63 protein-coding genes (2 of these 63 only partly in view) are annotated in these 55,593 nt (G+C 39.9%); 33 read left to right on the plus strand and 30 right to left on the minus strand.

Annotated features, from left to right (window positions below; all coding sequences use genetic code 11):
- Window positions 1-791, plus strand: partial view of a class I SAM-dependent methyltransferase gene (locus IC007_RS12200; RefSeq protein ID WP_084739876.1) — the 3' portion only. It extends 112 nt beyond the left edge of the window; only the last 791 of its 903 coding nucleotides appear in the window; the start codon falls outside the window, past its left edge; the stop codon is at window positions 789-791.
- On the opposite strand, the gene IC007_RS12205 is transcribed toward IC007_RS12200, so the two are convergent.
- Genes IC007_RS12205 through IC007_RS12215 form a run of 3 tightly spaced genes read right to left on the minus strand, consistent with a single transcriptional unit; the run spans window position 711 to window position 1,690 of the window.
- Entirely contained in the window at window positions 711-1,184 is a 474-nt protein-coding gene (locus IC007_RS12205; protein ID WP_054846576.1) for a DUF371 domain-containing protein, read from the minus strand. The genes IC007_RS12200 and IC007_RS12205 overlap by 81 nt on opposite strands.
- On the minus strand, window positions 1,171-1,422 hold the full coding sequence (locus IC007_RS12210) for a YhbY family RNA-binding protein (RefSeq protein WP_054846575.1): 252 nt from the start codon (window positions 1,420-1,422) through the stop codon (window positions 1,171-1,173). Before IC007_RS12210 ends, IC007_RS12205 begins: the two co-directional genes overlap by 14 nt.
- The gene (locus tag IC007_RS12215; RefSeq protein ID WP_084739875.1) at window positions 1,346-1,690 is read right to left on the minus strand and encodes a ribonuclease P protein component 4; all 345 of its coding nucleotides are present in this window, start codon (window positions 1,688-1,690) and stop codon (window positions 1,346-1,348) included. Before IC007_RS12215 ends, IC007_RS12210 begins: the two co-directional genes overlap by 77 nt.
- Before the next feature lie 37 nt (window positions 1,691-1,727).
- Here IC007_RS12215 and IC007_RS12220 point away from each other — a divergent pair, with 37 nt between their 5' ends.
- Window positions 1,728-2,384 carry a 16S rRNA methyltransferase gene (locus IC007_RS12220; protein WP_084739881.1) on the plus strand — a complete coding sequence of 219 codons (657 nt, stop codon included), beginning with the start codon at window positions 1,728-1,730 and terminating at the stop codon, window positions 2,382-2,384.
- Here IC007_RS12220 and IC007_RS12225 read toward each other — a convergent pair.
- Window positions 2,355-2,948 (minus strand): hypothetical protein, encoded by a 594-nt coding sequence (locus IC007_RS12225; protein WP_149528838.1) that lies wholly within the window; start codon window positions 2,946-2,948, stop codon window positions 2,355-2,357. The two genes, IC007_RS12220 and IC007_RS12225, sit on opposite strands and share 30 nt — an antisense overlap.
- A 70-nt stretch (window positions 2,949-3,018) precedes the next feature.
- Entirely contained in the window at window positions 3,019-3,168 is a 150-nt protein-coding gene (locus IC007_RS13495) for a hypothetical protein (RefSeq protein ID WP_167747990.1), read from the minus strand.
- 94 nt (window positions 3,169-3,262) lie between these two features.
- Between IC007_RS13495 and IC007_RS12230 the strand changes: the two genes are divergently transcribed.
- The 3 genes from IC007_RS12230 to IC007_RS12240 all read left to right on the plus strand — a co-directional run bounded on the left by IC007_RS12230 (window position 3,263) and on the right by IC007_RS12240 (window position 6,964).
- Window positions 3,263-4,693, plus strand: a complete 1,431-nt coding sequence (locus IC007_RS12230) for a TldD/PmbA family protein (protein ID WP_084739879.1) — start codon at window positions 3,263-3,265, stop codon at window positions 4,691-4,693.
- Entirely contained in the window at window positions 4,694-5,965 is a 1,272-nt protein-coding gene (locus IC007_RS12235; RefSeq protein WP_054846572.1) for a TldD/PmbA family protein, read from the plus strand.
- Window positions 5,966-6,085: 120 nt separating this feature from the next.
- Window positions 6,086-6,964 carry a cation efflux transmembrane domain-containing protein gene (locus tag IC007_RS12240; protein WP_149528839.1) on the plus strand — a complete coding sequence of 293 codons (879 nt, stop codon included), beginning with the start codon at window positions 6,086-6,088 and terminating at the stop codon, window positions 6,962-6,964.
- Between the two features lie 97 nt (window positions 6,965-7,061).
- Here the strand turns inward: IC007_RS12240 and IC007_RS12245 are convergent, their stop codons facing one another.
- Window positions 7,062-7,928: a menaquinone biosynthesis family protein gene (locus IC007_RS12245; RefSeq protein ID WP_149528840.1), complete on the minus strand. Its 867-nt coding sequence runs from the start codon at window positions 7,926-7,928 to the stop codon at window positions 7,062-7,064.
- 29 nt (window positions 7,929-7,957) lie between these two features.
- On the opposite strand from IC007_RS12245, the gene yjjX reads away from it, so the two are divergent.
- Together yjjX and IC007_RS12255 are read left to right on the plus strand one after the other, a co-directional pair.
- Window positions 7,958-8,458, plus strand: a complete 501-nt coding sequence (gene yjjX, locus IC007_RS12250; RefSeq protein WP_054846569.1) for an inosine/xanthosine triphosphatase — start codon at window positions 7,958-7,960, stop codon at window positions 8,456-8,458.
- A 12-nt stretch (window positions 8,459-8,470) separates the two neighbouring features.
- Window positions 8,471-9,616, plus strand: a complete 1,146-nt coding sequence (locus IC007_RS12255; RefSeq protein WP_054846568.1) for an NAD(P)/FAD-dependent oxidoreductase — start codon at window positions 8,471-8,473, stop codon at window positions 9,614-9,616.
- Window positions 9,617-9,848: 232 nt separating this feature from the next.
- Here IC007_RS12255 and IC007_RS12260 read toward each other — a convergent pair whose 3' ends face one another.
- Window positions 9,849-10,487 carry a hypothetical protein gene (locus tag IC007_RS12260; protein WP_054846567.1) on the minus strand — a complete coding sequence of 213 codons (639 nt, stop codon included), beginning with the start codon at window positions 10,485-10,487 and terminating at the stop codon, window positions 9,849-9,851.
- Window positions 10,487-10,888, minus strand: a complete 402-nt coding sequence (trxA, locus tag IC007_RS12265; protein WP_054846566.1) for a thioredoxin — start codon at window positions 10,886-10,888, stop codon at window positions 10,487-10,489. The genes IC007_RS12260 and trxA overlap by 1 nt, the downstream gene beginning before the upstream one ends.
- 148 nt (window positions 10,889-11,036) lie before the next feature.
- Here trxA and IC007_RS12270 point away from each other — a divergent pair, with 148 nt between their 5' ends.
- Both IC007_RS12270 and IC007_RS12275 read left to right on the plus strand, forming a co-directional pair.
- On the plus strand, window positions 11,037-11,939 hold the full coding sequence (locus IC007_RS12270; protein WP_054846565.1) for an NAD(P)/FAD-dependent oxidoreductase: 903 nt from the start codon (window positions 11,037-11,039) through the stop codon (window positions 11,937-11,939).
- A 4-nt stretch (window positions 11,940-11,943) separates the two neighbouring features.
- Window positions 11,944-12,645, plus strand: a complete 702-nt coding sequence (locus IC007_RS12275) for a D-aminoacyl-tRNA deacylase (protein ID WP_054846564.1) — start codon at window positions 11,944-11,946, stop codon at window positions 12,643-12,645.
- On the opposite strand, the gene IC007_RS12280 is transcribed toward IC007_RS12275, so the two are convergent.
- Window positions 12,607-13,236: a 2,3-diphosphoglycerate-dependent phosphoglycerate mutase gene (locus IC007_RS12280; protein WP_054846585.1), complete on the minus strand. Its 630-nt coding sequence runs from the start codon at window positions 13,234-13,236 to the stop codon at window positions 12,607-12,609. The genes IC007_RS12275 and IC007_RS12280 overlap by 39 nt on opposite strands.
- Before the next feature lie 67 nt (window positions 13,237-13,303).
- On the opposite strand from IC007_RS12280, the gene IC007_RS12285 reads away from it, so the two are divergent.
- Genes IC007_RS12285 through IC007_RS12295 form a run of 3 tightly spaced genes read left to right on the plus strand, consistent with a single transcriptional unit; the run spans window position 13,304 to window position 15,207 of the window.
- Window positions 13,304-14,284, plus strand: coding sequence for a metallophosphoesterase family protein (locus IC007_RS12285; RefSeq protein WP_370685213.1), 981 nt, complete (start codon window positions 13,304-13,306; stop codon window positions 14,282-14,284).
- Window positions 14,285-14,335: 51 nt separating this feature from the next.
- On the plus strand, window positions 14,336-14,833 hold the full coding sequence (locus tag IC007_RS12290) for a CBS domain-containing protein (RefSeq protein WP_054846563.1): 498 nt from the start codon (window positions 14,336-14,338) through the stop codon (window positions 14,831-14,833).
- 44 nt (window positions 14,834-14,877) lie between these two features.
- Window positions 14,878-15,207 carry a hypothetical protein gene (locus IC007_RS12295; RefSeq protein ID WP_054846562.1) on the plus strand — a complete coding sequence of 110 codons (330 nt, stop codon included), beginning with the start codon at window positions 14,878-14,880 and terminating at the stop codon, window positions 15,205-15,207.
- Here IC007_RS12295 and IC007_RS12300 read toward each other — a convergent pair.
- Window positions 15,170-16,918, minus strand: a complete 1,749-nt coding sequence (locus tag IC007_RS12300; RefSeq protein ID WP_054846561.1) for an archaea-specific SMC-related protein — start codon at window positions 16,916-16,918, stop codon at window positions 15,170-15,172. The two genes, IC007_RS12295 and IC007_RS12300, sit on opposite strands and share 38 nt — an antisense overlap.
- Window positions 16,919-17,523: 605 nt before the next feature.
- Here IC007_RS12300 and IC007_RS12305 point away from each other — a divergent pair.
- Window positions 17,524-18,474 (plus strand): nucleoside hydrolase, encoded by a 951-nt coding sequence (locus IC007_RS12305; protein WP_054846584.1) that lies wholly within the window; start codon window positions 17,524-17,526, stop codon window positions 18,472-18,474.
- Here IC007_RS12305 and IC007_RS12310 read toward each other — a convergent pair.
- Window positions 18,452-18,859 (minus strand): Fur family transcriptional regulator, encoded by a 408-nt coding sequence (locus IC007_RS12310; RefSeq protein WP_054846560.1) that lies wholly within the window; start codon window positions 18,857-18,859, stop codon window positions 18,452-18,454. The two genes, IC007_RS12305 and IC007_RS12310, sit on opposite strands and share 23 nt — an antisense overlap.
- Window positions 18,860-19,085: 226 nt before the next feature.
- On the opposite strand from IC007_RS12310, the gene IC007_RS12315 reads away from it, so the two are divergent.
- Window positions 19,086-19,385, plus strand: coding sequence for an MTH1187 family thiamine-binding protein (locus IC007_RS12315; protein ID WP_054846559.1), 300 nt, complete (start codon window positions 19,086-19,088; stop codon window positions 19,383-19,385).
- Here IC007_RS12315 and IC007_RS12320 read toward each other — a convergent pair.
- Window positions 19,382-20,191 carry a CBS domain-containing protein gene (locus IC007_RS12320; RefSeq protein ID WP_054846558.1) on the minus strand — a complete coding sequence of 270 codons (810 nt, stop codon included), beginning with the start codon at window positions 20,189-20,191 and terminating at the stop codon, window positions 19,382-19,384. The two genes, IC007_RS12315 and IC007_RS12320, sit on opposite strands and share 4 nt — an antisense overlap.
- 214 nt (window positions 20,192-20,405) lie before the next feature.
- Between IC007_RS12320 and IC007_RS12325 the strand changes: the two genes are divergently transcribed.
- Both IC007_RS12325 and IC007_RS12330 read left to right on the plus strand, forming a co-directional pair.
- Window positions 20,406-20,870: a hypothetical protein gene (locus tag IC007_RS12325; RefSeq protein ID WP_054846557.1), complete on the plus strand. Its 465-nt coding sequence runs from the start codon at window positions 20,406-20,408 to the stop codon at window positions 20,868-20,870.
- Between the two features lie 343 nt (window positions 20,871-21,213).
- Window positions 21,214-22,011: a cation diffusion facilitator family transporter gene (locus IC007_RS12330; protein ID WP_054846556.1), complete on the plus strand. Its 798-nt coding sequence runs from the start codon at window positions 21,214-21,216 to the stop codon at window positions 22,009-22,011.
- On the opposite strand, the gene nurA is transcribed toward IC007_RS12330, so the two are convergent.
- The 5 genes from nurA to IC007_RS12355 all read right to left on the minus strand — a co-directional run bounded on the left by nurA (window position 21,983) and on the right by IC007_RS12355 (window position 28,932).
- Window positions 21,983-22,984, minus strand: a complete 1,002-nt coding sequence (gene nurA / locus IC007_RS12335; protein ID WP_054846555.1) for a DNA double-strand break repair nuclease NurA — start codon at window positions 22,982-22,984, stop codon at window positions 21,983-21,985. The genes IC007_RS12330 and nurA overlap by 29 nt on opposite strands.
- Window positions 22,977-25,616 carry an AAA family ATPase gene (locus IC007_RS12340; protein ID WP_149528841.1) on the minus strand — a complete coding sequence of 880 codons (2,640 nt, stop codon included), beginning with the start codon at window positions 25,614-25,616 and terminating at the stop codon, window positions 22,977-22,979. The genes nurA and IC007_RS12340 overlap by 8 nt, the downstream gene beginning before the upstream one ends.
- A complete protein-coding gene (mre11, locus tag IC007_RS12345) occupies window positions 25,606-26,742 on the minus strand; it encodes a DNA double-strand break repair protein Mre11 (protein WP_084739873.1) in 1,137 nt (378 codons plus the stop codon). The genes IC007_RS12340 and mre11 overlap by 11 nt, the downstream gene beginning before the upstream one ends.
- A gap of 1 nt (window position 26,743) precedes the next feature.
- A complete protein-coding gene (gene herA, locus IC007_RS12350; RefSeq protein ID WP_149528842.1) occupies window positions 26,744-28,225 on the minus strand; it encodes a DNA double-strand break repair helicase HerA in 1,482 nt (493 codons plus the stop codon).
- A gap of 170 nt (window positions 28,226-28,395) precedes the next feature.
- On the minus strand, window positions 28,396-28,932 hold the full coding sequence (locus IC007_RS12355; protein WP_174861574.1) for a rubrerythrin: 537 nt from the start codon (window positions 28,930-28,932) through the stop codon (window positions 28,396-28,398).
- Between the two features lie 228 nt (window positions 28,933-29,160).
- On the opposite strand from IC007_RS12355, the gene IC007_RS12360 reads away from it, so the two are divergent.
- On the plus strand, window positions 29,161-29,592 hold the full coding sequence (locus IC007_RS12360) for a hypothetical protein (RefSeq protein WP_054846876.1): 432 nt from the start codon (window positions 29,161-29,163) through the stop codon (window positions 29,590-29,592).
- Window positions 29,593-29,880: 288 nt separating this feature from the next.
- Here IC007_RS12360 and IC007_RS12365 read toward each other — a convergent pair whose 3' ends face one another.
- The gene (locus IC007_RS12365) at window positions 29,881-31,380 is read right to left on the minus strand and encodes an NAD(P)H-hydrate dehydratase (RefSeq protein ID WP_149528843.1); all 1,500 of its coding nucleotides are present in this window, start codon (window positions 31,378-31,380) and stop codon (window positions 29,881-29,883) included.
- Window positions 31,381-31,538: 158 nt separating this feature from the next.
- On the minus strand, window positions 31,539-31,991 hold the full coding sequence (locus IC007_RS12370; RefSeq protein ID WP_054846875.1) for a peroxiredoxin: 453 nt from the start codon (window positions 31,989-31,991) through the stop codon (window positions 31,539-31,541).
- 152 nt (window positions 31,992-32,143) lie between these two features.
- Here IC007_RS12370 and ppcA point away from each other — a divergent pair, with 152 nt between their 5' ends.
- Window positions 32,144-33,679 (plus strand): phosphoenolpyruvate carboxylase, encoded by a 1,536-nt coding sequence (gene ppcA / locus IC007_RS12375; protein ID WP_054846877.1) that lies wholly within the window; start codon window positions 32,144-32,146, stop codon window positions 33,677-33,679.
- Window positions 33,680-33,681: 2 nt separating this feature from the next.
- Window positions 33,682-34,497 carry a hypothetical protein gene (locus IC007_RS12380; RefSeq protein WP_149528844.1) on the plus strand — a complete coding sequence of 272 codons (816 nt, stop codon included), beginning with the start codon at window positions 33,682-33,684 and terminating at the stop codon, window positions 34,495-34,497.
- A 159-nt stretch (window positions 34,498-34,656) separates the two neighbouring features.
- Here IC007_RS12380 and IC007_RS12385 read toward each other — a convergent pair whose 3' ends face one another.
- Both IC007_RS12385 and IC007_RS12390 read right to left on the minus strand, forming a co-directional pair.
- Window positions 34,657-35,715 carry a helical membrane plugin domain-containing protein gene (locus tag IC007_RS12385; protein WP_149528845.1) on the minus strand — a complete coding sequence of 353 codons (1,059 nt, stop codon included), beginning with the start codon at window positions 35,713-35,715 and terminating at the stop codon, window positions 34,657-34,659.
- Between the two features lie 9 nt (window positions 35,716-35,724).
- A complete protein-coding gene (locus tag IC007_RS12390; protein WP_054845211.1) occupies window positions 35,725-36,954 on the minus strand; it encodes an NAD(P)/FAD-dependent oxidoreductase in 1,230 nt (409 codons plus the stop codon).
- A gap of 432 nt (window positions 36,955-37,386) precedes the next feature.
- Between IC007_RS12390 and IC007_RS12395 the strand changes: the two genes are divergently transcribed.
- On the plus strand, window positions 37,387-37,977 hold the full coding sequence (locus IC007_RS12395) for an alpha/beta fold hydrolase (RefSeq protein ID WP_054845212.1): 591 nt from the start codon (window positions 37,387-37,389) through the stop codon (window positions 37,975-37,977).
- Window positions 37,977-38,621 (plus strand): DUF2250 domain-containing protein, encoded by a 645-nt coding sequence (locus IC007_RS12400; protein ID WP_149528846.1) that lies wholly within the window; start codon window positions 37,977-37,979, stop codon window positions 38,619-38,621. The genes IC007_RS12395 and IC007_RS12400 overlap by 1 nt, the downstream gene beginning before the upstream one ends.
- Window positions 38,622-38,735: 114 nt before the next feature.
- On the opposite strand, the gene meaB is transcribed toward IC007_RS12400, so the two are convergent.
- Entirely contained in the window at window positions 38,736-39,665 is a 930-nt protein-coding gene (gene meaB, locus IC007_RS12405; RefSeq protein ID WP_054845213.1) for a methylmalonyl Co-A mutase-associated GTPase MeaB, read from the minus strand.
- Window positions 39,655-40,086, minus strand: coding sequence for a cobalamin B12-binding domain-containing protein (locus IC007_RS12410; protein ID WP_054845214.1), 432 nt, complete (start codon window positions 40,084-40,086; stop codon window positions 39,655-39,657). The genes meaB and IC007_RS12410 overlap by 11 nt, the downstream gene beginning before the upstream one ends.
- Window positions 40,087-40,299: 213 nt before the next feature.
- Here IC007_RS12410 and IC007_RS12415 point away from each other — a divergent pair, with 213 nt between their 5' ends.
- Together IC007_RS12415 and IC007_RS12425 are read left to right on the plus strand one after the other, a co-directional pair.
- Window positions 40,300-40,605 carry an ArsR family transcriptional regulator gene (locus tag IC007_RS12415; RefSeq protein WP_370685799.1) on the plus strand — a complete coding sequence of 102 codons (306 nt, stop codon included), beginning with the start codon at window positions 40,300-40,302 and terminating at the stop codon, window positions 40,603-40,605.
- 420 nt (window positions 40,606-41,025) lie between these two features.
- On the plus strand, window positions 41,026-41,733 hold the full coding sequence (locus tag IC007_RS12425; RefSeq protein WP_149528848.1) for a hypothetical protein: 708 nt from the start codon (window positions 41,026-41,028) through the stop codon (window positions 41,731-41,733).
- A 206-nt stretch (window positions 41,734-41,939) separates the two neighbouring features.
- Here IC007_RS12425 and IC007_RS12430 read toward each other — a convergent pair whose 3' ends face one another.
- The gene (locus tag IC007_RS12430; RefSeq protein ID WP_054845218.1) at window positions 41,940-42,803 is read right to left on the minus strand and encodes a dihydrodipicolinate synthase family protein; all 864 of its coding nucleotides are present in this window, start codon (window positions 42,801-42,803) and stop codon (window positions 41,940-41,942) included.
- Window positions 42,804-42,857: 54 nt separating this feature from the next.
- On the opposite strand from IC007_RS12430, the gene IC007_RS12435 reads away from it, so the two are divergent.
- Genes IC007_RS12435 through IC007_RS12445 form a run of 3 tightly spaced genes read left to right on the plus strand, consistent with a single transcriptional unit; the run spans window position 42,858 to window position 44,743 of the window.
- Window positions 42,858-43,256 carry a metal-dependent transcriptional regulator gene (locus tag IC007_RS12435; protein WP_054845219.1) on the plus strand — a complete coding sequence of 133 codons (399 nt, stop codon included), beginning with the start codon at window positions 42,858-42,860 and terminating at the stop codon, window positions 43,254-43,256.
- Window positions 43,257-43,294: 38 nt separating this feature from the next.
- Window positions 43,295-43,837: a DedA family protein gene (locus IC007_RS12440; protein ID WP_162204967.1), complete on the plus strand. Its 543-nt coding sequence runs from the start codon at window positions 43,295-43,297 to the stop codon at window positions 43,835-43,837.
- Window positions 43,838-43,846: 9 nt separating this feature from the next.
- Window positions 43,847-44,743 (plus strand): sulfite exporter TauE/SafE family protein, encoded by an 897-nt coding sequence (locus IC007_RS12445; protein ID WP_054845221.1) that lies wholly within the window; start codon window positions 43,847-43,849, stop codon window positions 44,741-44,743.
- Between the two features lie 137 nt (window positions 44,744-44,880).
- On the opposite strand, the gene IC007_RS12450 is transcribed toward IC007_RS12445, so the two are convergent.
- On the minus strand, window positions 44,881-45,168 hold the full coding sequence (locus tag IC007_RS12450) for a hypothetical protein (protein WP_054845222.1): 288 nt from the start codon (window positions 45,166-45,168) through the stop codon (window positions 44,881-44,883).
- Window positions 45,169-45,207: 39 nt separating this feature from the next.
- Here IC007_RS12450 and IC007_RS12455 point away from each other — a divergent pair, with 39 nt between their 5' ends.
- From IC007_RS12455 to IC007_RS12475, 5 genes are all read left to right on the plus strand, one after another.
- Entirely contained in the window at window positions 45,208-45,669 is a 462-nt protein-coding gene (locus IC007_RS12455) for a hypothetical protein (RefSeq protein WP_054845223.1), read from the plus strand.
- Window positions 45,670-45,844: 175 nt separating this feature from the next.
- On the plus strand, window positions 45,845-46,474 hold the full coding sequence (udg, locus tag IC007_RS12460) for a type-4 uracil-DNA glycosylase (RefSeq protein ID WP_054845224.1): 630 nt from the start codon (window positions 45,845-45,847) through the stop codon (window positions 46,472-46,474).
- Window positions 46,452-47,231: an SDR family oxidoreductase gene (locus IC007_RS12465; RefSeq protein WP_054845225.1), complete on the plus strand. Its 780-nt coding sequence runs from the start codon at window positions 46,452-46,454 to the stop codon at window positions 47,229-47,231. Before udg ends, IC007_RS12465 begins: the two co-directional genes overlap by 23 nt.
- A gap of 107 nt (window positions 47,232-47,338) precedes the next feature.
- Window positions 47,339-48,826, plus strand: coding sequence for an ATP-dependent nuclease (locus IC007_RS12470; protein ID WP_149528849.1), 1,488 nt, complete (start codon window positions 47,339-47,341; stop codon window positions 48,824-48,826).
- Window positions 48,827-48,830: 4 nt separating this feature from the next.
- Window positions 48,831-49,124: a TIGR00304 family membrane protein gene (locus IC007_RS12475; RefSeq protein ID WP_054845226.1), complete on the plus strand. Its 294-nt coding sequence runs from the start codon at window positions 48,831-48,833 to the stop codon at window positions 49,122-49,124.
- 191 nt (window positions 49,125-49,315) lie between these two features.
- Here IC007_RS12475 and IC007_RS12480 read toward each other — a convergent pair whose 3' ends face one another.
- A complete protein-coding gene (locus IC007_RS12480; protein WP_149528850.1) occupies window positions 49,316-50,584 on the minus strand; it encodes a Glu/Leu/Phe/Val family dehydrogenase in 1,269 nt (422 codons plus the stop codon).
- A 65-nt stretch (window positions 50,585-50,649) separates the two neighbouring features.
- On the minus strand, window positions 50,650-51,945 hold the full coding sequence (locus IC007_RS12485) for a hypothetical protein (RefSeq protein WP_054845227.1): 1,296 nt from the start codon (window positions 51,943-51,945) through the stop codon (window positions 50,650-50,652).
- Window positions 51,946-52,028: 83 nt separating this feature from the next.
- Between IC007_RS12485 and IC007_RS12490 the strand changes: the two genes are divergently transcribed.
- The gene (locus IC007_RS12490) at window positions 52,029-52,460 is read left to right on the plus strand and encodes an NUDIX hydrolase (RefSeq protein WP_149528851.1); all 432 of its coding nucleotides are present in this window, start codon (window positions 52,029-52,031) and stop codon (window positions 52,458-52,460) included.
- 129 nt (window positions 52,461-52,589) lie between these two features.
- On the opposite strand, the gene cysS is transcribed toward IC007_RS12490, so the two are convergent.
- From cysS to IC007_RS12505, 3 genes are read right to left on the minus strand one after another with little or no spacing between them, the layout of a single operon-like run.
- Window positions 52,590-53,987, minus strand: coding sequence for a cysteine--tRNA ligase (gene cysS / locus IC007_RS12495; protein WP_054845228.1), 1,398 nt, complete (start codon window positions 53,985-53,987; stop codon window positions 52,590-52,592).
- A gap of 5 nt (window positions 53,988-53,992) precedes the next feature.
- Complete coding sequence (locus tag IC007_RS12500; RefSeq protein ID WP_054845459.1) at window positions 53,993-54,886, minus strand: bifunctional phosphoglucose/phosphomannose isomerase; 894 nt, start codon at window positions 54,884-54,886, stop codon at window positions 53,993-53,995.
- Window positions 54,887-54,891: 5 nt separating this feature from the next.
- Window positions 54,892-55,329: a hypothetical protein gene (locus tag IC007_RS12505; protein WP_054845229.1), complete on the minus strand. Its 438-nt coding sequence runs from the start codon at window positions 55,327-55,329 to the stop codon at window positions 54,892-54,894.
- 50 nt (window positions 55,330-55,379) lie between these two features.
- On the opposite strand from IC007_RS12505, the gene IC007_RS12510 reads away from it, so the two are divergent.
- Window positions 55,380-55,593: the 5' portion of an FAD-dependent oxidoreductase gene (locus IC007_RS12510; protein ID WP_054845230.1), read on the plus strand. Its footprint extends 1,100 nt past the window's final position; 214 of the gene's 1,314 nt are visible here — the first part of the coding sequence; it begins with the start codon at window positions 55,380-55,382; the stop codon falls past the right edge of the window.

Genomic DNA, 55,593 nt, shown 5'->3' on the forward strand with positions numbered 1-55,593 from the left:
TGGTAGATCAGGCTGGAGAGGAATGTAACCCTCCACCTAGATCTAAGGTAAAGAAACTGAATCAGATAGTCCCCGGTCTTAGAAGCTACTACATTGTAGGAGAAATAGCTCTCATCACGGATCAGGGGGACGAAAAGGACTACTCGCAGGCTGCCTCTTACATTCTCGACGTCTATAAAAAGGTAAGGTCTGTCTACCTCAGGAAAAAGGTAACCGGGCCGCTTAGAATAAACCAAGTTAGACTCATTGCAGGCAAGGATGATCCAGTAACAGAGTACAAGGAAAACGGATTAAGGTTTATCGTGGATGTGACTAAGGTCTATGTAAATCCTACCATGGCTAACGAAAGAATAAAGGTAAGCGAAAACCTGAAATCTAACCTAGTTTTAGACGCTTTCGCTGGATATGGGCCTTTCTCGCTTCACTTAGCAAGAAAGGGAATCGCGGTAGTTGCAGGGGACTTAAACTTGGATGGGCTTTACATGTTGAAGGTCAACGCAGAGCTTAACAAGCTTAGAGGATGGATAGATATAGTACAATATGACGCCTCATATCTACCATTTAGGGATTCGTCCTTCGAAACCGTGATAGCTGACAATCCTACAATTGTGGAGAACTTCAAAAAGGAGCTCTGCAGGGTCGGTAAGATGGTGATTTTCTACACTCTCAGTGAAAGTGAACAAGAAGCTTCTAGAAAGATCTTCAAAACTTCATGGGTCAGAGTTAACGACTACGCTAAGAACCTCTACATCTTTAAGGGGGTAGTCAGATGCGACAACGAAAACAGTTAGATCCTTTTCGTTCTTAAGTTCCTCTATCAGGTCCCTTCTAATATCTCTTGCAGCTTTGTTTGAATGCAGCATGAGAGTAGAATCTGAGATGAATCCTGACTTCCTCACTATCATTTTTTCTGTGTTTGATAACGGAAGTTCGTGAGATCCAACTCCTTGTACTAAATCGATCAGGCCCCCTACCTTCATGACTAAATAGACGTATGATCCGTCCATCTTTATTATCTGTTTAACTCTTTCGTCCAAGTCAGAGAGTGCCTTATCGGCGTTTATGCCTAGTATGCAGTCTCCTCTAGGTGTCAGATAGTCGTCCTTGGTTATTTCCAGAGTGTTCCTGTGAGTACCTTTGACATTAAAGTGCCCTTTAGCCTTGATCACATCAAGAGCTATCATCTTTAGCCAGTATGAAAGTAAATCCTCTGGTCTCTATAAGCTTGGCTCCTACGCTTTCAGCTACTTTCCTGGCTACTTCGTTCACGTCGTCTTCTGTTGCTACTTTAACTTTGAGAACTTTGTCCTGCTTCAGCCTTCTCTTTATCTCATTAATTACGCCGTCATTTAATCCGTTTTTCCCTATTCTTATTACCGGATGTGATGCTCTTGCCTTTTTTATCAGTTCTTCTGAGGTCATACCTTCTTATCCAGTTACATGTGTTGCATCGCCTTATTAAGGTCTTTGAGTGAATCCTCCTACTCTCGGTTATTCCCAAGACTAGGGGAGTGAAACATTTCCTGCAAAACTTCCTCTTGTACTCTATTGGAATTTTCAATGAGTTCTTCCTTGAATACTCCACTGCAAGCATAACGTATTTCCTGCCCAATTCAACGTTCCCTCTCTTCACTTCTTGGATGGCCATGTCCAAGAGCTCATATATGCGAAACTTTGCTTTCACTGCCATAAACAATCTTTTTTATATGCTAAGGATTAAGGCTTTCATGCTCCTTAACGTGATATTACTAGAATCAGCTCTTGAAACCGTTCCAGATGAGATCTTAGACCACCCCTCAGTGAAAAATAACGCTAAAAGAAGGAGGAAGGAACCTAAAAGTACGATTCTCGACGTTTCTATTCACTACCATGCAATGAGAAACTTAAAAGAAAAGGAAAAGAGAGGAAGGCCCGACATAATACATTCTGCTATGGTTCTCCTCCTAACAGATCCTGTGGTGAAGGTGAACTTATATATTCACACCATAAATTCCCTGCTAATCAAGGTTAACTCCGACATTAGACCTCCAAAGAATTATGAAAGATTCATAGGTCTCATGGAGCAACTGTTCGAATACGGAAAGGTTCCCCCAGAATCTGATACCCCGCTAATTGAAATCACTAAATGCACACTTGATGATTTACTATCGAAATACAAGATGGTTCTCCTCACAGAAAAAGGGGAGAGAAAAACTCCTGATTATCTTTGCAATTTAGGAGAAGAATGGATCATTGGTCTAGGAGGGTTTCCGCACGGAGACTTCAACGAACAGATTTACAAGAAAGCTAGTGAGAGGATATCTATCAGTGACCACGTCCTAGAAACTCAAGGCGTGATCTGCAGAATAATGGGTTCATGTAACCAGCTTGTTGGATGGCCCTGAGAACTTCCCTATTAAAGTAACTATACCTCCTGCTAGAGCGTCCACTTTCTTTATCTCTAACCCGAAGCTCTCTCCTATTTTACTGAATATTCTAGATGCACAAAGAGTTGAAACTGCACTAAATCCCGTTCCATAAATTCTGAACTCAATTAATCCATTTGAGTCCTTTATTTGTACATCCCTTATAGGCATTAAGGGCTTTATCATGTTGTAGATCTCCATGAGATCATTAATGTCGTTAGCCTTGGATTTCAGATAGCTTCCTATCTGTTCTCCAACGCCTTCACATATTTTCTCGTACTCATTGGGATCCTTTTCATACGCTAGTCTGGTTATGTTCTCCAAGTACCAAGAGGTGACTGGTACCAGATCTAAAGAACTAGATAGCCTATGATATTCAACTATGTTTTCAAGGACGGAAGCGTCCTCTCCCTCCTTAAGCAGCTTGAGGAGGGACTTTATCGCTATGTTAGTCAGAGCGTATATAGTATAACCTCTCTTCTTAGCTTCCTGTTCAAGTTCCTCAATCAAATTAGCATCTGCTGCAATATTGATTCTCGGCATACGAGTCTCAGAAAAAAACATTCTTAACTAAACTTATATATCTTTCCATTAGATACACATTTATTTTATTTTAATGTGGCGTAAATGCTGCTAGATCGAACAGTATGAACAGAATCAAAGCTACTATAAATCCTCCCAAATACCAGTTATCGTCTTTAAATAGAGCCTTTATTAAATCCATTATGCTATTTATTTCCTGTGTTTTCTGCTCCTTGCTCATGATTACCAATAATTAATTCATTATCTTTGATTTTAAGTTTTTCTAGCTTATATCATCAAAGATTATTAGTAACAGAGTTACAATGATGTCCTGTATGTCAGATAGAAGTGACGATGTAGAGAGGATTCTCCACTATGCTGAAAAGAGAGGGTTCGATTACATAGAAGTAAGATATCATTCCCTAGGCGTTCAGAACTTCAGCGTCTTGAACGGAATTACAACCAATGTAAACTTTAGTCTATCGTCAGGATTTTCTGTAAGAGTAGCTAAGGACAACACGCTATATTTCTTTTCCTCGCCAGATCAGCAGAAACTAAAGGAAAGTTTGGACTACTTCCATCCAATTGATTCGAGGCCGTGGATACCATCGATTGAGATGAATGAGAACCTTTACAAAGGAGATTATGAGGTCCCACAGAAGACCCCCTTAGATATAGTTTCACTGGAAGAAAAGATAAAGTACATGAAAGGGGTGACTAAAGAGGTAACAGATATAAAGATATCTAGTAAGATTATATCATTAGAAATAGATTATATTGAATCTATGGAAGTTAAAGACGTAGTAACCTCAGACGGTGCAAAGGTTCACGGAAAGGTGCCAAGGGTCTGGAACCTTTATTCGATTGTAATGAAAAACGGGGACATAAGCATAAACACATTTGCAGATGAGTTGGGTTCGTCCGGAGGTTATGAAGTAGTAAATTCCTGGAATTTATCTGAGTACTTGTCAGGAAAAGTGAAATCGTTCGACGAGATCTTGACTAAGGGTAGACCTCCTTCAACTTCAACTCAGGACATAGTGCTAAGCGGGCAGATAGCTGGAATAATAGCCCACGAGTCGGCTGGGCATCCTTTCGAAGCAGATCGAATCTTGGGCAGAGAAGGAGCTCAGGCCGGAATGAGCTATCTGACTGGAAGAGACTTAAATTTGGATAGATCCTTCGGGAGTGAGGTTGTAAACGTTATTGATGACCCTACTTTACCTTATAGTATGGGCTTCTTCCTTTCTGACGATGAAGGAATAACAGCCAGAAGGAAGTTCCTCATCAAGAACGGAAAGATAGACGAGCTATTACAAAGCAGGACCACTTCCACCAAGTTTAACGTGAAAAGCAACGGTTCGGTTAGAGCGTCAGATTTCACGGGAGAACCCTTAATCAGGATGTCTAATACGTTCTTCCTTCCTTCATCGATGAAGTTTGAAGAGATGATAGAAGATATAGATGACGGGATATTCATGAAATCGTTCATGGAGTGGAACATAGATGACTTAAGGTGGAGCCAGAGGTATGTCGGGTTAGAAGCTTATGAGATAAAGAAGGGAGAGATTGGATCTCCTGTTCTTTTCCCAGTCTTCGAGGCAGATACTGGGAAAATATATAATTCAATAGTAGCTGTTGACAACACACTGTCCTTTTACGCGGGGATGTGCGGCAAAGGAGAGCCTTCTCAAGGTGTTCCGGTTTGGATGGGTGGGCCGGATCTAAAGTTAAAGGGAATGCAAGTGAAGAGGTTAGGTGATTAGATGGAGAAAGTGGTTGAGAAACTAAATCAGACTTGTGATTCGTACAGTTTGTCCATAACGCAGACCAAATCTACAATGGTGAAGTTCGCGGACTCCAAGGTTACGATAGTCCAAAACTGGAACGTGTCTAACGTATCTCTCCTCTTGACCAGGAGGAACAAGTTCATGACCTCGACGTTCTCGTCTGTAGAAGAAATGGAGAGAAATTTGTCCTCACTTAACGAGAAACTCGGATTGTTGGAACCCACCGAACTTGTCCCGCTAATAAGCGAGAGTGACAAAATTGTCAGGGTAAGGAACACGGATGAGAGAATAAGTTCTGCTATCACTGACCCTTCTCCGATAGTCAAAGTAGTGTTAGACTCAGCTGAGTCTTCTCTCTTTGGAACCCTCAATCTAGTGGAAACTACCAGGAAGCTTATCACGTCTGCGGGCTTCGATGGCGAGGAGACGAGAAACTATTTCGTTTCATACTTTAGGAGCATTGATAGGGGAAGATCTGGACACTGGTCCACAGTTTCATCTAAGTATAGTGACTCAAGCCTTGCGTCCACTGTTAAGAAGTCCGCAGAATACGCATCTATAGATGGCGAAGCTACCCTTGATGAGGGTCGACATGACGTTGTGTTATCACCTTCAGTTTTCGCTAACTTAATAGAAATAATAGGTTACATGTCCTCAGCATATAACCTCATGTCGTCCATGTCCTTTCTAGTCAAAAGCAAACCGGGTGATAACGTAGCGTCCAGCAAGTTCTCCTTAAATGACATACCTAAAAACGACATGGTGGGAAGCTTCAACTTCGACGATGAAGGTACTCTGACTTACAATAAACCTATCATTGAAAATGGGACACTTAGGACTTTTCTTTTTAACAATTCTTTGGCTAAAAAATATAACTATAAATCAACTGCAAACGCTGGATGGGTAGAGCCCAGACCTTGGGCACTCGAGATTGGAAAAGGCGACGTAAAGGAGGACTCACTGCTGGATGGAAACTTGATATTCTTCAATAACAACTGGTATACCAGATTACAGAACTATTATGAAGGCCAGTTCTCCACTGTAGGAAGAGACGCAATCATAGCGTTCAAGGACGGCAAGCCGATAGGAAGAATAAAAAGGGCGAGGATCTCAGACAAACTCCCCTGTATTATCAATAGAATTGAGGGTTTATCAACAGATGTGTATAAACAGATGTGGTGGGAGGTAGAAGTCCCGACAATCTCTCCTTTTGCTCTGATAAAGAACGTCATGATAACAAAAGGTTAAATCCCGTTTTCCTTCTTGTTTTTATTAGATTTGCTAAATACTTTTAAAAAAGAGTAAGCCTTTTATGTATACTTCAATATATTATAATGACATTAGAGGTGTCGAGTGAGGTGATGTACCTTGATTTCGTTAAAAGGTTTGAATTCAGCCTCGCGAATCTTTTTATTCACGGGGATAGTCCTTCTACCTTTATCTTTGGTTGAATATCTGTTCGGTTTCTGGTATGGGTCGTTCATACTTATAGCCGATTCATACCACGGTTTCATAGATACTTTCTCCGCATTTTTCTATTCTATCATACTTAGAGTAATATATAGGAAATCTAAGAGGTTCCCATTAGGAAAGTACAACTTGGAAAGCCTTGGCATATTGCTCGCATCAATAATAGTCCTCTTTCTTTCCCTCAACCTGATCATAGATGCAGTAAGGGATAATCAGTCATTTGACAGTCCGTGGTTTGCTTTCCTAACTTGGGTCCCTGCAGTAGTGACTTTAGTCATATACTTTTCAGAGAGAAAATACAGCTGGATAGGCTTAGTTAGAGCAGACATGGCCCACAGCAAGTTTGACGTGTTAACCGAGGTGGCTAGCGGATTTGCTATAATTCTGGACAACTCTCTAGTTACACTTATAATGATTTTAGTCATAGTCGGCTTCGTTATCCTTGACACAGCAAGGGAACTCAAGGAAGCAGTAATGTCTTTGATAGGGGCCACGCTAGATTCCCCTATACGTGATGTAGCAATCGAGAAAATGAGAAAGTCTGGGATAAATGTGCTTTCGGCATCGATTAGAAAAGTAGGCTCGTTCTATTCTATATCTGTAGTAATTGGATTGCCTAGCAACACGACGCTAAAGGAAGCATATAGGATCAGGAAGAAAGCATATAGGATTATAAATTCTATTGATAATATAGCACTAGTTGAAGTAAAAATAATCCCTCTTAGGAGCTTAAAGGTCAAGGAAAAGAAGTCTATATTGAGACAAATGAAACATTAAGAACATACATTCTCTAATAGGGATCAAAGGTTTCTGATAAAATGTTATAGTTAGGTAATAACTTAAACTATATGATATTAAAGCATTTATTAAAAATTTAGATTATATCAATTTCTTTTACTTTAGGTAAAATCGACTTCTCCTCAGCTAGCTTGTAGAAGGTTTCTAGGCCTCTCTTAACCTGATCTATGGGCACGTTATACTCTTGAATGTCAGCCCAGATGGTCTTCTTAACTATCTCCTCTTCCAGGTCAGCTCCTTGGGCCTCTCTCATTATCCTGACGTCCTTAGGTATTATCTCCTCCAAATGAGATTCGGCATATTTCTTGCTTTTCTCATAAGTCTCTTTGAACTTCAATGCTAATTCCTTTCCTAAATCCTTGTTTATAACTACCATACCCATCGGCATAGGAGACCCGTTAGAGATGTTCTTCCACATGTCCCACATGCTCGTTATCGGCTTGGCGTTAATCCCTAACTTCTTCATCGCATACATCATTTTTATTTCATGAACAGCAACCAAAACATCTCCGTCCTTCCCTAGTGCCTTCATTTCGTCCAGAACACGACGAACTATCACTAGTTTCCCGTATCTCCCGACAAGCATCTTGTAGAGAGTGAACGCTGTAGTGTTTGGCCCGTGGACTATCAGTCTAGCCTTAGGTAGCTCGTCTTGTTTAATATCTGAAGTTGATAGGACTGGCATTCCTGTAATTCCGTCTATCGCTGAGGCCACAGCGTTTCCCATTATATAAAAGTAGTCCTGTATGTAAGGATACATTGCAGCTGAAGGTACTGAAACATCGACTTCTCTTTTTAAGACTAGTTCGTTTATGTCTTGGACTGTGGGAATGACTTCGAACTCTAAGTTAAAACCATCTGGTTTAACTTTTCCCTCCATTAATGGTATGAAAGGATACAAATCTCCCGAGTCTGCTAGAGCACCAACTTTTATTGTTACCATGTGGTCAAATCTTAACTCATAGATAAAAAATGTTGGTTACAGTAGGTAGTAAAAACAGCGTAAAAGTCGATGCTGTAAAGGAAGCCTTCAGGATAGCTAAACTTGACGCTGAAGTTTTCTCTATAGAGGTAGAAAGCGGAGTCCCTGCACAACCTTTCTGCGATGATACATTTACGGGGGCCAGAAATAGGGCGTTAAGGTCAATGAAAATTGGTCATTCGGACATGGGAATAGGTATAGAAGGGGGAGTATGTGAAAGAAACGGGAGAATGGTTGCCTTTGCCGTTGTTCATGTCGTGGACAAAGGAGGTAAAGAGAACTTCTCCACCTCTGCGTCTTTCACTTTACCAGAAAACATAGCACAGCTTATTAGAGAAGGCAAAGAATTAGGTGAGGCTACTGACGTCGTATTCAAAGTTAAGAACAGTAAGGAAAAACTCGGTGCAGTAGGACATCTAAGCAAAGGTTTAATAAGCAGAACTACACTGTACATTCAACCCGTACTTCTTGCAATATATCCTTTCATCTAAAGGTGAATTAAAATGAAAGTTCTGATTCTGGGAGCCGGATATGGAGGGCTCACCGTAGCTCACAGATTGAAAGAATACCTAGGAGAGGATATCGAGATAACAGTCGTTTCTAAGAGTAGGTCAATCTATGAGAACACTATATTTCCAGCTATTCTTACTAATGACGTTAAGGTAGAGGATACCGTATTCGACGGACTTGAAGTAATGAGACGAAAAGGAAACCTCTTCGTCGAGGCAGAAGTGAAAGACGTTAATCTGCAGTCAAAGGAAGTGAAGACGAGTAAGGGGACATTCGATTACGATTATCTCGTTTTAGCTTTAGGAGGAGGATATGAAGAGAATTTCAATAAGATAAGCGGGCATGAACACGCTTTCATGCACCATCCATTATCAGACTTCTTAAAAATAAAAGAGAAACTCGCTTCTATGGATGAAATAAACGCAGTGATAGGAAACTATACGGGGAGCCCGATAGAAGGTCCTTCTTATCAACTAGCCCTGATCGTCAGGAACGAAATCAACAGGAGGGGCATTAAAGGAAAGGTTACCTTAGTTACACAGAGCCCCAATGGTGTCTTCGGTATGTTACCCGTTAAGGAAATATCAGAGAGAGCCAATAGACTCTTCGAGGAAAACGGGATAGAGTTGGTGAAGGGTGACTCAATCGTTGAGGTTAGAAAAGATAAGGTGGTTACAAGGAACGGAAAAGAGATAGGCTCCAATTTCGTCTCCATCCTACCCAAACTTTCTGTACCATCACTACTGAGGGAAACTTCGATAGTAAACGAAAGAGGTTATGTAGAGGTAGAGTTTCCCTCATTTAGGACTAAGAGGTTCCACGATGTTTTTGCCATAGGAGATCTAGCCGAAGGTATGATACCAGCTAGAACAGCTAGAGGAGCCATGATTGCTGGGGAGAACGTTTCCTCTACACTGGCTAAAGAAATCAAGGGAGTAGAAAAGCCTCTCTACAAACAAGGAATAATATGCATGTTCCATGGAGGAGAAGTAGCCGGAATGCTCAGGTTTGACGTCAAAGATAAGCCTCATGTGAGCCTCTTAGTTAACCCTGTTTTCAGTAAGCTAAAAATTATGTATAGCAGAATGTTAGTTGCCACAGGATTTAACGTACCTTATCACGCTGCACCTTTCTTTTAACATATAATCCAGAAATAACATGATGTAAGTCTTACATCACTCTACACATGATGTATACAAATCATGGACATTACTAACACCGAAGATAAGAAAATCTAAAGCTTTAAGTTAGTCCCACCTTATTCAATAAAAATCTCTACATTTAGGATAACTCATGTAGAGATAACAACAAACCTCTTATATCAAATACAATCACTAAAATATTAGAACTATGAAAACAAGTCAGTTATGACTAATAAAATGCCTCTCCTTTTGCTAGCTTGTTAAAAAGATAGCCTATCTCCTCAAGCTTCACCGTTTCGTGCTCTGACGGTCTTGGAACGGAAGCCAGGAATATTCCGTAGTCCTCTAGAGTATTACCTTTAGGTTCTCCGTAAGGTGAGAACAAAATAAAGTCGTCAGCCTTGCTTAGAACCTTCCCTATGAAAGAGTCTACTTTAGAATAGAGTGAACATTTATCCTCTTTAGTTAGTAACTTTTCGAAGGAAATAATACTAGCTATTACAGGCTTGCTTTTGGCTTTCTCAAGTATAGCGTCAGCAACTGCCTTGGTCTCTTCCTCTATATTTACATCTTCTGAGAACGAGAAACTTACCTCGCCTAAGCTTGGATTGGTTATAGGGATATTGACTGGAACAGCACCAGTCTGCTCTATAAGCGGAACAGTTTCTGGCTTGACGCCTGCCATGAAGGTTTGAGGTATTTCCTTGAAGCCCAAAACCTTGGCCCACGCTGCGAAGGGTTTCTTAAGATCTTTGTTTACAACTACTCCTCTGTAAGTGCTGCCGAATAGGGTACCTAGAACTCTAGGATTACACTTCAGGAAACTGCTATAACTGAGACTGTCTACTCCCAGAAGAATTGGTTTCATTACATTCCACCTAAGATTAGCTTCAACTTCCTCTCGATCTCCTCACGAGGAACTGCTCCTACTACTTCGTCTACCGGCTCTCCATCCTTGAAGAATAGAATAGTCGGCAAGCTGAATACACCATACCTTCCAGCAATGTCAGGGCTCTCGTCCGAGTTAAGCTTTCCGAAGCCCACTTGAGGATAGTCTGATGCTAATTCCTCCACAATTGGAGCCAACATTAAACAAGGAGCACACCATTCAGCCCAGAAATCAACGACAGCTACCTTATGTCCTTTAATGAACGCATCAAAGCTATTTGTATCCAGATGTTCAACCTCACCTTTAGCCTTGCTTGAAATATCTTTTATCTTTTCGTTGAGTAATTTCTCCAGTTCTGGATCCTTTTCTTCCTGCGTCATATCATACCTTAATCACCATAGCATTATAAAGTTTTAATGAATTGAGATAATTATACCTTAAAACGTGAAATATAAACAAATTTCAAAATATAAGGAAACATAGACGGGAGCATTGCTTAATATTTGATAGAGGTAGCAGAATAATATTATGTACAAACTCGCAGTAATAGGAGGAGGCGTAACTGGGTTATGGGCAGCATTCATGGGAGGAGATAACACAGTAGTGCTAGAAAAGGAAAAGACCGTAGGGAGCAACTCCCTTTCTAGCCTTTGGTCTATAATGCCTCCCCTATGCGGAGACATGGAGGAGGAATGCATAAGAGCAGAAAAGGATTACCAAGATATTTGTTCAGATTTAGGTATTTTTTGTAAAGATACACATATTCTGAAGCTAGATGGGTTTACGGGAAAAGGAAGGCAGATAGAAAAGAACGAAATCAGAACTTTCGAACCTCAGATCAATGCTGAACACGCTGAGTTATTTGAAAATGGTATGTTCATAGAAGGAAATGAGTTCTTCACAAGAATGGAAGACAGCTTGAACATAGACAAGGGGACAGTAGTTACAAAGGTAAACTCTGAAGGAAATTTCATCAAGTCACTAGAGACAAATAAAGGTGAGATAAAGGCTGAAAAATACATCTTCGCAACGGGTTACCTCACTAAGGCACTTCTAGACCTGGATGTCTCGCTTTTTAAAGGCCATCTGATCAAGACAAGACGAATAGGGCTTAACGGAATTGTGATCTACAAAGGTAGAATAGCAGTAGAAGGGAGAGAATTGTACCTGAATGGTGATTCCACGAAGACTGATGATACATCAGTTAACTATGAATCTGTAAATGAGACAATATCAATTTTTTCAAGTATACTTAGAATTGATGTACAAAACTTGACAGTCTCCACTGGTTTCAGGACAGTCTCAAGTGACGGAAGACCATTGGTTAGAAAAGTGTTCGAGAACGGTGTGGCAATCACCGGGTTTAAATTCGGCTTTGCCCTAGCGCCCGTGCTGGCTAGAGAGGGAGTGAAGCTACTAAACATAAGGTGATCTAATGGTAGAAATCGGGATTTCACTACAAGACCAAGTGGGAAAGACTGTCAAGAAATTAGGCTACTCTTTCCTGGAACTTGAGGGAGACGTAACGGAGTTTAAATACGATGGGAATGAACCTCTGATAGTTTTATGCAGGCATGAAAGCTCATCTGGTAAACCTTCCTTGACAGTTCATTACCCAGGAAACCCGTCCGAAAAGACGATGGGAGGACGACCTGAAACTCTCGGTTTTTCATACCCAAGTTTAGGGACATCAATATACAAGGAGATTGTCAAGATTGATTACGAAATTGATAAGGTATTCGAGGCCACTCATCACGGACCTACGATCGATATTCCCGTGGTATTCGTTGAGGTAGGAAGTTCAGAAGAGATGTGGAAAAACGAGACCCTTGTGAAGAGTCTGGTAGAAGCAGTCCTCAGGGGGATAGAAAACATGAAAACGTGCGAGGAAGTAGTTGTTGGCCTTGGAGGACCACACTACGCATACCAATTTTCTTCTATTACAAAAGATTCTTGTCTAGGCCACGTGATCTCCAAGCATTATGTGAAATCCATAAAGGACGACGTAATAAGACAGTCAGTCCTCAGGTCTAGAGATAAGACTACTAAGGTGATCTTTAACGACTTAAGCCAAAAATTAAGGTCTAAAATCCAGGAATCATTGAGCGATTTGAACCTTATCTTTGAGCTTATCTAGGGCTTGTTGAGTCAAGAATGGAGTTCCTATAGTCAAAATCTTACATTCATCCTCGCAACTGATCGTAGTGAGGCTAGCGTTAGGGATCTTTATTCCCCAAGCAGAAACGTCGTCCATGTCAAGTAAGTCGGAGATCACAGCCCTTATGGGGTCAGAGTGGCTTACAGCTATTATCACTCCTTCTTCAGTTTTCCTAAGATCACTAACGAACTCCATCATCCTTTTCCTCAGAAGATCCCAGTTTTCGATCCCTTTTATTTCTATTTCTTTTCTAATTAATTTAAGTTTCCAATGCTCACTTGGCTCAAATTGCTTATTATTCAACTCTCCTAAATATCTTTCCTTTAACCTGTCGTCTACAATAGGTATTAATCCCGTGACTTCACCTACTATCGTTGCAGTCTGGTAAGCTCTCAATATCGGGCTTGTGAATATCTTCTTCGGAGAGAGTCTTGCGACCTCTCTCCCAGCCCTTTTAGCCTGTTCCCTTCCTTCATCGGTCAGGGGATAGACGTTCAAGTCGTGACTAAGTATCCTATTAACATTAGATACGCTCTGCCCGTGCCGTATCATCACAATAATTAATCCCATGTTCCACACTAACTTTTAGCAGTACATATATTTATAACTTTAAATATCATGAAAGGCGAAATATCATGTGATCTTCTTCAGGAAGAAAGAAAAGACAGGGGATAAAGATAGTGGTAAACCGATAAAGTTGCTGTTTTCCTCTGATCTTCATGCTTCCTATGTTGTGTACAGGAAATTTCTTAACGCAGGTAAAATGTACTCTGTTGACGTGCTAGTCATAGGCGGAGACCTCGCAGGAAAAAGCCTCAAACCTATAGTGGATCTAGGAAACAACAAATACGAAATAGACGGAGTTACCTACGACGAGCAGGGAGTGAACAAAATGAAGAAGGACATGGAGAACCTGGGAATATATTACGTTGTCATGAGCAAGGAGGAACTGGAAGACGCTAAGGCAAATCCGAAGAAACAGGACGAATATTTCAAGTTAGCCATAACTAGGACTCTCAGAGAATGGATAGGAATAGCAGAGGAGAAATACAAGGGGCTAGACGTTCCGATTTTCGTTAATTTAGGCAACGACGATCCAGAATACATGTTCGATGTGCTGAAGGAAGGAGAGAGATTCAAGGTAGGCGAGAAGGAGATCTTTGACCTTCACGGACACGAATTCTTCTCCTATGGATACGTGAACCCCACACCTTGGCATACTTTCAGGGAGAAGACGGAGGAGGAGATCTACAAGGAATTAAAACAGATCACGGATAAACTCACAAATCCCCATTCTGCAATATATAACATACATGCACCCCCTTACATGACAAACTTGGACAATGCCCCTCTCCTTGATGATAACCTGAGACCCATAGTTAAAGGAGGAGAAATACAGCTAACCCACGTAGGCTCTACCTCTATAAGGAAGATAATAGAGGAGACTTCTCCTCTGATAGGGCTACACGGCCACGTTCACGAATCGAGAGGTTTCGATAGGATTGGTGGGTCTCTGGTTCTCAACCCGGGAAGCGAGTATAACTCTGGAATATTGCATAGTTACCTTGTTATTATAAAGCCTGATGAAGTTCAGGCATACCAGTTTATTTCTGGTTAAAGCTTTTTAATAAAATAAAACTTTAATTTGGCATAAGCTTATTCTATCCTTATGATAATAGAGACAATAAAGGTAGCAAATAAGAATCCTATCTTCATCAGCAGAAATTCCACTATAAGGGAGGCTGCTAAGAAAATGAGGGAAAACAACATAAGCTCTTTGATAGTAGAAGGGGAGAACCACGAAGTTATTGGTATACTGACTGAAAGGGACATCACGAGAGCTGTAGGGAACAGAGACGTAGATAAGCCAGTAGAATCTTACTCTACAAAACAGTTGAAAGGAATCGTAGAAGATGCGCCCATAGAGGACGCTTTATTAATAATGGTAGAGAACGGAATAAGACATCTACCAGTAATGGATAAGGATACAGGTAAAATAAAGGGAATAACTTCTATCAGGGATCTAGTGAACTCCATTTTAGATACCCACTTCCTTCAGTACGGAAAGAGGGCAGATGAAGTAAAGACGAGCGGAGTGACTTGTCCTGTCTGTGGAGCTGAAATAGACGAATACGGTTATTGTAATTGTGGTACTGGTTCAGGCTAATACAGTCGGATTACTTTTTTTAAGGTAGCTACTTTCTTCTATTTATGATAATATTTTATGCCATAGGGGAAAGAGAACGTGCAAAGGAGCTAGTCAGAATAATAACTAAGACCAGATGGAAAACTATTTCAAAACACTCAATAAAAATATCGAGTTCTTCAATAGGTCCTTCCATGGTTATTTTTAAGCCTACCATGGCTGGGCTGGCTGTTGCGTTATGGCTGAAACAGAGAGCTGAAGAACTAGGCATGACTGCAGCAGTAGGATGGTTTTCCTCGATAGATAGCGTTCCAGAACAAGTTCAAGATGCAGTAAAAACTGATTTAAATAAAATTCTCATGAAGAGGCTCGAAGTTCCTTGGTCGCCTTCCTAACATTAATTTTTTCGCTACTTCTCGTTACTATAACGTATTCTGATATCCCTTTCAATACGTTCAGCAGTTTCTCGTAACGTTTTTGATCGAAAGTCATTGCAGATTCGTCTATGATGAAGTAAGGCGTTGTGAAGTAACTCTTCAGTGAGCTAAGTATCAAGATTAATGCTATTGTTGTTCTTTCAGATGAGGAAAGCTTCTTTATGTCAAGTTTAGCGTTGTTTCTTCTCACTACTAGCTTGTTGTCGTCCGTGACCTCTGCTGTGAGGTTAAACTCCATCTCTTTAAGTATTGAGTTAGATATCTTCATGAATTCCTCTTTAGCTAACCTGAGCCTCTTAAGAAAATCAATGTTATATTCCTCTACTTTTTCACTTAAATGCTGAATTTCCCTTTCTTTCTGGGATATTTTCTCTGCTATAAGAGTCGGTATGCCCAAATTCTGCAAGTCGTAAATAATGTCGCTTCTCTGCTTCTTCAACTGGTTGATCTTCTCATCGATTGGAGAAAGCCTCATCCCCGCTATACCTTCCCCTGTCCTGTTGAACTTCTCCTCCATCTCTCTTTTCTGTCTCTCAAGGTCTTGGATTTGAAACTGAAGGGTCTCCATTTTAGTTTTCAACGCTTCGTAGGAGCTCTTAAGCTGTTCGATGTCGTTCTGGACTCTGTCGAAATCTTTTAATTTCATCTCTAAATCCTGTTTTTTATTGTTTAAATTTAATATTTCATTACGTAATGACTCAAGAGCATTGGTTTTAGAGGACAACTCCTTAGAGATGACTTGAGACCTGGATTTCCACGTTTCAGGATCCACATGGCTCCCACAGACATAGCAGGAAGAAGCATGACGTTGGTCGGCTTCCTTTATCTCCTCTGAAACTCTCTCTAAGACCTTCAGTTCTATTTCTAGCTCGGACCTCTTCGAGGTAAGACTCCTCAGTTCCTCTTCTATTCTCTTTAGCTCTTTCTCAATTTCTTGCTTCGTATCTATCTTCACTTTCGATTCCTTCTCTTTTATCTCCTCCTCGGTTTTCTCTAACTTTTGTTTAGTTTTTTCCAATTCCTCTCTTTTAACGTTTATCTTACTATTTATTTCGTCTAACTTGTTCTGCCTAGTGATGGATATAGTCTGGACTGTATTAGATATTATAGCTGACCCGGTTTCCTTCTCTTTCTCTAATTTCTCTATCTGTCTATCAATTGATACGAGCCTTTGCTGAAGCTCTATAGCTATATTGTAATTCTTCTGCATCTCGTCTCTAGAATTTTTAGCGTCCTGAAGAAGCTTTTCTAATTCTTCTTTCTTTGCCTTTATTTCATTTATCTTTGACGTAGTAGAAATGAACCACTCTACGTTGTCCTCTCCAGCTAAAATCTGAACCAGAAGTTTATTCTCTGGTGAGAAATAAGAGAGAAGAAGGGCCCTATCATCGTCCATAATCAACTGTTTCTCCTCTATTATGTTGCCCTTAATCCTTTTCATTCTTCTGTAATACGTCTTTGAACCGTCCATGAGTTCTATCTCAGCAGAGTCACTGAACACGTTGAGCAGATCCTCAGCTTTGACTGCACTCGTCAATAGAGATATCAATGCTTTACTTAGAGAGGTCTTCCCATAGGCGTTAGGTGCTTCATAAGATGTTACGCCTGGGGCTATTTCAAGCTCGAGAGGTTCCGTAATACCCCCTATATTTGATACTCTTAACTTCATCTGGATAACCTTAAAAGTTGAAGCATATAAAATCTTTCATTTAACACGAGGTGATATATACCTACATAGAAGGAACGTAGAATCATTATAAGAAAGATTTAAGAATATAAATAAACTGTAACGTCATCTTATTTATTTTATATATTCTAGATTTTAATCTAAAAATTTATTAATATAATACAATTATAAACCTGAATTAATTAGCGGTTTAGAAAATTTCCTTAATTTATACAGTAACTTTCTCAATTTAGATATAGTATGAACTGCCTCCATTAGTTATATAACTATGACTAGTGACCTAAATATGTTATATTAGTCTCATTCTATGATATTATATTATTTTGTTATAATATCTAATTTCTTTTATTATAGACCGTTATAGTCTAGATTTTTTTACCTTTACTCTATAGATATTAATACTATTAAATACATTACATATAAGTTTAATATATCTAATAAAGTTAACAATTAGATTTCACAATCATAAAGAGAATTATCCTTCACTGACTAAATACAGAAATACAAAAAATACAAAAAACAAGATAAAAGTGGTGCAGGAAACTTGCGAGAATTCTTTTAACCTCAAGAAGAGTTAAATGAAAGAAATGGATAAAAGAAATCATCTCTCAGTAAATAGTGACAAAATAACCATAATAGATTCAGATACAGCAAGTGACGATACGACCGCAATTACACTAGCATCTAGTCTAGGCGATCTAAAAGCCATTACAGTAGTCGCAGGAAATGTAGATTTCAAGAACGAAATAAAGAATGCTTTGTTCACCAAGGAATACTTGGACCTTGACTCTCCAGTTTTCGTTGGTAGTGAAAGACCAATATTGAACCAGTGGAGAACTGTAGAGGAAGTTCATGGAAAAAACGGCATGGGAAGGCTAACAGACATTAATCCTAAATCCTTACCAGAACCTGCTTTTGCGCCTGACGCTATAATCTCTTTAGCTCAGCAATACAAAGGAAAACTGGAAATATTGGCAGTATCTCCCTTAACTAATCTAGCTTTAGCCTACCTAAAGGAACCTAGTCTTCCTAGTTTAGTGAGGAAAGTATGGATTATGGGAGGAGCGTTCACTAGAGGGAACACAACCCAGCTGGCGGAATTCAACTTTTGGACAGACCCGGAAGCCGCCCAAATAGTTCTCAATGCAGGGTTCGACATAACTATAGTCCCCTGGGAGGTAGCTGAAGAAAGTGCAATGGTCTATGATGAGGAATGGAACAAGATAGAGTCACTTAAAACAAAAAAGGCTAAGCTGTTCATAGAAGCCAACGCTGTAATGAGGGAGTTCTCCAAGTTGAAAGAGAACTTGAAAGGAAGCGTCCACCCTGATTCCCTCACTGTAGCTATTGCTCACGACCAAACTATAGCTACAGAAAGAAAGAAATTTTACGTTAGTGTCGAGACATGCGGAAGTTCCAGAGGGGGGATGTTAATAGACTGGTACGGTTTGACAGGAAAGGAACCAAACGCAGAAATAGTAACGAGGGCTAACCGAGAGAAGTTCATGGAATTGCTTATTTCTGTACTTTCAACTTAGAACAGTCGGCATAGACCACTATGTTTAGACTCTTTACATCTATTCCTCTCTCTTGTATATCTCTAACCATTGACCCCACATTTACTTCCATGTCTATTATTTCATTCATATCAATACAGAAAACATTAACGTGAGGCTCTACCTTGGCCTCATACCATTTCATCCCATTCGCTTCAAATGAGTTCACCAACCCAGCGTCCTTTAGCGTCTCTAGAGTATTATAGACTGTCGAAAGGCTTATGCTCGGCTCTGTCTTCTTGAGCTCCTCATATATCTGTTCTCCGTTGTAATGACCGTTTCTTAAAATGATCTTCATTATCGCCAGCCTTTGCGGTGTAACCTTTAGTCCCTTTCTTCTTAATTCATTAGCAATATCTTCACTCATATCAGTACTGTTATTAAGTAATAATTATTTAAAATTAATGCCGTTTAAGTAGAATAGAATTAATCCATTATTTAATTTTCAGATAAAGATTATTTAATGATATATTAAAATTCTCTTATGGTTATATTTCTGTATTAATGTTATTAATATGATTATTAACGACAATATTATGAGAACACCTTTTGTTTTATGTATGCTTATATATCATAGTGAATATACTCTCTTCATGGGTAAAGTTCTGGTTGATATATCCGTGGAACCCATAGGAACTTCATCAACTAGCATTTCTAGATACGTCAGGATCGCCTTTGAAGTACTGAAAGAAAAGGGACTTAAATTCTATCCTGCGCCTTCAATGACTACAATAGAACTAGACGACCTAAGCTCACTGGGATCTATAATAAAAGAAATCAATGATAGATTAGAAAAAGAGGGCGTAAAAAGAGTAGTCACTATCATAAAAGTAGACGATAGGAGAGACAAAGAGAACTCAATAGACCACAAACTAGATGTTATAAAGCTCTAAAAAGACGTAGTATACATCTTAATCTCGAAGAGGTACTCTCTAACGCTATCGCTTGTTAGGGCTCTGACTACATCTGAAGTCGTTATCAATCCGATCGGTCTTCCAGAATCGTTTATGACAGGGACACTCTTGATTTTTCTGTTTGCCATAAGCTTGGCTGCAGAAGAGAGGTCCTCCTCCTCATAAACAACGAAAGGATCAGGATTCATAATATCCTCTACCTTTACATCACTTTTCGCCTTCAAGAACGGAGAAATGAAAAGCATATCCGTAGTCGTAACTATCCCCTCCAGCTTTCCATCATCATTAGTTAAGGGTATTCTACCCAATCCTTTTTCCACCATGAGTCTAAAGGAATCATAAACAGAGTCCTTAACGTTCAAACATATAGGATCCTTTATCATGAAATCTTTAACTTTGTGCAAACCTTTTATTTTGCTTGCATAAAATCCGGAAAGATCACTCTTAATTATCATCCCTATGACTTTCCCTTCTTGAGAAGTTATTACCAGCATAGGAACTTTTTTGGATTCGAAGATGTGTGCAGCCTCTAAATAATCCACTCCCTCGTTCACTGCAATGAAGTCTTTCTCCATGAACTCAGAGACTTTAATGGAAGAAAAAGATCTTTTTTCTCCATGATAATATATAAACTTCAAGATGTCTTTCTGAGTAACTGTCCCGAGCGGAATTCCCCTCTCGTCTGCGACCACTGCCTTAGGAACGTAATCCATCACCATGATCTTAAGTGTTTGCAATAGAGAATCATGAGGTCTAACCGTGATAGGTTCCCTGATAAGTCCCATGTAAAACATATTTACTTCCCAATGTTTTTAAGTTATTGTGTGTAGGTTTCTGGAAAGCAATATTAGGCCAAGGTAAAAATGAACGCAATATACGAGAAATTTTTCAGAAAGTAACGGAATAGTTGTTAAGAGAATTTAAAGATGCAATATAAAAATTGGATAAAAGCACCTTTTTAATCAAAGACTAAAAAGCTATAAAGACATATACTACAGTATGGAAGAGTTTACCAAGATTTCTATTGATTTAGCCTTATCATCTAAGATAAAGAACTACGATAAACTAATTTCCGAAGGAGAGTCTAAGATGAAATCCTGCGTGTTTTATGATAACGACTCATGTATTAAATTTAAGCCTAATAGCAAAATTCTTGCGATTTGGAAAAACGACACAAAAATATCTCCCCATGCAATGTTCTGTTATTTGTGTCCTTTTTATGCGTTCAGAGATGATGGAGACAGGGTATCACTGACAATGTACGACCTTTACCTTTTCTACATGGAACTTAGAGCTAGGATAGAAAAGGAGACCATAAAGCTGGAAGAAAGACTCAATGATGTAACATTTTCTTCATCTGTTTTTATAAGGAAAAGATATAATGAGCTTTTAGATATATTAAATGATGCTCAAGATAAAATAGATATAATAAAAACGATTCTAAGTATAACAAAGGGTATGTAGTTTCGATCCTTTAAGAAAGCGTCGTAAAGGGAGATTTCGGACATGGGCTTTAGTTGCCTTTTTTAGAGGTCAAAAAACACCTTTCTTTATTAAATACTAAAATCTATCACGTTTGTCTTACTTTTCATTCAAGATGTAGAAGCTAGTCAGTAAATGAACATTGTATAAATGAAAAGAGAAATGAGAGACGTTGGTTGTAAGTTAAACTGTAGGATCATCATGCTTATATGGAGGAACTTTTTATTTCTTCTTATCTTAAGGAGAGAGATTATTAAAATTGTAAAAATTTATCTTAGGGTAACACTTAAAAATAGTTAAAAGTTATCCGAACATATATCTATTAATGAAACCGATTGTCAGCTTCGTGATAGCATTCGTTGCTACAACTATAGCTTGGATCTTCACGTTCTCGCCTTTGACTTTCCTCGAATTCTCTCACTCTCTAGCAGATGTTTTATCGGTGGTAATATCGGCCTGGATCGTGAGGAACTTAAATGCTAAGAATAAGGGATTTACCTACGGGCTTCATAGAAGAGAGATCCTCTCTGTTATTATCAATGTAAGCGTTATGATCATAACCTCGCTTTTAGCTGTGATATTTGCATTCCAAGAACTAATACTTAAGACATATGAGGCAAGTGAATTACCTCTAATTTTAGCTTCCATTGTATCTGCAGCCTTTATGACCGTGGCTAACGGCAAATACGGAATTAAGGAGCATGCTTTAGTAGATTCCATTGATTACATAACGGGTGCGGTTACGGGAACAGCGGTAGCTATAACTGGAATTTATATACTTAACCCATTAGCATCTCTTTTGCTCGTTGTGATCAATATTTACCTTGCTTTCCCACTCTTGAAGCAGTCTTATTACGTCCTCATGGAGAAATCTCCCGTGGATGTCTCTAGAATCCAGGGGGATTTAAAAGAAGTTGAACCTAGTGTACACCACGTCCATGTATGGTCTATATGTGAACATGTGAGAGTTGCAACGCTCCATGTAGTAGCAAGTCCGAATGAAAGGCTAGAGGAAGTAGAGAAAAGAAGGATAGTACTGGAGAAATTACTTAAGGAAAAATACGAAATAAATCACGTTACAATTCAATTCGAAGCTAACGGAACTGACTTGGCCACCAACTAACTCCGAGGTTGTTATACCTTCCTATCATGGAAAGAATTCTAGCCCTATCGTCTTTTGAGACTTTGACATCTGAGTGTGCCTTAATCAGAGGATAAGGGTACCCCTTTATGGAATCAGAGTGAAGTTTGTTCATTATGTGTTCAATCTCGTCACAAGTTATCCTTCCGAATACATCTACTCTCAAAATCATAGAACCGTTAGAAAGCCTGACGTAGAACGTGGAGTACTCCCCTCCTAGTTTCTTAAGCTCTGGTACCTCTTCAATCGAACCTACGTCTATGAAATGTATTTTTGGTTTGGTATACCCAGTCCCTCTAGTAAATAGTTCGAGCAGTGTCATGTCGGAATAGAAAGAATTAAACACGTCGGTAGACCTGCTCTTTTTAGATATCCAAACGGTTCTTCCCCTTTCCTTTATTGCAGATATTAGGAGCTTATTTTCAAGAATTAGAGAGTTCTTAATTTCAGTTTCCGTTTTCATCTCTAAGGATAGTATTTCCCTAGATTTATCGGTCTCCTTCAATTGATCCAGGAGGTAAAGATACCTCTCGTCTATCTTTTTCCCAATCTTTTTCTTTATGCTTCCATCCATCAAAATTAAAGGAGAGGGATTGTGCAAAGCTAATTTCAATTCCATAAGTTCCATCGCATAACCAGTCATGTCCCTAGCGTCATTTCCAGGCTTAAACACGCCTACTCTTGCCATCTTATCTTTGGGTTCTGTCTTCTCACCGTCATGATAAACTGCCTCTGCGTTTACGACAAAGACAACTCCAGTTCTCACTTCTTTAGAGAACATACCACCATCTATTGCCAGAACGCCCTTGGGGTCTTCTGGCTTAGGGACGTAAGGAACCCATATATCGTTGACTTTATCCTGAGTTTCCTTACTTATCTCCTGAGAGAAAGCAAAGAGATCCTTTTTTATTTTCAGGTAGTTGTCAACTAAGTTATTGTAAACCTCCTTAATCATTTCCGTCCCCCGTATTTTCTATGTTCACCTTGCTTATGCCGTTCTCCTTCTTTACTCTAAAGACAACGTCTGCAGCGTCTAAGACTTCTTCGTCATGAGTTATCACCAAAATCTGCGGTACTACCTCATTCACAGCCTTTATTACCTCTATCAGCTTCTTCCTTCTCTCCTCGTCCAAGTGAACAGTAGGTTCGTCCAGTATCATGAACCCGGGGTTCGTAATTATTTTAGTTAGTGCTAAACGAATAGCTAGCGCTAAAGAGATCTTTTCTCCACCGCTTAAATTCTCTATGCAGAGTTGATCCCCCTTAGTGTTATAGACTATTGTTTCAAATTCAGTTCTTAGTCTGGTCTTACCAGTCGTTTTCCTCGATATTTCAACGTTCCTAAATGATAGGTCGAACCTACCTAAGATATCGTTCACGTTACTCATCAAAAGAGTTGTAACGCTCGAAATGAGAAATCCTTTCAAACCGTTATCTCCAAGGTCATCCCTGAGCTTGGTCAACTTTTGATGGGCTTTCTCCAATTTAGGTATGTCCTTCAACTTGGCTTTCCCCTCTTCTATTTCCCTTCTCCTGTTCTCTATCTCTTTCCTCATTTCGGTTATCCTACCCTCAATTTCAGATTTCCTGCTTATCACTTCCTGAAGTTTCTTCACACCTCTATCCACTAAGTCTTTGACTCTCATGTATTCTCCCTCGTCATACGACAAGTTACCTAGTTCCTGAGATATGGCCTCCAGCTCTTTCTTTTTCTCCTCAACGCTTTCTTTATTGTGTAGAAATCTAGCCTCTGTTTTCTCTAGCTCTCTAAGTTCCCTTTCCACTTGATCATGTTCCTGTATCTTAGCCTTTATATAATCTATTGATTGTCCCATCATCTTGGATTCAACGTCGTTAAGCTTCTCCTCTAGATCTGCTATGTGTCGCTTGAGAGCGTTTTCTTGAGCTATCAGATCCTCTAACTCTCCCTCAGTCACATCCTTGACCGAGAGGTATGACTCATACAAAGACTCCAGATCTTCGTTATTCAAAATCTCCTCATCTGCCTTGACCTCGTCTTTCAGTCTTTCATAGTCCCTTGCTTTCTCTTGCAAGTCAGATATCTCTTTTTCCAGTCTAGCCTTCCTATCCAGATAAGACCTCACTTTACCTGCTATCTGGCTCAAGTTGGAAATCTCGTCGTTAAGTTTCCTGATCTCCAAGTTGAGCTTCTTCCTTTCCTGATTAAGAGATAGTTTGGACCCCTGTAGCTCAGAAAGCTTAGCTTTCTTCTCCTCTTCTATGTTCTTCTTGTGTTCCTCGTCAAGAGGGTTACCACATATTGGACATTTATCCTCATGAATCTCTTCCAATCTGCTGAGAGTGTCTTGAATGTCCTTTACTGTAGCGTCGATTTCCCCTATCTTCTTTTCTATCTCGCCTAGTTCCTCTTGCTTTGTAGACAGGGTTTCCTTCAAGGACGCTATTTTCTCGTCTATGTTGACCTCTTGTGATGAAAGTTCATCTTCTAATTTCTTCAGCTGATTGATGTCCTGATCCAGCCTAACTTTAAACGGGGTTATTTCGTCTAACTTTCTCTTATTTTCCTTCAATCTGCTACTGATCTCTAGATAACGCTTATAATACGGCTCTAGCTCTCTCTTCTTTTTCAATTTACCTTCCATGTTCTCCCTGTTCTTCGTGACTATTTTCAGCTGTCTATACTGTTTTTCTACAGTATCCTTGTTAGCTTGGTACGCTTTTATGTCGCTCTCTATTTCTTTGTACTTTTTTAGGGCTTCTAACTTGGAACGTAAGGAATCTATCCTCTCGATTTCTTTCCCGTCCCTCTCAAGCTCTAGTTCCAACCTCCTAATTTCTTCCTCCTTTGCGGTCTTCTTCTCGCGTATTCTGAGATAGGCTTCTCTTCTCTTGGTCTGCTCATCGAGTTCTGTCTTTAAGTCATTGACCTCATTAGATATTGTCTGTAGCTCATTGTCAACCTTTTGCAATTCCCCTTCTTTCTGTTTAAGCTCTGATTCCCTCGCCAACAAGTACTCCTCGTCTTTTTGGATTTGAGTCTCCATTTCTTTAAGATTCTGAAGCTTATTTTCCAATTCCTTTTGAACGGACCTAATGTAACCTGAAGAGTCGATGAGTTTATCAAGCTTGTCTATCTTCATTATCTCCGACAAAATATCGGCCAACTCTTTCTCATCCAGTACGTCAAGGATCTTCCCTTCCTTCACTATGAAGGTAGAGTAAGCGACATCTGAAGTAATGCCTAGAATTCTCTCCATCTCCTTGTTGACCGCTGAGGCTCCCCTAGCTAATGGGTTCCCCTCCACGAAGAGGACATCATCTCTAGCCTTTCCCTGCCTTGAGAGGTACCTCGTGACTTGATATTCCTTCCCATTTTGAGAGAAACTCATAACAATGGAGGCTTCCTGAGCCCCTCTCCTTACCATGTTTGAGGCGTTTCCTCTATCCCCTTCTCTAAACAAGGAGAACAGGATTCCTTGTATAATTGAAGTCTTCCCAGCGCCGTTCTGCCCTATTATGACGTTTACTGCGACGTTACTATCGAATTTGACCTCGGTGTTAGCGTGGCTTAAGAAATCTTTTATCTTAAGCTCTTCAATTTTCATTCCTATCACCCATAGAGATTTTCTGGAGGGATTCCTTCACGCTCGCCTCGTTATCCGTATTTTTGATCATCTCTAAAATTATATCTATTTCTTGTTTAGAATAACCTTTCCCTTCAAAGAACTTCCTTATTAACTCGTCTACCGTGCTATTAGATGGCATTGTAGGACCTTTGGATTGATCTTGCTCTGTGTTGTACTTGGTAATCCTATAATGAAGGACTACCTCCTGTAGTTTAGTCATGTATTCCAAGGCATATTTAGATGGGTTCCCGTTAATTTCAATGTGAATTATAGGCTTCTTTTTATACTTTACAGGAATCTCTTGCACGAGATTGTCTATCTCCTGTTTATAACTAGCGGAATTTATGCTGACAATCTCTTGTGGCCTTATGTCAATATTGATTCTTTGAACCGTGGTTTCGCCTGAGGAGAGGTCCACCAGGAAAGCTCCCTTTCCGTTTTTCTTGTAGCCTTCGATTTCTTCTTCCCTTATAATGTCTGGAGATCCAGCTACACCTAACTGTCCGTTGCTGAACTTCTGAAGCATTCTGGTATGGAAGTGACCAAGAGCGTAGTAGTCGAAACCTAAAGGTATGTCTCCTTGAGAAATCTGCCAGGAGTAAGCGAAAGGAAGGACTTCCCTTATTCCTTGATGCATCATTATAACATTCTTGAAGCCAGGGGTAGGTTTAGTCTCTCTGAGCTGATCCTTTAATTGTTCGGATAGTAAGCTAGGTTTATGTTTCACCCCAAATATCCTTACTTTAGTTCCTCCGTCCTCCAGATCTATGGACGCATCGTTAAGAAGTCTCAAGCCAGCTATCTCTAGGATCTTCTGAGGGTACTTCTCTCCGGCCCTCTTTGGAGTGTCGTGGTCTCCCGGTATGCTCAGGAACTCTATCCCTGCTTGTCTAAGTCTCATGATCTCTTTCATGGCATGATATAAAGCATTGTTTGGTGGATTGGGGACGTCGAAAAGATCTCCAGTATGGATTACCGCTTTCACATGATCCTTAATTGCTTCGTCAATTAAGGAGGAAAACGTATCGTAAATGTCTGTTTCTCTTTCGTCAAGGCCGTACTGCCTCTTACCTAGATGCGTATCGGATATGTGAAGGAGGAGCATCTCATTCACCAAAGGAAACGAATTTGGAGTTCATCTCTTTAGTTTTAGCATGTTCCCTCCACTCCTGAATTAAATCTGGATCTGCACCTGCAAGCCTGCCGGGATATCTATCGACCTTAATTATAGCAGGTATTCTAACTATCTTGCCTATCACCATTGCCTCACCTATGTCTAGAGAGGATAGCTGCTCCGCCAAGTCTTCGCTTAAGTTATCGCTAGACTCCAATACATATTTCTTATCATTAGGCTCCACTATTTTCAAGATTATCTTGTTGGTCATCTGGCTCAATATGTTCTCATCCAGTCCCTTAGGCCTTTGACTCACAATTATCAAACTCACACCAAACTTCCTTCCCTCCCTGGCTATCTTAGAGGCCCACGTCTTAGTCAGGGTATCGTTGTCTTTAGAAAGGAAGATATGTGCCTCTTCTATGACGGTGATGACGGGGAACGCTAGACCATTTCCTCCTCTCTTCGTTGTCTTCCTAGAATCAAGTATTTTACGTAAGTAATGTGACGCTAAAGCGTCCATACTTTCAGGCTCCATCGAACTGAGATTAACTACGTTTACAGTTCCATTTTTGATTCTTTGGGATATATCTGGAGTCAGAATATCAACTATCCCAGAGTAACGATCTTGAAATTCCTCTATCTTGGTTATAACTTCGTCTTTCGCATCTTTCTTCTTTTCATCCTTGTTTTCATCTATTGATTCCTCGAGCATTTCGAAAAACTTCTCAGTGGAACTCTGAAGGTCGATTTCCCCTTTAGATAGTCCTTCTCTAAATGCCTTGGTAGTTTCTACGAAAGCCCTCCTTAAAATCCTGTACTGTATGAAAGCGTTGGATCTGATCTCTAACAAAGTGGCGAATTCTCTCGGTGAAAGTTCAAGGGGATTCAGCTTAGGCTCTAACACAGTAAGGTTATTTATGTCGCTATCCGAATATTCGCCGTGATAATCAAAGATAAGTATGCTACCTCCTAGATTCGCTATTCTCTCTGATAATACAGCTACCGTATTTGACTTACCTGACCCAGTTGCTGCCAACACTGCAAGGTGTCTTGATAAGGAGTTAATTGAAATGTTGACTGGCACGTCAGTGCCTACTAAAGTGCCGACTCTGAGTTCTCCAGCAGAAAATATATTTTCAAGTTCCTGCGGACTTGCAAGTCTTACAGTATTTCCAGGATAGGGAGGAAGAGTAGGTAATTTACATGCCTGATTCAGATCACAGAGCATCTTTATCTTGGCTTTTATGTAATGAGGTATCCTTTCCTTGTTTTTGGTTATATCTTGAACCATTTCTATGTCGCTAACTTGCTTATCCAGAAGAGGACTCCCTCTTGTAAGCCACGTCACCAGCCCCAAAGCCTTTACGTTGTCGTATTCTATCACAACATAAGTTCCTAGCCTAATGCTTCCCAACGTTATCATGAAGGCCTCCTGTGGGGTGGCCTCTCCGATGACGAAACCAATATCCATAAATGCATAATACCTTAGAACATTTATTTGTATTTCGATAAATAGGAAAGTAATACCGAGCCTAATGAAAGGGAAAGTGAAAAGGAACTTTACCTGCTTTAATCTAGAGATAGGTTCCTAAAATACAAAATAAGACAAAAGTTGATGAAAAGCAAAAAACGCGAAAAAGCTTAGAAAGCTCCTCCCGCTACTTTCCTTGCGCTGTCAGCTATATCCTTCTCTTGAGCTGCATATGCACACAGCATTGCCTCTACGTCTGCATGTCCCTCAGCTTTAGCTGCCATTGCAACTCTGTTGTACTCGTCTGTGTGTGCCTTGTCTTCTGTTACTGCGAACTTTCCTAGGAGAGCTGTGACTTTCCTTGCGCTGTCAGCTATATCCTTCTCTTGAGCTGCATATGCACACAGCATTGCCTCTACGTCTGCATGTCCCTCAGCTTTAGCTGCCATTGCAACTCTGTTGTACTCGTCTGTGTGTGCCTTGTCTTCTGTTACTGCGAACTTTCCTAGGAGAGCTGTGACTTTCCTTGCGCTGTCAGCTATATCCTTCTCTTGAGCTGCATATGCACACAGCATTGCCTCTACGTCTGCATGTCCCTCAGCTTTAGCTGCCATTGCAACTCTGTTGTACTCGTCTGTGTGTGCCTTGTCTTCTGTTACTGCGAACTTTCCTAGAAGTTCGGTTACTTTCTGAGTTTCGGATACCATTTTGGGTCTGATTCTATTCTTACCTCTTCCCTATATATAAGCATTAGTTTGTAGAGTAAGTTACATAAAAATATAATCTAGGAGATTTAGATTGTCTCACCCGTTCTTAGATTTGAAAGATTTATAGTTCCATTTTAATTTTCTAGAACTCTATCTCAGTTTCTCTGTGACACCATGAATACACATTTTTTACAAAAGAATTTTATTGCTGAAAACCCTTAATTAAGCATGCAGTTAGGTCCTAAGACTGAAATGGGATTGAAGGAACTGTTCATAGCAAATTCAGAAGATCATTTTCTCTTGAAGTTATCGTCTCAGAAGTTGAGTGAAGCAGGGAAAACGGAGGAATCTAAGATAATAGGAGACAAATCTATGACTGAGTTCAGGCACGCGAGGGGCATATTCGAAAAACTAAATTCTTACTTGGGAGAGGAGAAACTTCTAGAATGGTTAAAAGAAATTGAATCTATGAAGGAAGACAATCATAGAGACATTTTCGTAAAGTATTCCACAATATACATGCTTTCGTCTTTCCTGTCTGAGAAGAAAGTAGCCGACGAGATTAAATTATCTCTTAAAGAAAAGGCCAATTCATGTATACCTAAGATAAGTGACTCATATGAAAAAATATTAAATGACCCCAATGTCAGTTTAGAGTAAAATGATGAGTGACTTCAATACCTATAGATGAAGAAGTAACTCGAAACTGATTCAAAGTCCCTATACTTTCTTCACATTTATTTTAATTTGTATCTATAATCACACTAATAAAATTGGCTAGGCTTTAGTTTTGCTTTTTTCTTTATACTCAGTTTCTTTCTTTTCATTCATATGTATAATCTAATAAGATTGAGATATTCCCATCAACAGAAATGTAAGTACCATATATCTTATTTTATGTAGCAAGCTAAAAGTAAATTTGATATAATAAATAATATAATCTAAAATTTACAAGATTCTAGTATAAACCTTCTTTTGAAAACTTCCTATGGGATCATTCATAGCTTCAGGTATAGCTTCAATGACGTCTGAGGCTCTCAAATGCTCTCCTAGCTTCTGATATTGAATTGCTCCAGCTAACCCATTTAAAAATGCTCCAAGGCATGCAGAAGTAAACGAATCCACTTTTCTAGCCATCAAGGTCCCTATTATCCCTGTTAGTACATCACCGGTTCCTCCCACCGTCATGCCAGGGTTTCCGGTCTTGTTTAAACGAAACCTCTCTCCGTCTGAAACTATGTCCACGAAGCCTTTCAATAACACATTCGTATTACGTTCGCTTGCCACATTCATAACTTGGGATATCCTTTCATTGAATTCAGAAGAGGGTTTAACTCCAGAGAAGATCTCGAACTCACCCGCATGAGGAGTTATAACAAAGTTATAGTTCAAACTCATATCTTTTGCTGCCTTTAACGCATCTGCATCGAGGACGACCCTCTTTTTCATTTCCTTTAATTTCTCTATCATCTGCCTAGAGAATTCTTGAGTTTCAGGTGATATACCCATTCCTGGCCCCATCACCACAGCGTCTGCCCGCTTGATCCAAGGAATTACCTCGTCCATATTAGACGAAGAGAAATCGTTTCCTTTAACACTAACAACAATCAAATCAGGAGACCTCTCCGCTATGACACGAGATATGGATTCAGGAACCGCAACGTAAACTAGGTCAGCTCCAGCCTTAGCCGATGCCATGGCTGAGAAATAAGGGGCCCCGGAGAAAGAATGACTTCCACCTATAACCAACACCTTACCATTGTCCCCTTTCTTAGACTTGGGATCCCTTCTAGGTAAGTTCAAGAGAGCATCTCCGGGACCTACGTATATTGAAGCCTCTGGAGGAATCCCTATCTTTCTAACTGTTACATTTTTGAGGTCAGAAATCCCTTTCTTCACGTCATGAAAAGTCACAACTAAGTCACAGTTTACAGATGAGTCACCTACCTTCCCTCTGTCAGCGTCATACCCAGATGGCAGATCTATACATACCTTGAAACCTTCACTTTCATTGAACTTCTTTATTGCGGTACGAAAAGGTTCTCTCACTTCACCTTTAAGACCAGTCCCCAACATCGCATCTATGAGAACGTCTGCCTTTTCTGTCTCTATTTCACTCTCCTGTTTGATTTGTACTACTTCAACGCTGAAGTCCATCTCCATTATAGCTCTCAAATTCACCAATGCGTCCTTGTGCTTATTCTCCCCAAGAAGTATCGCTTTCACCTTAGCTCCGGCCTCTGCAGACCTTCTAGCTACCACCAAACCGTCTCCTCCCTTTCCACCATGGCCCGCGAAGACTACTATTCTCTTTCCTTTCAATCCTCCAAATTTCTTCTCAATCTCATCTACTACAGACGACCCTGCGTTTTCCATCAGAAGTAAAGTTGGAACCCCCAGAGCTTCACTATTGATTTCGAGAACCCTCATTTCCTTAGATGATATCATGTGATATTGTATAACATCAACGGATTAAAAGGAAAAACATTACTTTCCTTTCGAAAGTAGGAAAACTAATCTGGTAAAATGTCTTCTAATTAATAGATATCATGAGAAGAAAATAAAAATACATAAACATATAGGTTCCTTTTCCCTTCAAAACTCCTTTATCCACTAGAGGAAAGTTTAGTCACTATCTCTAACGCTTTGTCAGCGTGTTCCTCGGCTTTCTTCATCTTCCTGAGTACCTCAACGATTTTGCCGTTCTCATCGATTATGAAGGTTATCCTTTGAGCACTCGTGCCTTTTTCATTCAATGCCCCGTACGATGCTATAATTTTCTTTTCCTTGTCAGCTACTACAGGGAACTTGTTTCCGTACTTCTCGGCGAACTTCTTCTGCGTAGAGATCGAGTCAGCGCTAACGCCTATAACCTCAGCGTTGTTTTGTTTGAATTGATCGTAAAGCTCACTAAATCTCTCCATTTCCCTAGTGCATCCAGGGGTGAACGATTTAGGATAAAAGTACAGTACAACTTTCTTTCCTCTAAATGAAGAAAGTTTGACACTCCCTTTGGAGGACTCCGCCTCGAAATCAGGAGCTTCTTGACCTGGTTCCATGCCTAGAAATTATCTCTTTTTCCTTATAAAGTAGAATTCCATTGCTTTCGTACATGCTCTTCTATAGTTAAAGAAATAAATTACTATAATGTCATTTTTATTGCTTGTTTGCTGAGAAAAGTATAAAAACCGAAGTGAGCAGAAAGAATGAAATGAGACTTATACCTAGGACTATGTCCACTCAACACCCCGATAACGCCAAAGTACCGGAGTGGAGCAGAGGAGAAGCCATTGAAGGAGAAGACGAGATCACGGAAGCATTTCTGGCGTTCAGTAACTACAATATTCACGAGGTGATGTGGGACGCTGAAGGAAAGGACGTGGATACTCACGTGATCAGAAAGTTACTTTCAAGATATTCAGAATTTTTCAAGAAAAGGCAGATAGGTAAGGATATCTACCTCACCTACAGGTTACCTAACCCCAGAATTGAGGGTGCTGACAGGAAGGTCTTTGCGGAGACTTTGGAGAGCATACCCAACAATTTCGACGTAGCTGAAAAGTTCTATGGAAAGAACGCTACTCCAGTTTTCGAGGTAATACTACCTTTCACTACAGAGTCAATAGAGTTGATAGGAATAGCTAAATATTACGAGAAGGTTGTAGCAGGGAAGCAGGACGTTAGGTTATGGGACGAACTGTACGTCAGAGACCTGGTAGGCGAAATAGAGCCTAAGAGCGTAGAGGTAATACCTCTTATAGAGGACAAGGACTCTCTGATGAAGGCTGACGAAATAGCGGGGGGATATGCTAGGGCAATAAAACCAGCTTACATGAGAGTTTTTCTAGCAAGGTCTGACCCTGCAATGAACTACGGAATGATATCTGCAGTACTCTCGGCTAAGGTTGCCCTCAGCAAGCTGAGTAAGCTGTCGAAGAGCCTTGGGATTAAGATCTTCCCTATAATAGGCGTAGGGTCACTTCCTTTCAGGGGGAACATGAACCCTGAAAACTACAGAAAGGTTATGGAAGAGTATAGCGGAGTTTATACTTTCACTATACAATCTGCATATAAATATGATTATCCGCCTGATTTGGTAGAAAAGTCTGTAGAGGACATAAATAACTCCCCCGTGTCTGAGCCTGTAGAGCTGGACTACGAAGTGGAAAAGTCCCTTAAATCTGTTGCAGACAAGTTCACCTTGTCATATCAAAGCATCATAGAGCCATTGGCTGGGGTAGTGAACCAAGTAGCTTCTATGATGCCGAGGAGGAGAGCAAGAAAGCTACACATAGGTTTGTTCGGTTATTCCAGGAGCACTGGAAAAGTCACACTACCAAGAGCGATTTCCTTCACAGGAGCGTTCTACTCCATAGGTATACCTCCTGAGGTGATAGGGATGTCATCTCTCTCCGAAATGAAGGACGCTGACTTGGAGAACGTGTTCGCCAACTACAAGTTCCTGAAAGACGATATGAGAAGGGCATCTAAGTTCTTCAACTGGGAGTCCTTGGACATGTTAAAGGACGTATGGAAGATAGACGATGAAGTAATAGGGAAGATAAAGAAAGACGCAGAGTATGTGGAGAACAACCTTGGGATAAAAATAGGAGAAGATAACGGTTATGAATTTAAGAAACATAGACTGCTGAGCAGCATGTTCACATTATCCGTAAGAGAGGGTGAAACTGCAGAGGCAAAGCGCTTCCTTTATGAGATGGCAGTAGTAAGAAGATCTCTAGGGTAAACTTGATCAAGATCTTAGTAAGCGGGGTTGTGCCGTTTGACTCTGGCAAGACTACTTTTTCTCTCAGACTTATGGATCTGATAAAGGAGATAGTAGGTGAGAAAACAGTATTCCCCTTCAAGCCAGTTGCTGGGCATAACTTGTGGTACAGCGAGCACACTATAGACGAATCCCTAAAACACGGCTTGCTGTTGGGTAACGATGCACTCAAATATCTACAGAAGAGTAATCTAAATCCTAGGTACATCAACCCAGTTGCGGCTGCATCAGTACCGGTGGATCTGGACAAGTTATCCTTCGACTTCACGGAATATGAAAGATACATGTTTGAAGGATCTTTCGTATTGATGAGGGAAACCACAATTCAAGGAAAGGAAATTCACGATAATTATTTCGTCAATAGGAAGATTCTAAACATGTCAGTTCAGTCGTTATCAAAGAAGATGAGTAAAATGATAGACCTTTTCATGCCTGTTAGTGTAGATGACATCACATCTAGAATTCTGAATGCCCATGAGAGGGTCTCGGAGTTCTTCAAGAGTGTAGCCAATTTAATTCAACCCGAGGTAACTATCATAGAGTCTTATAACGATGCCCTATCTCCGTTGTCACTAGATTCACTAGACTTGGCCTTCATTGTCTCTCCTGGAAAGGCATTCGCAGTAGAAGGAGAGAGAGTTATCCACATCATGAAAGTAATGAATTCTCCACCGTGGATAGTAAGAACTGGATCTGTGTTGAGATACCTAAGGAGTCACATTATAAAGTCGTTCGAATTACCAGCAGAGAAAAGCGTACTAGATCTAATATTTCACTAGGTTTCCCTTATCTAGAATTAACCTTGAGATTAAGACATCTGTAAGAGTTTCTATACAAACTGAACGTCAATAATATTGAACCAAATATCTTCTTGTTTTAGTAAAAAGGAAAGAAAAATAAGAGAAAGATGAAAAGGGGAAAAAGAGGGAAGGAAAAATTTACTGTTTCGCTTGTGTAGCTATCTTCCCTGTATTAGGATCGTATAGCTTTCCTATCTGCCTAAGTGCTGCGAAAGCAACTCCCATACCTCTCTGTACGTCAGGGTCCTTAAGTTCTCCAAGTATTGCCCACATACCCTTTACCGGTTTAACGTTCTCTGTCTTTAAAGCCTCTCCAGTTGCACTTATTAAGTAAGTAAAGTACTTGAAGTTGTTCAAGTCTATTGTAGCAAGGTCCTTGGTTATCTGATTCCAGTATGTCATTAAGTTAATTGTGAAGTCGTTTACCATGGCACCTATAATCTTGCCTAAAGAGTCTTCGTCTTTTATCAGACCTTTCACTGGGTCCAGAACTCCGTTTCTACTCAGATCTTTCAGGATGTCTAACACATTCTTCACCGCAACTACAGTATCCTCATCAGCCACAGTATCTACTAAATCAAGGAGATTTCCCCATCTGCTCAGGAGACCCATTGTCCTGTCGTTTACGATAGCACCTAAGATCTTACCGAGATACTCCTCATCAGTAAGCATCCCGCGAATGGGGTCAAGGATTCCGCTGTTCTTTAGGTCTCCAAAGAAGCCAAGGAGGTACTTCAGGTTGGAGATAGTGTCAGCGTCCATGAACATATCAACGAGGTCTAGAAGCTTGTTCCAGTTAGTAGCGAGTGCCATTGTCCTGTCGTTTACGATAGCACCTAAGATCTTACCGAGATACTCCTCATCAGTAAGCATCCCGCGAATGGGGTCAAGGATTCCGCTGTTCTTTAGGTCTCCAAAGAAGCCAAGGAGGTACTTCAGGTTGGAGATAGTGTCAGCGTCCATGAACATATCAACGAGGTCTAGAAGCTTGTTCCAGTTAGTAGCGAGTGCCATTGTCCTGTCGTTTACGATAGCACCTAAGATCTTACCTACATATTCTTCGTCATCTAAGACTCCTCGTATCACATCGAGAAGGCCTAGCTTATCTGCACTTTGAATTATATCGAGAACTCTATTTAGGCTTTCTAATTTTTCTTCAGAAAGAAGTCTATCTAAAGCATCAAGTTGAGTATTCATGGAAAAAAATCACCAACTTGCGAGGAACTTCTCTAGTGCCATGTCTCCTTTAGTCCACATGAAGTATTTGGTGAAGAGTTCCTTCTTCAAGTGGTTCATTGGTGCGGGGTCTGCTACTGTTACGCTTCCTCCATACCATGTGTCGTCCTTAACTGAGACTGCAAATCCTTCGTATGGGTTGTCAGCAACGCAGACTATCGTAGGATAGTATGTGTCGACCTTTGTAGGCACACCTAGTCTGTTAGCTAGATGTTGAGCTGCTATCCTTCCGGTCATTACTGCGAGATATCCTAGTTTAGGTATGGTTATTGAATTAGAGTCACCTACTGCGTAAACGTTGTCATACTTAATTGAAACCATGTTCCCGTCAGTTGGTATGAACCCTCCATCGTCTACGAGGTCTGGCGTCGAGTTCTTTAACGCAGGATTTCCAGTATATGGTGGAAGCACTATTGTAAGGTCACTTGGAAGCTTCTTGCCATCTTCAGATATTATTTCCTTGTCTGTAATCTCCTTAATCTTGAAGCCGTGAACTAGATTAACTCCTAACGATTGATAGATTGATGCCACAGCCTTCCTTGAACCAACTGATAGATCGGATAGGTACTCTCCAGGTGAGAATACAGTCATCTTCACCTTGTTGAGCATTCCCTTCTTCATGAAGTAGCCGTGGAGCATTAATGACATCTCAAACACCGGTCCTTCACAAGCTGAGTCTCCTGTAGGAACGTAGTTCTCTGGAACCTTCGGTTTCGGATTATGTCCCTGATAGAAGAATCCAGACCCTATTGTTATGTTCCCACCTTTAAATTCGTTCAGCTTCTCTCTTAACTTCATAGCATATTCCGGCTCACATACGCTGTATCCATATTGGTCCCATCCTTTCAATAGCTCTGTAGCTAAATGAGCTCCTATTCCAACTATTACGTAGTCGTAGTCTTCTTCCACTATTGAACCGTCGGGCCTCTTGTAAACTACTGTGCTTTTGGGAGCATCAATCTTCATCACTTCTCCTTGCTGGAACTGAATCCCCTTTTCAGGCATAGCCTGGCTTAGATCAATCTTAAGCTCCTCTACATCTCTCACTCCTATAGCAACATGGGGCAGTGCTGGCCTGAAATATGTGAACCTATCCTTATTTACTAACTTTATGTCTGCTTTGTTTCCCACTAATCTCTTTAAGGTATATGCTGCACTTAGACCTCCGAATCTTCCTCCTAGTACAAGTACCTTTGGCATGTTTATCTACTTATATGTTCATTTAACGTACTTAATAAACCTTTTTAAAAAACTCTTTACAACCTAGAACTTTGTAATTATTTGTCTTTATAAGCCTTTTTATATATAAAAAACTTAATATTTAATAATATTCGGACATAGTTAAAAATGACAAAGAGAATTTGGAACCAACGAAGCTAAGACAGCCACTCACTTTTAATTTATCAAGTATAGCTTACGATTTATCGAGTAGAATTTAGTAACTTATAGCATTTTATGTTTTGCTATAAGTATTAAGCAAGTATAATAACAATATACTATTAAATAAGTATTTTCTACATTTTATAGAACTAATATAATAACATAGACAATAAGTAAAATTTTGAACATACATCCTTTATTAACAGATATATGAAAAAAAACTTTAAAATCATTAAAGTACACATTATTATTATGTTATCACTAGAAGACAAGTACGTAGAAGTGAAAGGAACTAAAATTCATTACCTTGAGAAGGGAAATGGAAGGCCATTCCTCCTATTTCACGGCGCGAGATTCAACGCCTATACCTATAAAGAGACAGGCACGATAGATACAATAGCTGATTCAGGTTTTAAGGCTATATCAGTAGATTTCCCCGGCTATGGGAAATCATCATCAGGGTCTTTCTCAGGCATCAGTGATTTCATCAATTATTTCATTGATGAAACGAAATTCGAAAAGCCAATAATCCTAGGTGCATCGATGGGTGGGGAGGCCGTGTTAGGCTTCGCAGTGAAACATCCTGACAAGGTAGGTGGCCTTGTCCTTGTAGGTGCTGTAGGGGTCTCCTCTTATGAACGCGAATTACCTAAGTTAGATGGAAAACCGGTCCTGCTTATATGGGGCTCTAATGACAGCGTGTCGAGCAGGAGTAACGCTGAGTTAATCCAAAAGTATGTAAAGACGTCCAAGTTCTTCACGATAGGGAAACAGCATGCGTGCTATCTAGACGATCCCAACGGCTTCAATGAGAAGATAAAGGAATTCCTGAAGGGTCTTTGATGTCAGAAGAAGACCAAATACTCATGGATAAGCTGAAGGATGTTCTAATAGATTCTAGATATTTACAAGTTTTAGAACATTTAAAGAAGGCTAATGTGGACTATGGAAAATCCATTATGTTAAACACTAAAATTCCAATACAGGAAGTTGTTGATATACTAGATTACCTAGAAAAGAAAGGACTAATAGAGAGAGTCCACGGTGCGACTCTAAAGAATACTGAGGCTAAATACAAACTCAGTTCTGAAGTCCACAAGCATCATACTTACTATACGCTGACAAGAATAGGGGATCATCTGCTTAGAAGGCTTGACGAAAGGATGCTGATAAAAGGGTACATCTCGCTTCTGAAGTCTGATGAACTTTACCTTTCGCTAGTCTCGTTGGCTGATCAACTGAACGCCGATCATGCCCTAACTTACGCTAAACTTACCCACAAACCAATAGAGGAAATAATACCTAAACTTGAGGAGTTGGAAAGAATGGGAATAATGGAGGAAGCTAAAGCAAAGGTCATAAAGTTCGGGGAGAGAAAGTCTAAGCCGAAGAAAGAGACTAGGACACACCATAAATATTACGGGCTGACAAGAACTGGGGAGATGGTAGTAAGGGAGATGAAGAGAAAGGGAATTATAGGAAAATGAAGAGAGATAAGAAGAAAAAGTTGCGCATGCATATTCTAGATATTTAATTAGACATCGATCTTTATATTTATAAATTTGTGATTTGTACCAAAAATCTGTACATCCTTATTAATCTCATTTGCTTATCTTTGCGATTACATCGTCCCTAATTTTCTCAACTGATTTGAGAAGTGGCATCATGAGAATCTCTTTCTTGTTTTCATCTATCGTCTTCTGAAGAACTTGATCTATGTTTCTTCTAACGATGAGCTCAACCATCTTGACTCTCCTATCCACAATTCTGCGCCTGAAAATACCGTTTGACTCAAGGAAAGATTTATGCTCTTCGAACATGTCTACTAACTCCTTTATCCCTTCTCCCTTAGTTGCAACGGTCTTGGTAACGATTGGCTTCCACCCATCTCTGAAGTTAATCTCTGCTGAATCTATGACGAACTTAGTAGAGATATAAGACGCCTCTGCTTCAGGTTTATCAGCCTTGTTTATAACGTAAAAGTCTCCTATCTCCATTATTCCCGCTTTCAGGGCTTGAATTTCGTCTCCTGTCCCTGGAACTGTAAGCACTGCTATTGTATGTACACTAGATACGACTTCGGTATCAGTTTGCCCGGCCCCAACGGTCTCAACTATTATTCTATCGTAACCTAATCCGTCGAGGGCCTCTATCAACATCAACGCTTCAGCAGAAACCCCACCTAAATGACCTCTTGATGCCAAACTTCTTATGAAAACATTACTCAACATGCTTCTGTCCTGCATCCTTATGCGATTACCCATGAAGGATCCTTTAGTGAAAGGGCTGGAAGGGTCTATCATTACTACTCCAACTTTGTGATGCCTCCTTACATACTCGTCGATTAAGGCTCCAATGATTGTGCTCTTCCCAGCGCCAGGTATTCCAGTAATGCCAACTACGTGAGCCGAGCCGGACCTCTCTGCTAAGTACTCTAATGCCTTCAACCCCTCTGGATCAACGTACTCTATTTTTGTAAGCAGCCTGGCTATTGCAAGTTCCTCTCCCTTGAGAGCTCTCTCAAGAAGCATGCTCAACCTTTTGGCCCCTCTTCTTAGCTACGGCTTGCTTTATGAATTCAGAAATCTCCTTCAAGTTAGACCCAGGCATGAAAACTTGATCTACTCCCATATCCTTCAGAGTCTGAATGTCTTGAGGTGGTATTACTCCTCCTACCACAAGGACAACGTCATCTAGCTGGTTCTCTCTCATTAACTTAGTGATATGAGGTACGAGCTCCAGATGAGCTCCGCTTAATATGCTTATTCCTATCACGTCAGCGTCTTCTTGAACTGCTGCCTTCACGATCTGTTCTGGAGTCTGCCTCAGACCGGTATAGACTACTTCCATTCCTGCGTCCTTCAAAGCCCTAGCTATTACCTTAGCTCCTCTATCATGTCCATCCAACCCTAGTTTTGCCACTACTACCTTGATTCTTTTCTCCGAAGACATCGAAGAACTGTAATCTTTAAAACGTTTAAACCTTTCGGCTATTTAGTCTCTATAAATAATATGGATTTGACATAAATTCTAGAAACTTTTTTGAGTAACATAGCCTAATTACTAATGATGACCGAGCTCTCAGGAACTACGCTGAAGATTTATAATTACATGATCAAACAAAAAAAGCCTGTAAAACTGACTAAGATTCAGAAAGATTTGAACATGAGCTCGAAGTCATTAGTTCATTATCATTTGAAAAAATTGATAGAAGAAGGACTAGTAAAAGAAGTTGACGACGGTTATATAGTTAGCAAGGTAGTTCTAGAGGATTACATTAGGATAAGGAGCATGGTATTGCCCAATTCAATATTTCTGGCTTCCTTCTTCATATCTTCTCTTGTTCTATTCGTTATCATTTCTCTATTTTACTCTGGTAACGATACGAGCAGCATCTTTGCAGGACTTGTGATAGCCACAGCGTCGGCTTATTTTGTAAGGGATGTCGTGAGGAAGATTAAAAGGTTTTAACACCTTAGGATTATACTATACTTTTGTAATATAGTAGTAAAAAACTAATAAAGATGAAAAAGCCAGAATTAGAGTAGCCAAAGAAGGATATATGTAGATAGGATTAGAGTTATTTCTCCACATTATGAAGTCAGTTAAAAAGGAAAAGAACTCTCCTACCAGTAGTAAGGCAAGGACAGATAGTATTTTAGTTAAACCACTTTTAAATTCCTTATTTAGTCTAAAGAATTCAATCATAATAAGAACTGTAATAATTATTCCTATAATTGCAATAGAAATATGTAAATACCAGATTTTTATCATTTTAGAGTATAGTAGAAACGATTCCTTTATTTAATGTTTTCCCTAAATTACATAACTAGTTAAAAGGAGTACAGTGCTTCGAATAAGAATATAAAATACGCTATAGTTAAGAATCGTGTGAAAGGCTGGTCAATGGTAGCTGCTGGCATATTGGCATCTATATTCTTTGCAGCAGTAGCACTTTACGTTCCCTATGTTGTATTACACTCAGAAAGAATAAACGGAGTCATAACGGTTTCAGAAGATGGAACTTTAAACGAATATAATCAGACTGCACTATTGCTGTCAACGCCCAGAACCTGGAATGAAGCACCAGCATATCTTTCATCGAACTATTCTAAAGTCATTGTATTACTCTTGAATTATAGCTCAATTGAATATAATAGCTTATCTAGTGACGGAAAAGAAAATAATACTGCAAATTACACTACTTTTTATAGTTATTCATCTTCTACTTTTAACGGGAGTCAGATCTTCCTTTTCGTGATGAACTCCTCTTTAGTTTGTTCTAGAGGAGACACTTTTTCAGTATATCCCGATCTAATTTCTATAAATGCGTCAGAGATTTTACCCCTGCTTATATCGTTCTCTCCAAACGATTCAATATACTTCCCAATTTACTCTCACTATTATACTGTAAAGAGCGTAAGATACACTTACAATCCCTCTGAGAACAAGGTTTATGTCCAACTTTACCTTGATTTCCACATAAAGGAAAATCAGTTTGACCACTACCAAGTAATGATCATAGTAATACCTCTGAGGGACACAGTGGGCTCAATTCAGAACATTGCATTCATAGTTCAAAACAAAGAGATTAATTAGTATCGCTCATATAATATGACAAATAGAGGTCATCAAAGTTTTAAAATGCTTTGCGTCACTAGCTAACTCTAGTCCTCGTGCATTAAATATCATAAAAAGTCTCTATTAAGATTTAGAAAGAAGGGTAAAGTGTTTCTGTTTAAATTTGAATTTAAAATAACTTTTATATATCTTTCTTTTTACTGCATAAAAACCGTGATATTTGCCTATAGCTCTAAATCCTTGAGCGTAAAGTATATTGATGCTTGAGCATTGGAGTCCTCCTGAAGTGGCGATCTGCAGTTCCCCACATATAAACCTCTATACTTCATAGCTATCTTAACGCCTGTTGGATAGTCTGGCAGAGACGTCACCTGAGCTAGCATCCTAATTTTGTTTGCTAAATCTATAACCTCGGAGTTAATCCCTGCCTCAGATTTCTTAGCTATCTCCACTAATAATTCAGGGGCAAAGTTTCCAACTGCGGTAACTATACCTTCTACTTTATCTACAATTGCTTGAAGAACTGTAACGTCGCTCCCAGAAAACAGCTCAAACTTTAACTGATCCTTAAGACTTACAAAGGAAGATAGTTCTTCTAAGTCGCTAGTTGACACTTTCATCCCGTCTATCAAACCTTCCTCGATTAATTTCCTTATGTAATCTATGGGAATATTCAACCTAGTAGACGACGGATTATAATAGAAATAGACCTTGTTTCCAGTCTTCCTTAAAGACTCAAAATACATCATCAAACCCTTGAGCCCCGTGATATGATAAGTAGGAGGCAAACTGAAGACCGAGCCGACTCCCAAGTCTATCATTTTTCTAGTTAACCTTATGGCATTGCTTACAGAGTCCGAGCTAACTCCTACAATTACATTTTCCTTATCTTTGCTTCTCTCTAGTACACTTTTAACAACAGTCAGTTTCTCATCTTCGTTTAGCATGTTGAACTCTCCAGTAGTGCCAAGAACCCAATAAGAGGAAATCCCATTTTTCCTCTGGAAGGAAATCACCTGATCTAAGGCGTTAACATCGAGCTCCTCTTTCAGATTAAATGGCGTTACTAACGCGGTTATTATGTTCATTTTAAGGTCGATTTAGTAAAAGGTTTATTTACTTAAAAACTGAATGTTAAGTTAATGCAGATATCCAAGAGGGAATACGACTACCTTACAGTTATAAAGAAGTACAACGACGAGAATAGCGGTGCGAAAATAACTAGAATAGCTAAAGAAATGGGTATCTCTCCTGCAAGTGTTTTCGAGGAAATAGACCATCTAGTAGACAAAAACCTAGTTAGAAAGGAAAGAGATGGGATATGGATAACTGATTCTGGACAAAGGGAATATGACGAATGGACAAAGACTCATAGAGTAGTAGAGACTTTTTTAGTCAGACTAGGTTTCGACGAGAAATCCGCTTGTGACTTCTCCAAGAAGTTTGACTACGCGATTCCGGAGGAAGTTATGGAAAAACTTTATGTATACCTAGGCAAACCTAAAACATGCCCTCATGGAGGCGAGATTAACCAAGAATGAATTTCACCCCTAGTTCTTATTCCATCCTTCTCATATTGATGTTTCTAGAGGCCCTCGGTCTTCCAGTACCGAGCGAAGTTATAATGCCTCTAGCGGGATACTTCTCCTCACAAGGTCAATACGATCTTCTAGGTGCTATATTAGTAGGAACAATTGGAGCTACAATAGGCTCTTTTTTAGACTATTTCATAGCCTTATTTTTAGGAGAACCAATTCTCCTCAGATATGGGAAATACATTAGGCTAACTCAGGCAAATCTAAATAAAATGTACTTATGGTTTAATAAATATGGTGTTTTCGCTGTATTTTTTGCTAGATTCCTTCCTGCAGTCAGAGCTCTAATCTCTTACCCTGCAGGACTGGCTAAGATGAACTTTTTGAGGTTTTTCATTGCGACATTCGCAGGCCAGTTCCTATGGAACGGGGTACTAGCATACGTAGGATTTCTATTTGGTAGAAACTATTCCACAATAGTATCACAAATTGATCATCTAACCTATATTATAACAATAATACTAATTATAGCGTTAATAGTTGTTATTATTTTATACAAACATAACTTTTTAAAGTATAAACGATAAATACATCTCATGCTTCCAGATCCATCATTTTCAGTGACTCTTTCTCCATTACAGCTAGTTCTTTCAGTTATCTCAGGTATTCTAGTAGGGTTCAGTCTTGGACTAATAGGAGGAGGAGGTTCGATACTTGCTATTCCCCTTTTGTTGTACTTTGTAGGCCTAGCTTCAGAGGCTAAAACTCCAGCTGAGTATAGCTACATTGTTCACTTGGTTCTGGGAACAACTGCGCTAGCTGTAGGTTTAAATGCGTATCTGAATGCGTACATGCATTTCAGGAGAGGAAATGTAAGAATAAGACAAGGCATATTCTTCACTATTCCTGGGATATTAGGTGATGTAATAGGAGCATATTTAAGTCATCTCATGTCAGGGGCTTTCGTACTTTTTCTCTTCAGCTTCCTAATGATAGCAGTTGCGGCGAAGATGTGGAGAACGAAATGCAAATCGCTTCAAACCACTAAACCTACTATCACAAAAGAAAATGGAAGTGGAGGTCTTTCTTCTTTGATCTCGGGCGTAAACCTACAAAGGGTCATCCCGGCAGGACTTGCCGTAGGTTTCGCCTCAGGTTATTTTGGAATAGGGGGAGGATTCCTTGTAGTACCTGGGCTTCTCTTCAGTTCTTCGCTTGATATGCTAAGGGCAGTGGGTACGTCTTTAATAGCAGTAGGTACTTTCGGAGTTACGGCAGCATCAACTTATGCCTTTTACGGTGATATAAATATCATAGTCAGTTTACTATATCTTGTTGGTGGCATTGCAGGAGGTTACGCCGGCGCATCTGTAGCATCAAGCATACCAAAAAGCACTCTTAGGAAAATTTTTGCCATAATTATAGTCGTAGTGGCATTCTATACAATGTATCAAAATATAAACGGATTATATTATCTTTTGCATTTAATTTAATATAATTTCTTTTTATTTAGATATCTATAGAACCTATCTTAGAAAACGAATTATTACTGTGATAATTATTAAAAATATATAATAAATTAATTATTTATGAATAAATCTGTATTTCAAAAATATCTACATATAAATAATCACATAGAATCATAATATTGCCTTATCATCAATTCCAGTTTACTTATAAGAGAAGGTAATATTTCTTTTAGAGACTGATAATCCTCTTCTTCAACTGCTTTCCTCATATCGTCCGACAGTTTTCGTAACTCAGGAAATTTAGAGCACTTCATGATTGTAGTTGCAGATTCCCTTTTAACCCAAGGAAAAACGGTCTTCTGTTGCCTTTCATCCACGTGGAGTTTCACCTTCTCTAAGGAGGTCTTAATTAGGATGAGATCCTGAAGTTCGAGAAACTTTTTCGACATATGAATAGTCTTTTTACTCGTCAGCTTAGAAAACTATGCATGAAATTAAGGGAGTACTACGCGTACGTCTTTATCGTTGCTACTATAGTAACTCTAATCTTCTTGTCCTTTTTCCCTCTAGTTCCAGTAGGTGACGAGGAACTAGCAGGAATCTCACCTACCGGAGTTCATTACAACTTATCTCTCCCTGTAGGAATATCTTTCTCAGCTTTCCTAGCCTTGATGCTTTTCTTTATTTCTATTGTAATTTTCTACGGGAGTAAGTCGTTGTTTTACAATGTTCTGATAGATGCGTCAGCGATCTCTTTCATTTTCCTCAATTACCTGAACTTCTTCCTCATATATGAAACCTTTAAACCAGAGATACTGGTTCTTCCCTTTTTTGTAGAAATCTCTTTCCACGGAACAAAAAGCTTAGTCCTGGATCTGGGACAAATAGTTCTAATAGTGTTCCTCTACAGACTTTACAGGAGAGCTAAGCTCAGAGTTAATAATGAGTAAAATTAATGCTATTTAATAACCCCGCCTATCCATCACCTCCAGAGTCGCGGTGTCCGTGCCTAAGAAGGAGGTCAGCAAGGCGGGGCACAGTTGGTGATGACGCCGACATAGGTTGATCAGTGATGACGGGTCGATTACCTGAAACTTAAAATTCCTTTATGTACTGTGAAAAAGGATGAGCTCGTTAAGTGATCTAGAGATCGAAATAAGGGCATGCAAGAAATGTAAGTTGTTTGAGGCTAGGAAAAATGCAGTACCAGGAGAGGGAAATCCTCACGCTAAGCTGATGTTCATAGGTGAAGCCCCTGGCTTGAATGAAGATATCCAAGGTAGACCTTTCGTAGGAGCAGCGGGAAAACTTCTAGACAAGATGATCCATGACGTGCTTGGACTAGAACGTAAGGATGTCTTCATCACTAACGTAGTTAAATGCAGACCGCCTAACAACAGGGATCCCATGCCTGAGGAGATTAGCGCGTGTTCTCCATATCTTGTTTCACAGATACGTCTGATAAACCCACAACTCATAGTCACCCTAGGTAGACATTCAACGGGTTTCCTTTTCACATACTCAGGTGTAGATTTCCCCGGTATTACAAAAGTGAGAGGAAAACCTCATACACTTAGAATAGGTAGGCTAGAGATCAAGGTGTTTCCTACCTACCATCCAGCAGCAGCACTTTACAATCCTAACCTGCGAGAGACCATAAGAGACGACTTCGTGAGAATAAGATCCGAGATAAACTCAAATTCATACACTATAGATCAATTCTTCGATCCCGATGGATCTTCAAATAAAAGGTAAGAAAGTCCTAGTTACCGCATCGAGTAAAGGAATAGGCTTTGCAATAGCTAAAGCATTCCTCCTAGAAGGAGCCGAGGTCTCAATCTCGTCACATTCTAGAGAGAGGTTGGAGAAGGCTGAGTCCGAGCTATCAAGGCTCGGGAAAGTTCACTCCTTTCTTGCAGATCTGAGGAACATAGATGACGTGAAATCTCTAATCAAACAGGCTTACGAAGAGATGAGCGGAATAGACGTTTTCTGCTATGTCACCGGCTCTCCTAAGCCGGGGAACGTTCTCACGCTCTCGGATGAGGACTGGAAGGAAGCATTTAACCTTCTTCTCCTCAACGCTGTCGTGGCAGTGAGGGAAGTCTCAAAACTCATGAGCAGAGGAGGAAGGATAATACTCTCTACGTCCATGACCCTGAGGGAACCTCTCCCAAACCTTGACCTATCTAACGTAGTCAGGCTATCGCTGGCAGGTCTAGTTAAGACCGCTTCTAACGAGCTCGCAGAAAAGGATATCCTAGTTAATGCAGTACTACCGGGCTGGACTATGACTGAAAGGGTTTCACAACTCGTTAAAGACAGAGCCTCAAGGGAATCTAAAACCGAGGAAGAAGTCCTCAAGGATATAACGTCGGTAATACCTTTAAGGAGAATCGGAAGCCCCGAAGAGATAGCTAATGTATTCTTGTTCCTAGCCTCTTCTCTCTCAACTTACATTACGGGACAACTGATAACTGTAGATGGAGGATTTGTTAGAGGAATCTTTTAAAGGCATAGGGCAGATAATACCGCGTTTTTCTCTATCTAGAGAAAAAACATAGAATAAAGTACTCAAGGAATATAACTCCATTTCCACAGTATTACTTGTGATGTACAGTGAAGATTACCGACTTACACATACAGAACTTTAAAAGCATATCAGAAATAGAATTAAACGATATAGGAGGATTCAACGTAGTTGTAGGATACAACGGATATGGAAAGACTAACTTTCTCACTGCAGTCTATCTCTTCCTGAGAAATCTGTCCTCAGGAATTGAGAAGAAATCTATCGAAGATAGGAACAACGAGCTTCTTCTCCTCTGGAAAGGCTATGATACATCGTCGGAAATGAAACTAGGAGGAAGAGTAGAGTTCACTTCAGAAGAAGCAAACAAAATACTAGGAAAGAACGCTCCGATAATCCTTGAAGTGGAGAACGAAGTGAAGTATAGTGGAGGATATGCTGAATGGACCGTGAACAGACTCGTGATTAACGGCTCTCCCCCAGGGAAAGATGACTTACAGATAGTTAAGAAGATATCAGATTACGCTTCTCAACACGTGGAATACGTTCCAATATTCGATCAAACGTATTTCGATGAGACTATGAAGAGAATGATGGACATGAACAGCTCTCCTATAAACCTAAGGAGGTACTGGTACGACTTCGTCAACTTAGTGAGTAAAACTATACCGGAAATAAAGGGAATGGAGTTCTGGGAAGGAAGGAAGTTAGTCCTTAACGTATACGACATGCCCATATACATAGACTGGGCTGCAAGCGGATTTCAGAGAGTCCTTCTGATGCTCTTCATTATCTGGCTCAGCGGAAACAAAATTCTCCTCGTAGAGGAACCCGAGATAAACATGCACCCCACTCTTCAATCTAAGATAGTCAAACTAATGAAAAGCTGGACTGATTCTGGAGTTCTACAAGCTTTCGTCACCACTCACTCTCCTTACATAGTTTCCTCTACAGTTGATTCATATGTAGTGCTAAGAAGGAATCAGGGTAGTTCAACTGCTGTTTTGGTGAAACCAAGGGAAGGGCTTAAGAACGTACTCAGCATTTTAAAGGCCAACCTAAGCGATATAGTTTTCAATAGAATAATAATTTTGACTGATAGTAACGCAGAACCAGTGGTAGTGAGCAATTGGCTGAGAAGGTTAAATATAATTCCAGAGGACAGTGGAGTGCAGATCTTTAAGGTAGCATCTAATTTAGAACTAGACAACTGGCTAAAATTAAGGAAAATGCTTAAACTTGATATGATATTTCTAGGCATGTGTGATAGTATAGACGTCAGCTTGAGAGATTACTGTGTTCCAATGTCAAGGGAAGTTGAGAGTTATTACAACAAGCAGGTTTTACTTAACGTGTTGAAGAACGTTGGAATATCTCCTGATGACAAGGAATTAAAGGATCTAGGGAAAGAGGAGAACTTGAAGTGGCTCTACAACTTGATGAAGAAGAGAGGAATTGATTATAACCAGTTGAGGATGTCCATAGGAGAAATGATAAGTCAAGTGGACACTGTGGAGATACCGAAAGAGATTGAGATTCTTGCAAATAAGATTAAATCCATCCAAGCCGTAAACTAGTAACATGGAAAGCCTTGTTGAAGCTGGGACTGTTCTCATACTAATTGGCTTCTTCATTGTCTTTATAGGAATGTTTTACGAGTTCTTCAAGGGAGTTAAGAAATCTACTACAAGGGAGAATAGTGAAAGAGAGGAAGAGGAACAGGAGAGAAAAAGTGAGTTCGGAGGTGTCATATTCATAGGTCCAATACCGATAGTCTTTGGGTCTTCTAAAAGAATATCAAAATGGATGATAGTTGCTGCCATTATAATTACTGCAATCCTAGTGTCGCTCTACATAATACCCTTCATCATTTAAAAGGAAACTAACAAATTGCATATAGACGGCTTTTAAGAACTTTTGCTTTGATAAACGGAAACTTTCACGTCGCTTAGTAGAACCTTGGGATTATTCTACAACTTTTCATCAATGATAAGATTTTTAAAAAAGGGGGAAAAAGGAAAAGAAATTTAACTAAATTCTGCAATGTCCATCAATTTAAAGGAACTCTACATCATACCCCTGAGTTTTGATGCCTTGACTACTCTGTCTATAGATATAGCCATCGCAGAGGTTCTCAAATCATAGTCAGAGAATCTTCTTTCATGCTCACTATACATAGAGGAGAAAGCTCTTTCCATTCTGCTTATAATTAGCTTCTTGGCTTCTTCATCCTCTACTATTTCACCCATCTTATTGTTAGCCCATTCCACGTAACTTCCAACCACACCTCCTGAGTTAGCTAATATATCAGGGACAACGATCACGTTCATCTTCCTTAATATTTCGTCTGCATCGGCAGTAAGTGGACCGTTAGCCCCCTCTACTATCATCCTCGCTTTGATATGGGACGCGTTGGCTTTGTTCACGACGTTCTCTATAGCAGCTGGTATCAAAATATCGCAGTCCGAAGTTAGAAGTTGCTCATTTGTAACCTTCTTTCCCTCATATGATGACACTGTTTCCCCACTTCTCTTCATTTCCATTAGTTTATCAGCATCTATTCCCTCTTCGTTTATTACTCCTCCTTTCGAATCACTTACTCCTATTATTTTCCCTCCCATTTCCTTAATGAATTTGGCTGCGAAATATCCCACATTTCCGAATCCTTGAATGATCACTCTCTTACCTTCTATCCCGTCCATGAACTTCTCAGCTGCTGACTTAGTAATAACGGAAAGCCCTAGTCCTGTGCTATATTCCCTTACACTAAGTCCTCCTATCTCAACCGGCTTCCCTGTAAAAGATGCGAAGTCCACTTTTCCACTTACCTTAACATATTCGTCCAGAAACCAGGCCATTATTTGTGGATCTGTATTAAGATCTGGAGCTGGTATATCAATATCACTACCAATGTAGTTATATATTGCCTTAACGTATCCCCTAGAAAGTCTTTCTAACTCGTCCTTTTGAAGGCTCTTGGGGTCAACTCTAATTCCACCCTTTCCTCCTCCATATGGAAGACCTAGAAGGGAGTTCTTCCACGTCATCATCATGGAAAGTGCCATCACCTCAGTTTGAGTCACATTAGGTGAGAATCTAACCCCTCCCTTGTATGGGCCTAAAGCGCTGTTGTGCTGAGATCTCCAGCCAGTGAACGTCTTAACAGTTCCATCGTTACCCTTAATGTTTATCTTAACTTGGATTACCCTTTCAGGTTGTGAGAGCGAATCAACAACGTCCTTATCTAAGGAAAGTATTTGGGCTACCCTCTCTAGCTTCTTGACTTGCTGGGTATACAGATCTGAGGATACTATATCTGAATAAACTGTGCTCATAAAAGACAGATCTTCTTTCAAATATTAAAACTCCTTTATCTACTTACTTTAAAAAATATCATATCTTACCCGAATCTCCTGTGAAGAAGCAAAAGGATTGCAACAATTACAAGAGTGACGATAACAGCAATTATCATGGAGTCGTATGAATTTACCGGCTTATACGGCAAGTTAGTATCGCTCAAGCTATGATACGGAAAACTGACGCTAGGAGGAATATAATTATTACCTATGAATGATATCTCACCTTCGGTTATTGGAGTTCCTGTAGACACACTGACTTCCTTGAGCTTCAACAGAAGTCCATCCTTTCCTAAATACAGATACTGGATTAGAGTACCAGCGGAAGAAACGTTCTTGTACAAGTAAGAAGTGAAAGTACCAGCAGGTGTTGTTACCTTAGTTTGGTTCACAAACATGAAGTTCTCCCCGTTAAATGTTATGTTCTTGTTTCCAACTTGAGGAGAGAACGTGGTGAAGGTCTCATTGAGCTCATTCAAGCTTAGATAATTATATACAGAGACTCCGTCAATGGATCTAGAAGCTACTACAGACTCATTTGGTAATGTCCTTAGCTCAAACTCGTTAAGCGCGATTACTCCATTAGAGAAGACTAAAGGATAGAACACCTCTATCTCTGAGGTGGGAAGTAGGGTAGCAGCTGTTGGATTGAACTCATATATTGAGTACTGATATGTAGAGTTTATATCACTTTGATTCAGGTTGGGTATTAAATTAGCTAAGCTTAACGTAAAGGTGTTAAAGCTTTTCAGTGACATATTGAAAGTGGAGTTATCCAAATAATAAATTACTCCGTTACTTAAAACTGTCATATTGTAGTTCCCTGCGCTATCAATTACCTTGAAATCATAGGCAGTTTCTTGATTTCCATTCAGATTAACCGTGACCTGCTTTAAGAATTCAAATACAAGAGAGGAACTTGGAGAAGAGATTCCGTAAGTTAAGTTAGCCAGATAATTCGGTAAGACGAATGGGTACTCAAGGGTAAAGGGGTCGAGTTCAGGATTGATGGTGAAGTTGCCCTTGTAGAATGAAATGTTCTGGGTCGTGTAGTTTCCCGATATTTTAACGGTGAGGTTTCCGTAGGAGTTATATTTTATAACAGAGTAATTTACAAGATATGTAGCATTTATTTTTTTAGTAGCCATAGTGGAACTTGTTGTGTTACTTTTAGTAGAATTAGATGTTTGTTTAGTTACCCCTGTTACTGTGGCGTTAATCTGCTTAACTAAATAACTCATGGAAGAAGGTAAAGTAAGGGAACTATCTACTTTACCTACATCAGGAGGCTGATAAGAACTAACTAAAGCTAATGAAGGCAAAGCTACCTCGCCAACCAATAGTAATGTGATAAGAGCTAAGAGTAAACCTTTCATCAGTGGAAACCGTAAGGTACAAAATATTAATTTTTATCCATATGCCTATGGACAGACCACTTGTTGCGGTAGGAGGACTGATCATGAAGGATGGAAAAGTTTTGCTTGTAAAGAGAGGAAAGCCCCCGAACGCAGGGACGTGGGCTATACCCGGAGGGAAAGTGGAGTACGGGGAAACACTTCAGGAAGCACTAAAGAGAGAGATAACGGAGGAAACCGGACTACTGGTGGAGCCGGGGAAAGTAGTAGCTCTAGTTCAGATAATAAAAGAGGGCTTCCATTACGTCATTTTCGACTTCTCGTGCGAAATCGTAGGGGGGAATTTAGAAGCCTCCTCTGACGCAAAAGACTCGAGGTTCTTCTCGCTAGAGGAGATTAGAAGGTTGGAGACTACCCCGTCCACTATCGAGATGATCGAAAGGTATGCGAAAAAGGAGGAAATACCTTTATTTATTCTAGACAGAGATCTACAAAAGTAGAAGCATTTTCCTTCTTAGTTATTTAGAAATTTGATTATTTCTTCATTATGATAACTTTTTGATTTAGTCTATTCGTGCATAGATGAACAAACTCTTTTTTTAAAAATCTTCTCTTTTTGTCAGTATTACTTACTCTAACCTCCAAGTTGACCCTTCTTTCGAGTCCATAATTTTAATCCCAGACTTAGCTAGAGCGTCCCTTATCAGGTCTGACGCTTCATACATCTTCTTCTCCCTTAGATTTTTCCTAACTTCAAGTATGTTCTCTACCAAGGTGTTCATGTGCTTCCCTTGCGATTCCAACTCATCATCAAGAACTCCAAACACTTGATTGAAGTCACGCATTAAGTCCATTGCCGTCACGGCACTGAGGAAATCTCGCTCCTGTTGTATTTCTGTAAATATTAAAGAGGCAAGATCATGAATTGAAGCTAAAGCCGAAGGTGTGTCGAAGTCGTCATCTAAGGCTTGGTAAAACCTTTGCCTCATCGTCAGCACTTTCTGGAAAGTCCTAATCCCATCTTGAGAAGAGTAGAACTTATTTCCCTCCCTAAGCACTGACCTCAGTATAGCTAGGGCGTTATGAAACCTCTCAATTGAGCTCTTAGCTTGTTCCATTGTTTCGTCACTGAAATCAACGTTACTCCTATAGTGGGAAGAGAGGAACCATAGCCTAAGCGTTGAAGGACCCCATTCCTTTAGAGCGTCCTTAAGGGGTATTATGTTACCCAAAGACTTGGACATCTTCTCCTTCTTTATTGTTATGAAAGCTGTATGTACCCAATACTTCACCCACGGATGCCCAATGAGAGATTCGCTCTGAGCCCTCTCGTTTTCATGGTGCGGAAATATCAGATCCATTCCTCCCCCGTGAATGTCGAAAGTCTCCCCCAGATATCTGGTGGACATGGTAGAACATTCGATATGCCAGCCCGGTCTTCCTCTCCCCCATGGAGATTCCCAGAAAGGTTCGTTCGGCTTAGAAGCCTTCCATAGCGCAAAGTCATAGGAATGTCTCTTTTCCTTTATCGTTTCTTCTCCTTGATTCCACAAGTTCTTCATGGTGTTGGAGAGCTCTCCATATTTATCGTACGTATCCACGTCGAAGTACACGCTACCGCTTTCCGCTACATACGCCTTACCTTTCTCTATCAGCCTGCTCACAAAATCGATTATATCTTTCACATGTTGAGATACCCTCGGATGGAGGTCAATCTTTACCTTGAGTAGCTCTAAGGACTCCAAGTAGCTGTTACTGTACATGGCTACTATCTCTTCCCATCCCTTTCCAGTCTCATTGGATTTCTTTATTATCTTGTCATCTATATCTGTAATATTCTGTACCCTAATTACGTCATAACCCTTAAGCTTGAAGTACCTGCTCATCATATCATAAGCTACGAAAGTCCTACCATGGCCTATATGAACTTCATCGTATACTGTAGGCCCGCAGACATACATTTTAACTGTAGAACCGCTGGGTTCGAAGTCCTGAACAGACCTGCCAAGCGTATTGAAAATTCTCATATGACTTACAAGATTGAGGACGGCTTAAATAAATTAGAAGTCAACTCCCTAGCTCTGGGTATATTGTACAGTTTATCTGGTATCTCGTGAAGAGACTCAGCCATGGCAATGGACATGATTCCCCCTATCATCATGAGTGAACTAACGTTCATGAGATCATCATCATAAAAGCCCTTGACTAAAGTAGCATGTAGAACTTCTGCCGTAATCGAGTCTATTTCACTTGAATATATCACTACAGGATGAAGGTTATACCCGTGAACGTAACTCTCCACCTCGTTATGATTTACCTCTGGTATCTCGCCGTAAAACGCAGGGTATTTGGCGTTTTCATTTACCTCCTGCTTATACCTCTTGGCTATACCTAGAAAGCGTGATGAGTAGAAAACAGGTATTTTCCCCATCACCAAGTTAGCCAAACTAGTACCCTCTTTGACTATTTCGTCCTTCTTCTCCTTCACGCCTAGAGCTAGCCTTTCGAGGTTTAGCTTATCCCCAGTCTTCTCAGACACTATCTTGAGGAGAGGCGTTATCAGGTAAGGAAAAGAATATCTGGTTTGAGATCCTGCCTTAACTGTCACTTGTTTTATCCCTTTCTCTTTGGCGAACTTGCCAAGGATTCCGCCTGAGGTTATTATTATCACGTCTGAACCCTTCTGGATAGCCCTCTTTACATCCTCTATCGTCTCCGACGTGTTACCAGAGTAGCTAACAGCAAGGAGGGTTTCATTTCCTTCTAAAGAATTCCCTATCTCAGGAAAGAATATCCTAGCTATATCACCTATTATACCACTCCCTCCGATTCCGGAAAAGGAAAATTTCGAAAACTTAGCTTCTGGCACTTCCATCTTTAACGCTTCATCGAACTTAACGTCCCAGTCTATGTAAGGGTTTTCCATCTCATTCATGCCTTTTTCATGCTAATACTAACATTTATGGTTGCTGGTGTTCCTGAAACTGAAATATTGATATTTTCAACTCCCATCTCTTTCGATACCTCCTTTATCATTAGCACGGCCTCTGAAATGGAGAACGAAATTGAAGAGATCAGCTTCTCCACAACGTCTGCTATTCTTTCCTTCATTAACATGGATAGTGATGTAGGTTGCATGAGGTACACATTGATAAGGTTTATTTTCTCAAGCAACTGAAGAAAATTTCCTAAAAGCTCATCCCACTCCTTCTGCTGTGATGCTTTCTCCATTGCTGAGAGATTAGATACCATCTTCTGTATCTGTGATTTGACGAACCTAACGGTATCAGCTTCATTGAATGAAAGCTCATTTTCCCTAATAGAACTGAGTTCCTTGTATACTTCATCGAATTTAGTTTCTGCTTTCATGAGATAAATTTTCCAATGATAGTTATAAAGGTGTTTCTTAAGGAGAATTTATGGAAAGAGTTCTTATAATAGGTGGAGGGGCCGCAGGGATGACTGCTGCATCATGGATTAGAAGGTTGGCCCCTAACATGAAAGTGACAGTGCTCGAATCGACCTCAATGGTGAGCCATGCTCCTTGCGGGGTTCCCTACTTCCTGGAGGGGCTCTTCGACGACCCTAAGCTTTTCATGACTTACGAACCTTCATTCTTCATCCAAAAGAGAG

Origin of the sequence: Sulfuracidifex tepidarius, assembly GCF_008326425.1 — an archaeon.
GTDB lineage: Archaea > Thermoproteota > Thermoprotei_A > Sulfolobales > Sulfolobaceae > Sulfuracidifex > Sulfuracidifex tepidarius.

Excerpts from the sequence above, each read along its gene's own strand:
- cysS (WP_054845228.1), bottom strand. The coding sequence starts at position 53,987 with ATGAGAATTTTCAATACGCTTGGCAGGTCTGTTCAGGACTTCGAACCC.
- IC007_RS12320 (WP_054846558.1), bottom strand. The coding sequence starts at position 20,191 with ATGGGACTTATCAGGGAACCTATCACGGTTAGACCTCATGATTCTCTA.
- IC007_RS12305 (WP_054846584.1), top strand. The coding sequence starts at position 17,524 with ATGGATAAAAGAAATCATCTCTCAGTAAATAGTGACAAAATAACCATA.
- IC007_RS12395 (WP_054845212.1), top strand. The coding sequence starts at position 37,387 with ATGTTATCACTAGAAGACAAGTACGTAGAAGTGAAAGGAACTAAAATT.
- IC007_RS12290 (WP_054846563.1), top strand. The coding sequence starts at position 14,336 with ATGATAATAGAGACAATAAAGGTAGCAAATAAGAATCCTATCTTCATC.
- IC007_RS12475 (WP_054845226.1), top strand. The coding sequence starts at position 48,831 with ATGGAAAGCCTTGTTGAAGCTGGGACTGTTCTCATACTAATTGGCTTC.
- IC007_RS12400 (WP_149528846.1), top strand. The coding sequence starts at position 37,977 with ATGTCAGAAGAAGACCAAATACTCATGGATAAGCTGAAGGATGTTCTA.
- IC007_RS12245 (WP_149528840.1), bottom strand. The coding sequence starts at position 7,928 with ATGGTAACAATAAAAGTTGGTGCTCTAGCAGACTCGGGAGATTTGTAT.
- IC007_RS12295 (WP_054846562.1), top strand. The coding sequence starts at position 14,878 with ATGATAATATTTTATGCCATAGGGGAAAGAGAACGTGCAAAGGAGCTA.
- IC007_RS12415 (WP_370685799.1), top strand. The coding sequence starts at position 40,300 with ATGAGCTCGAAGTCATTAGTTCATTATCATTTGAAAAAATTGATAGAA.
- IC007_RS12330 (WP_054846556.1), top strand. The coding sequence starts at position 21,214 with ATGAAACCGATTGTCAGCTTCGTGATAGCATTCGTTGCTACAACTATA.
- IC007_RS12260 (WP_054846567.1), bottom strand. The coding sequence starts at position 10,487 with ATGAAACCAATTCTTCTGGGAGTAGACAGTCTCAGTTATAGCAGTTTC.
- IC007_RS12360 (WP_054846876.1), top strand. The coding sequence starts at position 29,161 with ATGCAGTTAGGTCCTAAGACTGAAATGGGATTGAAGGAACTGTTCATA.
- IC007_RS12315 (WP_054846559.1), top strand. The coding sequence starts at position 19,086 with ATGGGTAAAGTTCTGGTTGATATATCCGTGGAACCCATAGGAACTTCA.
- IC007_RS12430 (WP_054845218.1), bottom strand. The coding sequence starts at position 42,803 with ATGAACATAATAACCGCGTTAGTAACGCCATTTAATCTGAAAGAGGAG.
- IC007_RS12410 (WP_054845214.1), bottom strand. The coding sequence starts at position 40,086 with ATGTCTTCGGAGAAAAGAATCAAGGTAGTAGTGGCAAAACTAGGGTTG.
- IC007_RS12255 (WP_054846568.1), top strand. The coding sequence starts at position 8,471 with ATGAAAGTTCTGATTCTGGGAGCCGGATATGGAGGGCTCACCGTAGCT.
- IC007_RS12445 (WP_054845221.1), top strand. The coding sequence starts at position 43,847 with ATGCTTCCAGATCCATCATTTTCAGTGACTCTTTCTCCATTACAGCTA.
- IC007_RS12385 (WP_149528845.1), bottom strand. The coding sequence starts at position 35,715 with ATGAATACTCAACTTGATGCTTTAGATAGACTTCTTTCTGAAGAAAAA.
- IC007_RS12370 (WP_054846875.1), bottom strand. The coding sequence starts at position 31,991 with ATGGAACCAGGTCAAGAAGCTCCTGATTTCGAGGCGGAGTCCTCCAAA.
- IC007_RS12435 (WP_054845219.1), top strand. The coding sequence starts at position 42,858 with ATGCAGATATCCAAGAGGGAATACGACTACCTTACAGTTATAAAGAAG.
- yjjX (WP_054846569.1), top strand. The coding sequence starts at position 7,958 with ATGTTGGTTACAGTAGGTAGTAAAAACAGCGTAAAAGTCGATGCTGTA.
- IC007_RS12225 (WP_149528838.1), bottom strand. The coding sequence starts at position 2,948 with ATGCCGAGAATCAATATTGCAGCAGATGCTAATTTGATTGAGGAACTT.
- IC007_RS12325 (WP_054846557.1), top strand. The coding sequence starts at position 20,406 with ATGGAAGAGTTTACCAAGATTTCTATTGATTTAGCCTTATCATCTAAG.
- IC007_RS12235 (WP_054846572.1), top strand. The coding sequence starts at position 4,694 with ATGGAGAAAGTGGTTGAGAAACTAAATCAGACTTGTGATTCGTACAGT.
- IC007_RS12390 (WP_054845211.1), bottom strand. The coding sequence starts at position 36,954 with ATGCCAAAGGTACTTGTACTAGGAGGAAGATTCGGAGGTCTAAGTGCA.
- ppcA (WP_054846877.1), top strand. The coding sequence starts at position 32,144 with ATGAGACTTATACCTAGGACTATGTCCACTCAACACCCCGATAACGCC.
- IC007_RS12340 (WP_149528841.1), bottom strand. The coding sequence starts at position 25,616 with ATGAAAATTGAAGAGCTTAAGATAAAAGATTTCTTAAGCCACGCTAAC.
- IC007_RS12300 (WP_054846561.1), bottom strand. The coding sequence starts at position 16,918 with ATGAAGTTAAGAGTATCAAATATAGGGGGTATTACGGAACCTCTCGAG.
- IC007_RS12365 (WP_149528843.1), bottom strand. The coding sequence starts at position 31,380 with ATGATATCATCTAAGGAAATGAGGGTTCTCGAAATCAATAGTGAAGCT.
- IC007_RS12490 (WP_149528851.1), top strand. The coding sequence starts at position 52,029 with ATGGACAGACCACTTGTTGCGGTAGGAGGACTGATCATGAAGGATGGA.
- trxA (WP_054846566.1), bottom strand. The coding sequence starts at position 10,888 with ATGACGCAGGAAGAAAAGGATCCAGAACTGGAGAAATTACTCAACGAA.
- IC007_RS12440 (WP_162204967.1), top strand. The coding sequence starts at position 43,295 with ATGTTTCTAGAGGCCCTCGGTCTTCCAGTACCGAGCGAAGTTATAATG.
- IC007_RS13495 (WP_167747990.1), bottom strand. The coding sequence starts at position 3,168 with ATGAGCAAGGAGCAGAAAACACAGGAAATAAATAGCATAATGGATTTA.
- IC007_RS12450 (WP_054845222.1), bottom strand. The coding sequence starts at position 45,168 with ATGTCGAAAAAGTTTCTCGAACTTCAGGATCTCATCCTAATTAAGACC.
- IC007_RS12310 (WP_054846560.1), bottom strand. The coding sequence starts at position 18,859 with ATGAGTGAAGATATTGCTAATGAATTAAGAAGAAAGGGACTAAAGGTT.
- IC007_RS12230 (WP_084739879.1), top strand. The coding sequence starts at position 3,263 with ATGTCAGATAGAAGTGACGATGTAGAGAGGATTCTCCACTATGCTGAA.
- nurA (WP_054846555.1), bottom strand. The coding sequence starts at position 22,984 with ATGATTAAGGAGGTTTACAATAACTTAGTTGACAACTACCTGAAAATA.
- IC007_RS12505 (WP_054845229.1), bottom strand. The coding sequence starts at position 55,329 with ATGAAAGCAGAAACTAAATTCGATGAAGTATACAAGGAACTCAGTTCT.
- IC007_RS12270 (WP_054846565.1), top strand. The coding sequence starts at position 11,037 with ATGTACAAACTCGCAGTAATAGGAGGAGGCGTAACTGGGTTATGGGCA.
- udg (WP_054845224.1), top strand. The coding sequence starts at position 45,845 with ATGAGCTCGTTAAGTGATCTAGAGATCGAAATAAGGGCATGCAAGAAA.
- IC007_RS12500 (WP_054845459.1), bottom strand. The coding sequence starts at position 54,886 with ATGGAAAACCCTTACATAGACTGGGACGTTAAGTTCGATGAAGCGTTA.
- IC007_RS12280 (WP_054846585.1), bottom strand. The coding sequence starts at position 13,236 with ATGGGATTAATTATTGTGATGATACGGCACGGGCAGAGCGTATCTAAT.
- IC007_RS12205 (WP_054846576.1), bottom strand. The coding sequence starts at position 1,184 with ATGATAGCTCTTGATGTGATCAAGGCTAAAGGGCACTTTAATGTCAAA.
- IC007_RS12220 (WP_084739881.1), top strand. The coding sequence starts at position 1,728 with ATGCTCCTTAACGTGATATTACTAGAATCAGCTCTTGAAACCGTTCCA.
- meaB (WP_054845213.1), bottom strand. The coding sequence starts at position 39,665 with ATGCTTCTTGAGAGAGCTCTCAAGGGAGAGGAACTTGCAATAGCCAGG.
- IC007_RS12480 (WP_149528850.1), bottom strand. The coding sequence starts at position 50,584 with ATGAGCACAGTTTATTCAGATATAGTATCCTCAGATCTGTATACCCAG.
- IC007_RS12355 (WP_174861574.1), bottom strand. The coding sequence starts at position 28,932 with ATGGTATCCGAAACTCAGAAAGTAACCGAACTTCTAGGAAAGTTCGCA.
- IC007_RS12455 (WP_054845223.1), top strand. The coding sequence starts at position 45,208 with ATGAAATTAAGGGAGTACTACGCGTACGTCTTTATCGTTGCTACTATA.
- IC007_RS12275 (WP_054846564.1), top strand. The coding sequence starts at position 11,944 with ATGGTAGAAATCGGGATTTCACTACAAGACCAAGTGGGAAAGACTGTC.
- IC007_RS12465 (WP_054845225.1), top strand. The coding sequence starts at position 46,452 with ATGGATCTTCAAATAAAAGGTAAGAAAGTCCTAGTTACCGCATCGAGT.
- IC007_RS12210 (WP_054846575.1), bottom strand. The coding sequence starts at position 1,422 with ATGACCTCAGAAGAACTGATAAAAAAGGCAAGAGCATCACATCCGGTA.
- IC007_RS12215 (WP_084739875.1), bottom strand. The coding sequence starts at position 1,690 with ATGGCAGTGAAAGCAAAGTTTCGCATATATGAGCTCTTGGACATGGCC.
- herA (WP_149528842.1), bottom strand. The coding sequence starts at position 28,225 with ATGGATATTGGTTTCGTCATCGGAGAGGCCACCCCACAGGAGGCCTTC.
- mre11 (WP_084739873.1), bottom strand. The coding sequence starts at position 26,742 with ATGCTCCTCCTTCACATATCCGATACGCATCTAGGTAAGAGGCAGTAC.